The organism is Candidatus Binatia bacterium (assembly GCA_036563615.1).
In the GTDB taxonomy this organism is placed as follows: domain Bacteria; phylum Desulfobacterota; class Binatia; order UBA12015; family UBA12015; genus DATCMB01.
The window spans coordinates 400,982-458,112 of sequence record DATCMB010000004.1 but is presented as its reverse complement, the minus strand read 5'-3'; the positions used below and the strand labels follow the sequence as shown (position 1 = coordinate 458,112).

Annotated in this window: 52 protein-coding genes, 2 tRNA genes and 1 other RNA gene (2 of these 55 running past the window's edge); 38 read left to right on the top strand and 17 right to left on the bottom strand. The window is 71.0% G+C overall.

The annotated features are described in order from the left end of the window. The 4 genes in view from VIS07_02015 to VIS07_02000 are tightly spaced (at most 45 nt apart) and all read left to right on the top strand, a layout consistent with a single transcriptional unit that may run on beyond the window. Positions 1-1,614, top strand: the 3' portion of a protein-coding gene (locus VIS07_02015; protein HEY8514270.1) for a cbb3-type cytochrome c oxidase subunit I. It extends 162 nt beyond the left edge of the window; 1,614 of the gene's 1,776 nt are visible here — the last part of the coding sequence; the start codon falls outside the window, past its left edge; its stop codon occupies positions 1,612-1,614. A 45-nt stretch (positions 1,615-1,659) separates the two neighbouring features. Then, positions 1,660-2,241, top strand: a complete 582-nt coding sequence (locus VIS07_02010; GenBank protein HEY8514269.1) for a cytochrome c oxidase subunit 3 — start codon at positions 1,660-1,662, stop codon at positions 2,239-2,241. 16 nt (positions 2,242-2,257) lie between these two features. Next, the gene (locus VIS07_02005; protein HEY8514268.1) at positions 2,258-2,677 is read left to right on the top strand and encodes a cytochrome C oxidase subunit IV family protein; all 420 of its coding nucleotides are present in this window, start codon (positions 2,258-2,260) and stop codon (positions 2,675-2,677) included. Positions 2,678-2,685: 8 nt separating this feature from the next. After that, positions 2,686-2,937, top strand: a complete 252-nt coding sequence (locus VIS07_02000; GenBank protein ID HEY8514267.1) for a hypothetical protein — start codon at positions 2,686-2,688, stop codon at positions 2,935-2,937. A 27-nt stretch (positions 2,938-2,964) separates the two neighbouring features. Here VIS07_02000 and VIS07_01995 read toward each other — a convergent pair whose 3' ends face one another. From VIS07_01995 to VIS07_01970, 6 genes are read right to left on the bottom strand one after another with little or no spacing between them, the layout of a single operon-like run. Further along, positions 2,965-3,642 carry an SCO family protein gene (locus tag VIS07_01995; protein ID HEY8514266.1) on the bottom strand — a complete coding sequence of 226 codons (678 nt, stop codon included), beginning with the start codon at positions 3,640-3,642 and terminating at the stop codon, positions 2,965-2,967. Next, positions 3,639-4,430, bottom strand: a complete 792-nt coding sequence (locus VIS07_01990) for an ABC transporter permease (GenBank protein HEY8514265.1) — start codon at positions 4,428-4,430, stop codon at positions 3,639-3,641. Before VIS07_01990 ends, VIS07_01995 begins: the two co-directional genes overlap by 4 nt. A 24-nt stretch (positions 4,431-4,454) precedes the next feature. Continuing rightward, a complete protein-coding gene (locus VIS07_01985; GenBank protein ID HEY8514264.1) occupies positions 4,455-5,357 on the bottom strand; it encodes an ATP-binding cassette domain-containing protein in 903 nt (300 codons plus the stop codon). A gap of 56 nt (positions 5,358-5,413) precedes the next feature. After that, a complete protein-coding gene (gene cyoE, locus VIS07_01980) occupies positions 5,414-6,292 on the bottom strand; it encodes a heme o synthase (GenBank protein HEY8514263.1) in 879 nt (292 codons plus the stop codon). A gap of 17 nt (positions 6,293-6,309) precedes the next feature. Next, a complete protein-coding gene (locus VIS07_01975; GenBank protein ID HEY8514262.1) occupies positions 6,310-6,609 on the bottom strand; it encodes a hypothetical protein in 300 nt (99 codons plus the stop codon). A gap of 33 nt (positions 6,610-6,642) precedes the next feature. Beyond that, the gene (locus VIS07_01970) at positions 6,643-7,326 is read right to left on the bottom strand and encodes a carboxypeptidase regulatory-like domain-containing protein (GenBank protein HEY8514261.1); all 684 of its coding nucleotides are present in this window, start codon (positions 7,324-7,326) and stop codon (positions 6,643-6,645) included. A gap of 479 nt (positions 7,327-7,805) precedes the next feature. Here VIS07_01970 and VIS07_01965 point away from each other — a divergent pair, with 479 nt between their 5' ends. The 5 genes from VIS07_01965 to VIS07_01945 are packed head-to-tail and all read left to right on the top strand — an operon-like array spanning position 7,806 to position 12,611. After that, positions 7,806-9,371: a 2-isopropylmalate synthase gene (locus VIS07_01965; protein ID HEY8514260.1), complete on the top strand. Its 1,566-nt coding sequence runs from the start codon at positions 7,806-7,808 to the stop codon at positions 9,369-9,371. 3 nt (positions 9,372-9,374) lie between these two features. Next, positions 9,375-10,484, top strand: a complete 1,110-nt coding sequence (gene leuB / locus VIS07_01960; GenBank protein HEY8514259.1) for a 3-isopropylmalate dehydrogenase — start codon at positions 9,375-9,377, stop codon at positions 10,482-10,484. Between the two features lie 12 nt (positions 10,485-10,496). Beyond that, positions 10,497-11,615: an Asd/ArgC dimerization domain-containing protein gene (locus VIS07_01955; protein HEY8514258.1), complete on the top strand. Its 1,119-nt coding sequence runs from the start codon at positions 10,497-10,499 to the stop codon at positions 11,613-11,615. Positions 11,616-11,625: 10 nt separating this feature from the next. Then, entirely contained in the window at positions 11,626-12,399 is a 774-nt protein-coding gene (truA, locus tag VIS07_01950) for a tRNA pseudouridine(38-40) synthase TruA (protein ID HEY8514257.1), read from the top strand. Then, on the top strand, positions 12,396-12,611 hold the full coding sequence (locus VIS07_01945; GenBank protein HEY8514256.1) for a hypothetical protein: 216 nt from the start codon (positions 12,396-12,398) through the stop codon (positions 12,609-12,611). Before truA ends, VIS07_01945 begins: the two co-directional genes overlap by 4 nt. A gap of 68 nt (positions 12,612-12,679) precedes the next feature. On the opposite strand, the gene VIS07_01940 is transcribed toward VIS07_01945, so the two are convergent. Both VIS07_01940 and thrC read right to left on the bottom strand, forming a co-directional pair. After that, the gene (locus VIS07_01940) at positions 12,680-13,873 is read right to left on the bottom strand and encodes an aminotransferase class I/II-fold pyridoxal phosphate-dependent enzyme (protein ID HEY8514255.1); all 1,194 of its coding nucleotides are present in this window, start codon (positions 13,871-13,873) and stop codon (positions 12,680-12,682) included. Then, positions 13,870-15,240, bottom strand: a complete 1,371-nt coding sequence (gene thrC, locus VIS07_01935) for a threonine synthase (protein HEY8514254.1) — start codon at positions 15,238-15,240, stop codon at positions 13,870-13,872. Before thrC ends, VIS07_01940 begins: the two co-directional genes overlap by 4 nt. Before the next feature lie 137 nt (positions 15,241-15,377). On the opposite strand from thrC, the gene VIS07_01930 reads away from it, so the two are divergent. Then, positions 15,378-15,839 (top strand): hypothetical protein, encoded by a 462-nt coding sequence (locus tag VIS07_01930; protein ID HEY8514253.1) that lies wholly within the window; start codon positions 15,378-15,380, stop codon positions 15,837-15,839. A gap of 23 nt (positions 15,840-15,862) precedes the next feature. Here VIS07_01930 and VIS07_01925 read toward each other — a convergent pair whose 3' ends face one another. After that, entirely contained in the window at positions 15,863-16,483 is a 621-nt protein-coding gene (locus tag VIS07_01925; GenBank protein HEY8514252.1) for a cysteine hydrolase, read from the bottom strand. Positions 16,484-16,641: 158 nt separating this feature from the next. Here VIS07_01925 and VIS07_01920 point away from each other — a divergent pair, with 158 nt between their 5' ends. The 8 genes from VIS07_01920 (at position 16,642) to VIS07_01885 (ending at position 26,674) form a co-directional block, all read left to right on the top strand. After that, the gene (locus tag VIS07_01920; GenBank protein ID HEY8514251.1) at positions 16,642-18,393 is read left to right on the top strand and encodes a DUF1302 family protein; all 1,752 of its coding nucleotides are present in this window, start codon (positions 16,642-16,644) and stop codon (positions 18,391-18,393) included. 102 nt (positions 18,394-18,495) lie between these two features. Beyond that, entirely contained in the window at positions 18,496-20,880 is a 2,385-nt protein-coding gene (locus VIS07_01915; GenBank protein ID HEY8514250.1) for a PBP1A family penicillin-binding protein, read from the top strand. 46 nt (positions 20,881-20,926) lie between these two features. Beyond that, complete coding sequence (locus VIS07_01910) at positions 20,927-21,721, top strand: ABC transporter permease (protein ID HEY8514249.1); 795 nt, start codon at positions 20,927-20,929, stop codon at positions 21,719-21,721. Beyond that, a complete protein-coding gene (locus tag VIS07_01905; protein ID HEY8514248.1) occupies positions 21,711-22,499 on the top strand; it encodes an ABC transporter ATP-binding protein in 789 nt (262 codons plus the stop codon). The genes VIS07_01910 and VIS07_01905 overlap by 11 nt, the downstream gene beginning before the upstream one ends. A gap of 27 nt (positions 22,500-22,526) precedes the next feature. Beyond that, positions 22,527-23,636: an MlaD family protein gene (locus VIS07_01900; protein HEY8514247.1), complete on the top strand. Its 1,110-nt coding sequence runs from the start codon at positions 22,527-22,529 to the stop codon at positions 23,634-23,636. Continuing rightward, positions 23,637-24,590, top strand: coding sequence for a tetratricopeptide repeat protein (locus tag VIS07_01895; GenBank protein ID HEY8514246.1), 954 nt, complete (start codon positions 23,637-23,639; stop codon positions 24,588-24,590). It abuts the gene before it with no gap. 202 nt (positions 24,591-24,792) lie between these two features. Then, entirely contained in the window at positions 24,793-25,026 is a 234-nt protein-coding gene (locus VIS07_01890; protein ID HEY8514245.1) for a hypothetical protein, read from the top strand. A gap of 88 nt (positions 25,027-25,114) precedes the next feature. Beyond that, the gene (locus VIS07_01885; GenBank protein HEY8514244.1) at positions 25,115-26,674 is read left to right on the top strand and encodes a DUF5989 family protein; all 1,560 of its coding nucleotides are present in this window, start codon (positions 25,115-25,117) and stop codon (positions 26,672-26,674) included. 126 nt (positions 26,675-26,800) lie between these two features. On the opposite strand, the gene glgP is transcribed toward VIS07_01885, so the two are convergent. Continuing rightward, a complete protein-coding gene (gene glgP, locus VIS07_01880; GenBank protein ID HEY8514243.1) occupies positions 26,801-28,972 on the bottom strand; it encodes an alpha-glucan family phosphorylase in 2,172 nt (723 codons plus the stop codon). Between the two features lie 518 nt (positions 28,973-29,490). Here glgP and VIS07_01875 point away from each other — a divergent pair. Together VIS07_01875 and VIS07_01870 are read left to right on the top strand one after the other, a co-directional pair. Beyond that, positions 29,491-30,210, top strand: a complete 720-nt coding sequence (locus tag VIS07_01875) for a helix-turn-helix domain-containing protein (GenBank protein ID HEY8514242.1) — start codon at positions 29,491-29,493, stop codon at positions 30,208-30,210. After that, positions 30,207-31,229: a diiron oxygenase gene (locus VIS07_01870; GenBank protein HEY8514241.1), complete on the top strand. Its 1,023-nt coding sequence runs from the start codon at positions 30,207-30,209 to the stop codon at positions 31,227-31,229. Before VIS07_01875 ends, VIS07_01870 begins: the two co-directional genes overlap by 4 nt. Positions 31,230-31,280: 51 nt before the next feature. Here the strand turns inward: VIS07_01870 and VIS07_01865 are convergent, their stop codons facing one another. Continuing rightward, a complete protein-coding gene (locus VIS07_01865; GenBank protein ID HEY8514240.1) occupies positions 31,281-32,975 on the bottom strand; it encodes a carbon starvation CstA family protein in 1,695 nt (564 codons plus the stop codon). Positions 32,976-33,095: 120 nt separating this feature from the next. Between VIS07_01865 and VIS07_01860 the strand changes: the two genes are divergently transcribed. Then, complete coding sequence (locus VIS07_01860; GenBank protein ID HEY8514239.1) at positions 33,096-34,697, top strand: alkaline phosphatase D family protein; 1,602 nt, start codon at positions 33,096-33,098, stop codon at positions 34,695-34,697. Positions 34,698-34,754: 57 nt separating this feature from the next. Here VIS07_01860 and VIS07_01855 read toward each other — a convergent pair whose 3' ends face one another. Beyond that, positions 34,755-35,030, bottom strand: a complete 276-nt coding sequence (locus VIS07_01855) for a hypothetical protein (GenBank protein HEY8514238.1) — start codon at positions 35,028-35,030, stop codon at positions 34,755-34,757. 292 nt (positions 35,031-35,322) lie between these two features. Between VIS07_01855 and VIS07_01850 the strand changes: the two genes are divergently transcribed. After that, entirely contained in the window at positions 35,323-36,519 is a 1,197-nt protein-coding gene (locus VIS07_01850; GenBank protein ID HEY8514237.1) for a serine hydrolase, read from the top strand. Between the two features lie 99 nt (positions 36,520-36,618). Here the strand turns inward: VIS07_01850 and VIS07_01845 are convergent. The 5 genes from VIS07_01845 to VIS07_01825 form a co-directional block, all read right to left on the bottom strand. Then, positions 36,619-36,691 (bottom strand) — tRNA-Phe (locus VIS07_01845). A 130-nt stretch (positions 36,692-36,821) separates the two neighbouring features. Continuing rightward, positions 36,822-37,790 (bottom strand): glutathione synthase, encoded by a 969-nt coding sequence (gene gshB / locus VIS07_01840; GenBank protein ID HEY8514236.1) that lies wholly within the window; start codon positions 37,788-37,790, stop codon positions 36,822-36,824. Further along, positions 37,787-38,548, bottom strand: coding sequence for an RDD family protein (locus VIS07_01835; protein HEY8514235.1), 762 nt, complete (start codon positions 38,546-38,548; stop codon positions 37,787-37,789). The genes gshB and VIS07_01835 overlap by 4 nt, the downstream gene beginning before the upstream one ends. 102 nt (positions 38,549-38,650) lie before the next feature. Then, positions 38,651-39,382, bottom strand: a complete 732-nt coding sequence (locus VIS07_01830) for an RsmE family RNA methyltransferase (protein HEY8514234.1) — start codon at positions 39,380-39,382, stop codon at positions 38,651-38,653. Next, complete coding sequence (locus VIS07_01825) at positions 39,379-40,383, bottom strand: 50S ribosomal protein L11 methyltransferase (GenBank protein ID HEY8514233.1); 1,005 nt, start codon at positions 40,381-40,383, stop codon at positions 39,379-39,381. The genes VIS07_01830 and VIS07_01825 overlap by 4 nt, the downstream gene beginning before the upstream one ends. A 72-nt stretch (positions 40,384-40,455) precedes the next feature. Between VIS07_01825 and VIS07_01820 the strand changes: the two genes are divergently transcribed. The 16 genes from VIS07_01820 to murG all read left to right on the top strand — a co-directional run. After that, positions 40,456-41,259, top strand: coding sequence for a glycerophosphodiester phosphodiesterase family protein (locus tag VIS07_01820; GenBank protein HEY8514232.1), 804 nt, complete (start codon positions 40,456-40,458; stop codon positions 41,257-41,259). Between the two features lie 71 nt (positions 41,260-41,330). Further along, complete coding sequence (gene rpsU / locus VIS07_01815; GenBank protein ID HEY8514231.1) at positions 41,331-41,528, top strand: 30S ribosomal protein S21; 198 nt, start codon at positions 41,331-41,333, stop codon at positions 41,526-41,528. A gap of 108 nt (positions 41,529-41,636) precedes the next feature. Continuing rightward, on the top strand, positions 41,637-43,847 hold the full coding sequence (gene dnaG / locus VIS07_01810; GenBank protein HEY8514230.1) for a DNA primase: 2,211 nt from the start codon (positions 41,637-41,639) through the stop codon (positions 43,845-43,847). Between the two features lie 106 nt (positions 43,848-43,953). Then, positions 43,954-44,027, top strand: a tRNA-Ile gene (locus VIS07_01805). Positions 44,028-44,115: 88 nt separating this feature from the next. Further along, positions 44,116-45,120, top strand: coding sequence for a sigma-70 family RNA polymerase sigma factor (locus VIS07_01800; GenBank protein HEY8514229.1), 1,005 nt, complete (start codon positions 44,116-44,118; stop codon positions 45,118-45,120). Then, on the top strand, positions 45,104-45,847 hold the full coding sequence (locus tag VIS07_01795) for a C4-type zinc ribbon domain-containing protein (GenBank protein ID HEY8514228.1): 744 nt from the start codon (positions 45,104-45,106) through the stop codon (positions 45,845-45,847). Before VIS07_01800 ends, VIS07_01795 begins: the two co-directional genes overlap by 17 nt. A gap of 46 nt (positions 45,848-45,893) precedes the next feature. Next, positions 45,894-46,264, top strand: an RNA gene (rnpB, locus tag VIS07_01790) — RNase P RNA component class A. A gap of 409 nt (positions 46,265-46,673) precedes the next feature. Continuing rightward, positions 46,674-47,126 carry a division/cell wall cluster transcriptional repressor MraZ gene (locus VIS07_01785; GenBank protein ID HEY8514227.1) on the top strand — a complete coding sequence of 151 codons (453 nt, stop codon included), beginning with the start codon at positions 46,674-46,676 and terminating at the stop codon, positions 47,124-47,126. Between the two features lie 40 nt (positions 47,127-47,166). Further along, positions 47,167-48,132, top strand: a complete 966-nt coding sequence (gene rsmH, locus VIS07_01780) for a 16S rRNA (cytosine(1402)-N(4))-methyltransferase RsmH (GenBank protein HEY8514226.1) — start codon at positions 47,167-47,169, stop codon at positions 48,130-48,132. Continuing rightward, positions 48,122-48,523, top strand: coding sequence for a hypothetical protein (locus VIS07_01775; GenBank protein ID HEY8514225.1), 402 nt, complete (start codon positions 48,122-48,124; stop codon positions 48,521-48,523). Before rsmH ends, VIS07_01775 begins: the two co-directional genes overlap by 11 nt. After that, positions 48,520-50,652 (top strand): penicillin-binding protein, encoded by a 2,133-nt coding sequence (locus VIS07_01770; GenBank protein ID HEY8514224.1) that lies wholly within the window; start codon positions 48,520-48,522, stop codon positions 50,650-50,652. The genes VIS07_01775 and VIS07_01770 overlap by 4 nt, the downstream gene beginning before the upstream one ends. Further along, positions 50,649-52,289, top strand: coding sequence for a UDP-N-acetylmuramoyl-L-alanyl-D-glutamate--2,6-diaminopimelate ligase (locus VIS07_01765; protein HEY8514223.1), 1,641 nt, complete (start codon positions 50,649-50,651; stop codon positions 52,287-52,289). Before VIS07_01770 ends, VIS07_01765 begins: the two co-directional genes overlap by 4 nt. Before the next feature lie 182 nt (positions 52,290-52,471). Next, complete coding sequence (gene mraY, locus VIS07_01760) at positions 52,472-53,548, top strand: phospho-N-acetylmuramoyl-pentapeptide-transferase (GenBank protein HEY8514222.1); 1,077 nt, start codon at positions 52,472-52,474, stop codon at positions 53,546-53,548. A gap of 3 nt (positions 53,549-53,551) precedes the next feature. Next, positions 53,552-54,937 carry a UDP-N-acetylmuramoyl-L-alanine--D-glutamate ligase gene (murD, locus tag VIS07_01755; protein ID HEY8514221.1) on the top strand — a complete coding sequence of 462 codons (1,386 nt, stop codon included), beginning with the start codon at positions 53,552-53,554 and terminating at the stop codon, positions 54,935-54,937. A 13-nt stretch (positions 54,938-54,950) separates the two neighbouring features. Further along, a complete protein-coding gene (gene ftsW / locus VIS07_01750) occupies positions 54,951-56,069 on the top strand; it encodes a putative lipid II flippase FtsW (GenBank protein HEY8514220.1) in 1,119 nt (372 codons plus the stop codon). Between the two features lie 57 nt (positions 56,070-56,126). Further along, a protein-coding gene (gene murG, locus VIS07_01745; GenBank protein ID HEY8514219.1) for an undecaprenyldiphospho-muramoylpentapeptide beta-N-acetylglucosaminyltransferase crosses the window boundary here: on the top strand, positions 56,127-57,131 show its 5' portion. The gene runs 168 nt beyond the window's last position; the window shows 1,005 of its 1,173 coding nt (coding positions 1-1,005); it begins with the start codon at positions 56,127-56,129; its stop codon lies off the right edge, out of view.

Below are 57,131 nucleotides of genomic sequence, written 5' to 3'. Positions count from 1 at the left end.
CGCTGGCAGCTCGCGGTCCCGACTCCGCCGGACGACTTCGATCCCGAGAAGCTCGGCCTCATCCGTAGCTTCCTGAATTGGATGTGGCCCGAAAAGATGCCGTACGGCTTCATGGACCCCGAGTTCTACAACCAGCTCGGGGCCATGCACGGCACGATCATGATCTTCCTCGGCGTCGTGCCGCTCGGCGTCGCAGCGTTCGGAAATTATGTCCTGCCACTGCAGATCGGCGCGCCCGACATGGCGTTCCCGCGCCTCAACATGGCGTCGTACTGGACGTACCTCGTCGGCGGCATCGTCCTGATGGCGAGCTTCTGGGCGCCGGGCGGCGCGCCGCAGTCGGGCTGGACGTCGTACGCGCCGCTCTCGGTCGTCGCACCGACGGGCCAGACCTACTGGCTCATCGGCATGGTGATCATCATCACCTCGTCGCTGTTCGGCGCGATCAACTTCATCGTGACGACGCTGAACATGCGCGCGAAGGGCATGACGCTCGGACGCATGCCGGTCTTCTGCTGGGCGCAGCTCGTCACCGCGGTGCTTCTCCTGCTCGCCTTCCCGGTGCTCGAGGCGGGCGCGATCCTGCAGCTCCTCGACCGCGTCGCCGGCACGAGCTTCTACATCCCGAAGGACATGATCTACGGCGCGACCGTCTTCCCGCGCGCGGGTGGCGGTAGCCCGCTGCTCTGGCAGCACCTGTTCTGGTTCCTCGCGCACCCCGAGGTCTACGTCCTCCTGCTGCCGGCGTTCGGCATCGTCGCCGAGATCATCGCGACCAACACCCGCAAGCCGCTCTTCGGCTACAAGGAGATCGTCGGCTCGATCATCGTAATCGGCATCCTGAGCTTCGTCGTGTGGGCGCACCACATGTTCCTCTCGGGCATGCGGACGAGCCTCGCGAACCTCTTCGTCACGACGACGATGACGATCTCGATTCCGTCGGTCGCGGTGCTGACGTGCCTCGTGCTGAGCCTGCGCGGCGGCTCGATCCGCTTCAACACGCCGATGCTGTTCGCGCTCGCGTTCCTGCCGATGTTCGGCATCGGCGGGCTGACCGGCCTACCGCTCGGATTCGCGCCGACCGACATGCACCTGCACGACACGTACTACGTGATCGGCCACTTCCACTACGTCGTCGCGCCGGGAAGCCTCGTCGCCCTGATGGGCGGGCTCTACTACTGGTACCCGAAGATGTTCGGCCGGAAGATGAACGAGACGCTCGGCAAGGTGCACTTCTGGCTGACCATCATCCCGATGAACTTCGTGTTCTTCCCGCTGCTCATCCAGGGCATGTGGGGCATGCAGCGCCGTCTCGCGGTGCCGACCGACCAGTGGCACAACCTGCCGGTGCAGGGCTGGAGCATGGTGATCGGCATCGCCGCCGCGGTGCTGTTCATCGGCCAGCTGCCGTTCATCTTCAACTTCTTCTGGAGCCTCAGGCACGGCGAGCGCGTGGCGGAGAACCCGTGGAGCTCGACGACGCTCGAGTGGTCGTGCCCGTCGCCGCCGCCGCACGGCAACTTCTTGAAGGAGCCCGAGGTCTTCCGTGGGCCGTACGAGTACAGCGTCCCCGGTCACAAGACCGACTACTGGCCGCAGGACGAGGCCGCCTGAGCGCGCGCTCGGCTGCTCGCGACGCAAACCGACAGGAGTGCGAAATTGAGCACAGCCGCCATTGCCGAGACCAACACCGGCATCTCGAACGCTAAGCTCGGGACGTGGACGTTCCTCGCGTCCGAGATCATGCTGTTCGGTGGGCTGATCAGCGCCTACGTCATTCTGCGCAGCGGCAGCGCGCACATGGTGGTGCCGCCGCGCTCGATGATGGGGGTGCCGCTCGCGACCTTCAACACGTTCGCGCTGATCACCAGCTCCGTGACGATGGTGCTCGCGCTGGCCGCGATCCAGGAAGGCAACGTGCAGCGCTTCGCGCGCTGGATCGGCTGCACGATCGGCGGCGGGCTGATCTTCCTGATCGTCAAGGCCTACGAGTACCACCACAAGTGGGAAGAGGGCATCACGCTGTCGAGCAACCTCTTCGGCTCGTTCTACTACACGCTGACCGGGCTCCACGTGCTGCACGTCACGGGCGGGCTCGTGCTGATGCTGTACATCCTGGTCGCCGGGCTGCGCGGACGGTTCACCCCGGAGAACCACGACCGGGTCGAGTGCGCCGGCCTCTATTGGCACTTCGTCGACCTGGTGTGGGTGATCCTGTTCCCCATTCTCTACCTGCTCTGAGCAGGAGGATTTCGCGATGAGCGCCAAGGCCACCACGCACGGATCCGGCGTCAAGCACGAGGGGGTCGACAAGTCCTCGGAGGTGCGGACCTACCTCATCATCTTCGGCTGTCTCGCCGTGCTGACGCTGATGACGGTCGGCGTCGCGTACATGAACCTGCCGCACGCGGCGGGCGTCGTGATCGCGCTGGTGATCGCGGCGGCGAAGGTCTTCCTGATCGCGGCCTTCTTCATGCACCTGCGCGGCGAGGGGAAGCTGATCAACTGGTCGGTCGCGGTCTGCCTCGCGCTGGTGCTGATCCTGATCGTCTTCGTGCTGCCGGACATCGGCATCCACCCGCTCGAGGACGCTGCCCGCCGCGCGGCGCACGAGCTCGAAGCGGTGTCGCACGGGCACTACCCGGCGTCCGCCCCTGCGGGCGCGTCGGCGCACTGATGCACGCCGTGACGCCACGCCGCGCCACGCTGGGCGCTCTGCTCGCCGCGCTCGTCGCCGACCCGCGCGTCGCGAGCGCGTGCGCGGTCTGCTTCGGTGGGCAGGAGAACGAGTGGACGAGCGGCTTCTTCTTCGGCGTGACCCTGATGCTGCTGCTGCCGCCGCTGATCGTCGGTAGCGCCGGCTTCGCGATCTACCGGGCGATCAAGAAGCAGGAAGCCCGCATCCGCGAGCGCGACGCGCAGCGCGCGACGAGCTGAGGAGCTGACGGGCCAGGGGAGCGCGCTTCAGCGCGCGCGCTGCTCGTCGCGCACGCGGCGCAGGTCGCCGCGCAGCTTCAGCATCGCCTCCGGGTCGCGCACGTCGTACGTGCCGCGCACGCGCGACTCCGCGTCGACCAGGACGAAGCGCTGGCTGTGCAGGATCGGATCCTCGCCCGCCGCGACGTTGCCGTCGGCGACCGGGAGCCGCAGCCCCTCGAGCGCGAGGCGGCGGATCTCCGTCTCGTCGCCGGTGAGGAAGAGCCAGCGCGAGCGGTCGGCGCCGTGGCGCTCGGCGTAAGCGGTGAGCACCTCGGGCGTGTCGCGCTCGGGGTCGACGCTGATCGAGACGAACTTGACCTCCGGGACGTCGTCGCTCTGCTGCACGAGGCGCGACATCTCCGCGGTCATCATCGGGCAGATCGCCGCGCAGTGCGTGAACACGAGGTCCGCGACCCACGGGTTGCCGGCGAGGTCCTGGCGCGTGATCGGACGGCCCGACGCCTCGATCAACGAGAAGTCGGGCACGGTCGAGAGCACCGGCAGCGGCTCGTCGCTCGCGCGGCGCGCCGTCACGCTGAACCACAGCGACGCGCCGCCTGCGACCAGCAGCAGCGCGGCGAGCACGAGACCCGTCCGGGCAGCCGAGGAGCGCCTCGCGCCGGCCGCGGGCCCGATGCGGCGGCTCTCGCTCGCGACCGTCACGCGAGCCCCACGTCGAGCGGCCGCGAGGCGAGGGCGCGGGCCGCGAGGAAGGTCAGCGCCGCAAACGCACACGTGACGAGCAGCGACAGCGCGAGCGCCGGCACGTCCGCGCCGACGGTCGCCGTGCCGGCGTACAGGCAACGGCGTAGCGCCGCGACGCCGTAGGTCAGCGGGTTCAGCATCATCAGAGCGCGCAGCCAGGGCGACGCGCCCGCCGCCGGAAAGAACGCGCCCGACAGCAGCCACATCGGGATCAGCACGAGGTTCATGATCGCGTGGAAGCCCTGCGTCGAGTCCATCCGCCACGCGATCAGGAAGCCCAGCGTGGTGAGCGCGAATGCGACGACGAAGAGCACCGCGACCGCCAGCACGAGGTCGAAGACGCCGAGCCGCAGCCCGAGCAGCGGGGCCGCGGCGAGCAGCAGCAGCGCTTGCCCGAGCGCGAGCGTCGTGCCGCCGAGGATCTTGCCGAGCACGATGGTCGAGCGCGCGACGGGGGCCACGAGCACCGCCTGCAGGAAGCCCTCGCGCCGATCCTCGATCACCGAGATCGTCGAGAAGATCGCGGTGAACAGCACCACCAGCACGATCGTGCCCGGGTAGAAGTACTCCGCGTAGCCGACACCCTCGCTGCCGGCCGGACGGAAGGACTCTGCGAAGCCCGAGCCCAGCAGCATCCAGAACAGCACCGGCGTCGCGAGCGCGCCGACGATGCGGCTCCGCTGGCGGTAGAAGCGCACGATCTCCCGCTGCCACAGGGTCAGCGTCGGGCGGATCAGCGTGTCCATGGGACGCATCATAGCGAAAGCCCCTCAGCGCTCACTGTCCCACAGGCGATGCCCGGTGCGCTGGATGAAAACGTCCTCGAGGGTCGGCTTGCCGACGCTGACCGCCTCGATCTGGCCGGGGAAGGCGTCGAACAGCGCGGGCACGAACTCGTGGCCGCGCGGGCGTCGGATGTGCACGGTGCCGTCGACGACGCTCGCCTCCTGGCCGAAGCGCTCGCGGACCTTCGCGGCGAGCGCCGCGGGATCGCGCGTGCGGGCGACGATCACGTCGCCGCCGACGCTGTCGCGCAGCACGTCCGGCGTGTCGAGAGCGACGATGCGACCGCGGTCGATGATCAGCAGGCGATCGCAGCGCTCGGCGTCCTCCATCAGGTGCGTCGTGATCAGCACCGAGAGGCCGTCGCGCTCGCGCGCCTCGCGCACGTACTCCCAGAGGTCGAGGCGCGCGCCTGGGTCGAGGCCGGTGGTCGGCTCGTCGAGCAGGACGAGGGCAGGGCGGTGCAGCAGACCCTTGGCGAGGTCGACGCGGCGCCGCATGCCGCCGGACAGGGTCTCGACGCGCGCGTCGGCGCGGTCGCGCATCGCGACGCGTCCGAGCATCTCGTCGATGCGCTCCTCGAGGGCCGCGCCGGAGAGGCCGTACAGGTGGCCCTGGTGACGCATGTTCTCGCGGACGGTCAGCTTGACGTCGAGGCTCGGCGACTGGAACACGACGCCGATCTGACGTCGTACCGCGTGCGGCTCGCGCACGACGTCGTGCCCGCCGATCGAGGCACGGCCCCCGGTCGGGGCGAGCAGCGTCGACAGGATGCGGAACAGCGTCGTCTTGCCGCCGCCGTTCGGACCGAGCAGGCCGAAGATCTCGCCGCGCCGCACCGTGAACGAGAGCCCGTCGAGCGCGAGCGTGTCGCCGTAGCTGTGGCGCAGCCCGTCGACCGCGAGGATCTCGTCTTGCTGTCCGGTGTACCCGGAGGCCGCCTCGTTCAGAGCGGCACCTTGTCGAAGGTCATCAGCGCGAGCAGCGCTGGCAAGTAGATCACCGAGACACGCAGCAGCGTCAGCGCGGCGTCGCGCGTGAGCTTGCGCGCGGCGTGGATGCCCGCGAGCAGGTACGCGACGCCGAGCAGCAGCGCGCCGTAGAAGTAGAGCTCGCCAGTGAGGTGCATGATCGTGGGCGCGAGGCTGACCGGGATCAGCGCCATGCAGTAGAGGACGATCTGCCGCGCGGTGCTCGCGCCGCTCGGATCCGCGACCGGCAGCATCGGCTGGTCGCCGCGCGCGTAGTCCTCGCGGTGGTTCCAGGCGATCGCGAGGAAGTGCGGCAGCTGCCAGAAGAACAGGATCCCGAACAGCACCCAGGCCTCGGCGCTCAGCACGCCGGTCGCCGCCGTCCAGCCCATGACCGGGGGCAGGGCGCCGGGCACCGCGCCGACGATCGTGCACAGCGACGAGTAGCGCTTGAGCGGCGTGTAGACGAGCACGTACAGCAGCAGCGTGACGATGCCGACGGTCGCGGTGAGCACGTTCACCGCGGCCGCCAGGTACACGCCACCGATGATCGCGAGCGCGATGCCGAAGCCGAGCGCGGTGCCGGGCTCGATGCGACCCGCCGGAATGGGACGGGTGCGGGTGCGCTCCATCCGCGCGTCGGTGTCGCGCTCGAGGACCTGGTTGAGCGCGCTCGCCGCCGACGCGACCAGGCTCGTGCCGAGCAGCGTGTGCAGCAGGGCGAGGAAGTCGACCGACGGTCGCGCGCCGAGGTAGAAGCCGGCCGCCGTGGTGAGGACCACCATCAGCGTGATGCGCGGCTTCGCCAGCTCCACGTAGTCGGAGAAGCGGGACGTCGGCGTGGCCAGGGCCATGCTTCGCTGCATCGCAACTACCTCGATGCGGCGCGGTGCACGAGCTGGATCCCGTGCAGCTTGGCCTCGACCGCCATGTCCGGAGCGCTCGCGGTGCGGACGCGCGACCACGGCGCGGCCGTCAGCCCCGTCACCATCAGCGCAATGGCGACGACGAGCGACGCCGGCACCAGCGTCCAGACGATCTCGTCGCGGTGCCGGCGTCCGTCGCCGGAGGCGAGGCCCGCCGCGGGCCTCGCGTAGAGAAGGTACAGCAACATCCCGAGCTGGAGCGCGAAGAACGCGCCCCCGGTCAGCCAGAACAACGCGGCCTGCACGGGTTCAGCTCGGGTGTAGAACGTCTCGGGTCGTCAGGACGCCTTGAAGGTGAAGTCGCTGGTGGCGGTGCCGCCCGCGTCGACCTTCACCTTTCCGCTCTGCGTGCCGAGCTTCTCCTGCCAGGCGATGATCTCGTACTCGCCCGGCGGGACGTTCTCGATCGTGAAGCTGCCGTCGTTGCCGGTGACCGCGAAGAAGGGGTGCGGCAGGACGCCGATGTAGCCCGCCATCCACGGGTGGACGTCGCACTTGACGGCGACCATGACCTCGGGCTTGGTCAGGTCCTTGGTTTCCTTCTGCTTGACGAACTTCGGCATGGCGAAGTTCCAGCCCGGGTTGTTCTTCGGCATGCCGTGCACGTTGTGCAGCGTCGGGTCGCTGTTGAGGAACTTGAGCGGCTGGCCGGTCTGCAGGCCGATGACGCGCGGCGTGTAGAGGCAGCCCTTCTGATCGATCACGGCCGGCTCGGTCTTCGCGGGGAAGTCGCCCGGCACTTCCTTGAGGTACACGAACACGTTCTGCAGACCGCCACCCTCGCCGACGACGATGTCCTCGGAGACGGCGCCGTCCGGGTGGGCCTGCGCGCACACGGGATCGGCGTCCATCTTGAGCTTCGCCGGCGCAGGCGGCGTGCCCTCGAACTTGACCTTACCCGTGATCTTTCCCTGTGCCGTGGCGATTGCCGGCGTCAGCAGAGCTGCAGCGGCGACAAGCACGGTCGTCCGACGTACGCCTCTTGTCCATCGCTCGATCATTCTCGCTCCTCGTGGCGAAGGTTGGTCTGAGCGGCACCCGTCGCGGTCCCGAGGCTCGGGAGGGGCCGACTGGGTTGCCGACGATCTGCCCCGCACGGCCGAAATACGCGTTAGTTGCGATACCAAGATCCCCTTGGAGCGGCAAGCAGCACGCGGCGCGTCACCTTGACACGCCGCTCACGCACTTCTAAGCGAAGAGTGATGAGCACGGCACGGTGCCAGGCCGGTCTGGGGTCCGCACTCGCGGGACTCTCCCTTAGATGCGCGCCCCTGGCGCTGGCCGGATAGCTGTTTCCCGCAAAGAGGGAAGCACGCCGCTCCGCCGATTTCGCCACGGGCGCTCACAGTTGGCCCCGTGGCGTTTTTGTCTCTAGAGGTCGAGCGGCGGGGTGGGTGAGCTCCCGGGCAATTCGAGCTACCGCGGCGGGAAAGGGTCGAACATGGAGCAACCCGGTACAGACGTAGTTCGGATCTTCGACACGACGCTGCGCGACGGCGAGCAATCGCCGGGCGCGACGATGAACGTCGAGGAGAAGCTGGCGATCGCCCGCCAGCTCGAAGAGCTCGGGGTCGACGTCATCGAGGCGGGCTTCGCCGCCTCGAGCGAGGGCGACTTCGCGGCCGTGCAGGCGGTGGCCGCGGCCGTTTCGACGCCCGTGGTGCTGAGCCTCGCGCGCACCAAGGAAGCCGACATCCTGCGCGCGGTGCGCGCGGTCGAGAAGGCCAAGCACCCCGGCATCCACGTCTTCATCGCCACCTCGGACATCCACCTGAAGCACAAGCTCATGATGAGCCGGCAGCAGGTGCTCGAGGCCGCGGGCTGGGCGGTCGATCTCGCGAAGAAGCACGTCGACCACGTCGAGTTCTCGGCCGAGGACGCGTCGCGCAGCGACCCGGACTACCTGGTGGAGGTCTTCACCGAGGCGATCCGCATGGGCGCGACGGTGTGCAACGTCCCCGACACGACCGGCTACGCGATCCCCGAGCAGCTCAAGGAGCTGTTCGAGTACCTGCGCAGCAAGGTGCCGGGCGCGGACCGCGTGACCTGGAGCACGCACTGTCACAACGACCTCGGCATGGCGGTCGCGAACTCGCTCGCCGCGGTGCGCGGCGGCGCGCGTCAGGTCGAGTGCACGATCAACGGCATCGGCGAGCGCGCCGGCAACACCTCGATGGAAGAGGTGGTGATGGCGCTCGACACCCGCGCCGACTACTTCGGGCTCAAGACCAACATCCGCACCGAGCAGATCTACCGCGCGAGCCGGCTCTTGACGCAGGTGACCGGCATCGCGGTGCCGATCAACAAGCCGATCGTCGGCGAGAACGCGTTCGCGCACGAGGCGGGCATCCACCAGGACGGCGTGCTCAAGCACAAGCTGAACTACGAGATCATGAAGCCCGAGAAGATCGGGCGTCCGTCGAACAGCCTCGTGCTGGGCAAGCACTCGGGACGCGCCGCGTTCGTCGACCGCCTGAAGACGCTGGGGCTGTTCCACCCCGAGCTCGACGTCAACAAGGCGTTCGCCGCGTTCAAGGCGCTCGCCGACCGCAAGAAGAACGTCTACGACGAGGACCTGGTCGCGATCGTCGCCGAGGAGTCGACGCGCGTGCCGAAGCGCTACGAGCTGATCTCGCTCGAGGCGTCGTCGAGCACGAGCGGGCCGCCGCAGGCGAGGATCAAGGTGCGCGTCGGCGAGGGTGAAGCCGAGGCCAGCGCCACCGGCGACGGCGTCGTCGACGCGACCTACAACGCGCTCGCCGAGGTCGTCGAGCGCTTCGGCGGCCGCGTGCCGCAGCTCGACCGCTACGTCGTCAAGGCGATCACCGGCGGCACCGACGCGCAGGGCGAGGTGTCGTGCCTGCTGCGCGACGGCGAAACGGTGGCGACCGGACAAGGCGCGCACACCGACATCATCGTGGCGAGCGCGCTCGCCTATCTCTCTGCCCTGAACAAGCTCGAGTACCTGCGGACCTACCGCCCGGTCGACTCCGAGCACGGACCCTGAGCCATGACGCATCCCCATCGCATCGCAGTCCTTCCCGGCGACGGCATCGGCCCCGAGGTGACGGCCGAGGCCGTGGCCTGCCTGCGCACGGTCGCGAAGCGCACCGGCCTCACCCTCGAGTTCGAGGAGGCGATCATCGGCGGCCGCGCGATCGACGACGTCGGCATCCCGCTGCCCGAGGCGACGCTGCGCCTCGCGCAGCAGTCCGACGCCGTGCTGCTCGGCGCCGTCGGCGGCCCGAAGTGGGACGACCCGAAGGCCAAGGTGCGTCCCGAGCAGGCGCTGCTCGGCATCCGGCAGGAGCTCGGTCTGTTCGCGAACCTCCGCCCGGTCAAGACGGTCGAGGCGCTGATCTCCGCCTCGACGCTCAAGCCGGAGGTGGTGAGCGGCGTCGACATCCTGGTGATCCGCGAGCTCACCGGCGGCATCTACTTCGGCAAGCCCAGCGAGCGTCGCGAAGGGAAGGCCGGTCGCGAGGCGGTCGACACGCTCTTCTACACCGAGCAGGAGGTGCGGCGGGTCGTGCAGGTCGCGTTCGACCTCGCGCGCGGGCGTCGCAAGAAGGTGACCTCGGTCGACAAGGCGAACGTGCTGAGCTCGTCGCGGCTGTGGCGCGAGGTCGCGCACGAGGTCGCGGCCGAGAACCCCGACGTCGCCTACGAGGACGTGCTGGTCGACGCGATGGCGATGCACCTGATCCGCCGACCGCGCGACTTCGACGTCATCGTCACCGAGAACATGTTCGGCGACATCCTGACCGACGAGGCGGCGATGCTGCCCGGGTCGATGGGGCTTCTGCCGTCGGCCTCGCTCGGCGAGCGCCGCCGCCAGATCGGCGAGCGCACGGCGATCTTCGGCCTCTACGAGCCGATCCACGGCAGCGCGCCCGACATCGCGGGGAAGGGCATCGCCAATCCGCTCGCCGCGATCCTTTCCGCGGCGCTGCTGCTGCGCTTCTCGCTCGCGCACGAGGAGGGGGCCGCGATGATCGAAGGCGCGGTCGACCGCGTGCTCGCGCGCGGGCTGCGCACGGCGGACCTCGCCGCGCCGGGCGAGCGCGCGCTCTCGACGCAGGAGATGGGCGCCGCGGTGCGCGCGGAGATCGAGGGCTAGGAGGTTTCGAGCGTGAGCGACGCCGTGCGCATCGCGATCGTCGGCGCGACCACCGAGGTCGCCTCCGAGCTGATCGACGTCCTCGCCGCCCGGGGCTTCGACCTCACGGGGCTGCGCGTGCTCGCCGACGAGTCGCTCGCCGGCGAGGCGATCGAGGCGGCCGGCTGGGACGTGCGCGTCGAGCCGGCCGTCGCGGGTAGCCTCGGCGGCGTCGACGTCGCGCTGTTCCTCGGCGACGGCGAGCTCGCGCGCGCTCTCGTCCCCGAGGCGCGCGAGCAGGGCGCGATCGTGATCGACGCGTCGCCGTTCTCGCGCGACGAGCTCGGTGCGCCGCTCGTGCTGCCGGAGGTCAACGCGGCGAGCGTCAAGGAGCTCGCGAAGGAGCGCGTGCTCGCGATCCCCGGGCCGCACACGGCCGGTCTCGCGGCCGCGCTCGCGCCGCTGCACGAGGCCGCGACCGTGCGTCGCGTGGTCACGACGGTCTTCGAGTCCGCCTCGCTGCGCGGCCGCGAGGCGATGGACGAGCTGTCGCGCCAGTCCGTCACCCTGATGCAGGGCCGCGGCATCGACCGTCGCGAGTCGCCGGAGCAGCTCGCCTTCAACGCGCGTCCGCAGCCGTCGTCGCTCGAGGGCGAGGGCTGGTCGGTCGACGAGCGTCGGCTCGCGCGTGAGATCACGACGCTGTTCGACGCTCCGATCGACGTCGCCGCGACCGTCGTGCGCATCCCGGTCTTCGCCGGCACCGCGCAGGCGGTGTTCGTCGAGCTCGCGAACGAGCTGACGCTCGACGAGGCGACGAAGCTCCTGCGCGAGGGGCGAGGCGTCGTCCTGCCGGAGCCGCCCATCGGCTCGGGCGACGGGGCGGAGACGCTTCCGGACGAGGACGACGACAGCGCCGAGCCCGACGAGGACGAAGAGGAGCTCGACGGCGACGAGCCCGACCTGCTGCACGACCAGACGCCCGGCCCGGTCGACGTCAACGGCTCGGAGGCGGTGCACGTCGCGCGGCTGCGCACCTTGCCGCGCGACCCGCGGGCGCTCGCCTTCTGGCTCGCGTTCGACGACCTGCGCAAGGGCCTCGGCTTGACGCTGGTCGCGACGCTCGAGATCGCGCTGCGCGAGCTGCGCTGACCCGGGAGCGATGCGCTACCGTGCCGTGGTCGCCTACGACGGCACCGCGTACCGAGGCTGGCAGGCGCAGAGCGAGGGCCCGACCTTGCAGCAGACGATCGAGAAGGCGCTGTCGACGGTCCTGCGCGAGCCGATCCGCATCGCGGCGGCCGGCCGCACCGACGCCGGCGTGCACGCGCGCGGGCAGGTGATCGCCTTCGACGCGACGGCGGACCTCGCGGAGGCGCCCGAGCCCGGCGCGCGCGACGGACGCTCGCCGCTCGAGCGGGTCTGGCGCTCGGTCAACGCCGTGCTGCCGCAGGACATCGTCCTGCGCACGCTCGAGCGCACGCGTCCCGACTTCGATCCGCGCCGCGACGCGATCCGGCGCGCGTACCTCTACCGCATCTGGAACCACGAGGTGCGCTCGCCATTCGAGCTGCGCACGGCGTGGCACGTGCGCGAGCCGCTCGACGTCGCGGCGATGGCGGAGGCCGCCGCGGTGCTCGTCGGCGAGCACGACTTCGCGAGCTTCCAGGGTGCGGACAACGTGCCGCGTCCGAGCGTCCGGGTGGTCGTGCGCAGCGACGTCGAGCGCGACGGCGAGATCGTGCGCTACGCGGTCGAGGCGAACTCGTTCGCGCGTCACATGGTGCGCAACGTCGTCGGCCAGCTCGTCGAGATCGGACGTGGGCGAAAGCCGGTCTCCTGGATGCGCGAGCTGCTCGCGGCGCGCGACCGCCGTCTCGCGGCCCCGCCCGCGCCGCCGCACGGCCTGTCGCTCGAGTGGGTGCGCTACCCGTGAAGGTCGACGTGCGCTGCAAGAAGTGCGGTCAGGCGAAGCGCCTCGACATCGGCACGCCGCCCGCGGGTCAGCCGCTCGCCGAGTACCTGCGCTTGCTGAACGACCGTCTCATGCACCGACCGAGCTTCGACTGCTTCGGCGGCCACTTCGAGCTCAAGCCGCCGGTGCCGGAGTTCTGGGAGGTGCGCTGGGAGACCGTCGGGGACGACTGAGAGCGCGGCGTACGAGGCGACGAGCGCTCGGGCGGCGAGGGGCCGTGCGACCCCTCGCGCGAGCGCGCTCACCCGAGCGCCTGCAGCAGGTCCTCGATCAGGTCGTCGGTGTCCTCGAGCCCGACCGACAGCCGGACCAGGTTGTCCTTGATGCCGATCGCGAGGCGCTCCTCGGTGGTGAGCTCGAAGAAGCTCATCAGCGCGGGCTGCTCGATCAGCGACTCGACGCCGCCCATCGACGGCGCGATCTGCGGGATCTTCACGGCGTCGACGACGCGCGACGCGGCTTCCAGATCGCCCTTCACCTCGAAGCTCACCACGCCGCCGAAGCCGCGCATCTGCTTGCGCGCGATCTCGTGGCCGGGGTGTGACGGCAGCCCCGCGTAGTGCACGCGCTCGACGCGCGGGTGCTTCTCGAGCACCTCGGCGATCTTCTGCGCGCTGCGGTTGTGCTGCTCGACGCGCAACGGCAGCGTCTTCAGGCCGCGGATCAGCAGGTAGGCCGCGTGCGGATCGAGGATCGCGCCGAGCACCCCCTGGTACTGCCGGATCGCCTCGATCACCGACGCGTTGCCCAGGATCACGCCGCCCAGCACGTCGTTGTGGCCGGCGAGGAACTTCGTCGCCGAGTGCAGCACGAGGTCGATGCCGTGCGCGATCGGGCTCTGGTTGATCGGCGTGGCGAGCGTCGAGTCGATGATCGTCAGGATGCCGTGCTTCTTGCCGATCTCGGCGATGCGATCGAGGTCGACGATCTTGTTGTACGGGTTGGTCGGCGACTCGCTGATCAGCACGCGCGTCTGCGGCCGGATCGCCTCCTCGAGCGCCTTCTCGTTGCCGGTCTCGACGATCGTCACGTCGACGCCGAACTTGGCGAGCACGGTGCGACAGAACTGCCGCGTGCGGCGGTAGCAGTCGTCGGTGAGGATGACGTGCTGTCCGCTCTGCACGATCGCGAGCAGCGTCGTGGTGATCGCGGCCATGCCGCTCGAGAACGAGAGGCCGGCCTCGGCGCCCTCGAGCTCCGCGCACTTCTGCTCGGCGATGCGCTGGGTCGGGTTGCCGTAGCGCCCGTACTCCTCGCGCTCGATGTTGCCCGACATGTAGTCGACGAGCTCGGCGGTGTCGCGGAACACGTAGGTCGCCGTCTGGAAGATCGGCGTGGTGATCGCGTTCGCCGGGCGCGGACGCGTCTCACCGCCGTGGACGGCGGTGGTGTACGCGCGGCGCTTGCGCTTGATGTCGTCTGCGCGTCCGCTCACGACGCGTGCTCCACGAACTGCTTGGTCGCGTTGCCGAGCGCGTCGATGTGACGGTGCAGGGCGTCGCGCACGCGACCGAGGTCGTTGGGCAGCTCGATCGGCTGGTTCGCAAAGCGCGACGCGATGCCGGGGAGCTGCTTGAGGTGATAGGCCGCCTTCTGGTCGGCGAACTTGAGTCCGTGTGCAGTCGAGATCACGACCACCTTCTCGTCGCGCTCGATGACCCCGCGTTTCAAGAGCTTGAGCAGCACGGCGAGCGCGACGCCGGTGTGCGGGCAGTTGAACATTCCGGTGCGGTCCGCTTGCGCGGCGGCGTCGGCGAGCTCTTCCTCGCTCGCCTGCTCGACGATGCCGTCGAACTCCTGCAGCGTCCGGACCGCCTTCTTGTAGCTGACCGGATTGCCGATCTGGATGGCGCTCGCGAGCGTGGTCTTCGCCTGCACCGGGCGGAACTCCTTGAAGCCCGTCTTGTACGCGAGGTAGAGCGGGTTTGCGTGCTCGGCCTGCGCGACCACGATGCGCGGCCGAGTGTGGATCATGCCGAGGCGCTCCATCATCAGGAAGCCCTTGCCGAGCGCGCTCACGTTGCCGAGGTTGCCGCCGGGGATGATGATCGTGTCCGGCACCTCCCAGTCGAACTGCTGGCAGATCTCCATCCCGACGGTCTTCTGGCCCTCGATGCGCAAGGAGTTCATCGAGTTGGCGAGGTAGATGTTCTCCTTCTCGGTGAGCTCCTGGACGGTGCGCATGCAGCCGTCGAAGTCGGTGTCGAGCGACAGCACGATGGCGCCGTTCGAGATCGGCTGCACGAGCTGCGCGAGCGACACCTTGTTGCGCGGCAGGAGCACGACCGACGGGATGCCGGCCGCCGCGCAGTACGCCGCGAGCGCGGCGGACGTGTCGCCGGTCGAGGCGCAGGCGACCGCCGGGATGTGCTGACCGCGCGAGCGCATGGCCTTCACGACGCTCACCAGCACGGTCATCCCGAGGTCCTTGAACGACCCGGTGTGCGAGTTGCCGCACTGCTTGACCCACAGGTCGGGCAGCCCGATCTCGCGCCCGAAACGCTCGGCCCAGAACAGGTTCGAGCCGCCCTCGTACATGCTGACGATGTCGTCGTTGGGCACGAGCGGCAGGACCATCTCCTTCCGGCACCAGACGCCCGAGCCGTACGGCCACGTCGTCGAGCGGATGCGTCGGTCGAAGAGCCGCCGCCAGCCCTCGGCGCTGGTGCGCTTGAGGCGCTCCTCGTCGTGCTCGACCTCGAGCAGCTCACCGCACCGGCGGCAGCGATAGACGATCTCGAAGATGTCGTACTTCTCGCCGCACTCCGGGTCGATGCACTGGAACCAGCAGCGGTACTTCATGCCCCCCGATCTAGCACGTCGCGCGGCGCGTGGCAGACGCCCGCGCCGACGATGGTGGAACATCCCGCGAGCGTCGTATATGCCGAGGCCTCTGTAGCGAGCGGTACGGAAACGACCTGGCAGGGAGGACATCTTCGATGACCGACGAGGAACTGGAGAAAAAGGTCAAGGCGCTCACCTTCTGGAGCGGCAAGAACTCGATGACCATTGAGGACATTGCGACCATCCAGCCAGGCCTTGCCCGCATCATGCCCGAGATCGGCGCGCGCACCTGGAAGCTGTACTACGCCGCCAAGGCGCAGAACTGGCCGATGGCCAAGTTCCAGTACAAGGAGATCAAGGGCCTGATGGAGCTCGGCGCGTTCATGCGTCCGAAGCACGAGGAAGCGCTCAACAAGTACATGGAAGAGAACTGGAAGGCGCTCGAGGGTCCGCTCGAGGCGCAGGACTTCGACGCCTTCGCGAAGGCCTTCCACGAGGCCATCGACATGGCCAACGCGTACCACGAGCTCAAGGACAAGCCGTACATCCGCTGGAAGCTGCCCGAGGTCCCGCCGCCGGACCTCGACATGACGCCGCGCCCGACCGCGAAGAAGTAGCGCCGAAGCGTTGGCGTCGACGATCAGCCGCGGATCGCGGCCTCGAGAGAGGCCGCGTCCGTGATCGTCGCGAGCAGCGGCAGCGTGTTGCGGATCGACCAGTCGTGCCACTCCTGCGGCACGCCGGCGCAGCAATCCTCGACGACGAACATCTCGTAGCCGCGGTTGAGCGACGCGCGCACGATGCCCTCGACCGCGAACGTCGTCGAGACGCCGCAGACCGCGAGCTGCTCGCGGCGGAGCTGTGCGAGGATCGCGTAGAGCCCGGTGCCGTACGAGCCGTCGACCGACGTGGTGCGCTCGAGCACGTAGTCCTGCGGCGCCGGCTTGACGGCCTCGTGCGTCTGCGCGCCCCACGTGCCCTCGACGAGCAGCGGACCGCGCTTGGCGGCGAGCGCGTAGATGCGCGCGCGCGGACGCGGGAAGCCCGGCTTGTTCGCGACGTTGATGTAGAAGACCGGCACCGCGTGCTCGCGCGCGACGGCGAGCAGTCGCGCGACCTTCGGCAGCACGCCGCGACGGTGCACCGCCTCGGCGAGCGCGCCGCCGAGGCCGCGCTTCCCGACGTTCGACTCGTGCACCATGTCGTTCTGCAGCTCGACGACGAGCAGCGCCGCCTTCTTCGGATCGAGGTCGAGGCTCATGCGCGGAGCTTCGCAGCATCCATGCTCGTGCTGCAACGGCTGACGCGTCGCAGCACATGGCGCTCTCGTTGACACGCGCCAGGGGCCGTCGATAGTGTCGGCCGCCGCTCAGCCGGGCAGTACGACGAAGCTGAATCCACGAGCCAGGAGGGGGCGCAATGGATGTTCGATCGTGCGTCAAGGGGATCGGCCGGAAGCTCGATCGTGCGATCGCCCTGATCATCGCGGCGTCGACGACGTCGCTCGTCGCCTCCCAGGCGCACGCCCTCTACCTCGACGAGAACCAGCTGTTGAGCCTGCGCATGCGGGCCTACAGCCAGGTGACGTTCGCGACCGAGAACAGCCAGCGCTTCGTCACCGACCCGCCGAAGTTCGCGGGCCAGGTCATGCAGTGGCGCAACTTCTTCAACCCCGAGTTCGAGGTGAAGGCGACGTCGCTCTTGCCGGAAGGCTGGCTCGACGACTTCAGCGGACGTCTCGCGCTGTGGGGCTTCTACGACGGCCTCTACGACTTCGGCCCCAAGCAGTACCGGAAGCGCGCCGCCGAGATCAAATTTCACCAGGGTCCGCACGGCGCGTTCCAGACCAAGGGCGACACGCGCAATCAGGCGATCGCGGGCAACGCGCTCGCGCGCAACGTGCGCGACATCTACGCGCGCCGCATCCGCGTCAACGAGGCGTACGTCAACATCTCGAAGGGCCCGCTGTTCGTGCGCATCGGCCGCCAGGCGATCTCCTGGGGCGAGGCCGACACGATCGGTCTGCTCGACGCGAACAATCCGTTCGACACCACGATCGCGCCGGGCGCGTTCATCGAGATCGACGAAGCGCGCATCCCGCTGTGGACGCTGCGCGCGACCTACCAGCTGTTCACCGACCTCGGCCCGATGTCGAGCGGCTTCATCGACGCGTACTGGGTTCCCGGATGGCTCGACACCACGGTGTCGCCGCTGCAGATGCAGAGCGGCAGCCCGTTCTCCGCGCCGCCGCCCGCGCCGGGTCCCGCGGTCGAGGTGTTCCAGCGTCGCCCGCAGCCGAAGACCGGCAACTCGCGCTGGGGCGTCCGCTTCCAGACGGTGATCGGCGACTACACGACCAGCGTCTGGTTCTACAAGACGTTCCCGACCGAGCCGGTTGCGATCAACCTCGGCCTCTCGCCCGTCACCGGGCGCCTCGTCACCTCCACCGAGTACCCGCTCGTCAACGTCATCGGCACCGCGACGTCGTGGTACAGCGACCTCCTGAACGCGATCGTGCGCACCGAGGTCGAGGTGTTCAACAACCAGCCCGGCTTTCGCGTCGACACCAACATCGAGCGCGGCCTCAGCCCCGAGTGCAACGCGCCGGGTCCGAAGAACTTCGCGGCCTGCGGCCGCTACGACAAGATCAACCTGATCCGCGGCGAGCTCGGCATCGACCGCAACATCTTCATCCGCTGGCTGAATCCGTCGAACAGCTTCATCTGGGTGACGGCGTTCGTCTTCACCGCGAACCCCGACGAGACCAAGTACAAGGACTACCGCGCGAGCGGCGTCCTGAAGCCGTCGGCGCTGATCCGTCAGGGCAGGGGCGGGGCGCCGGCCGGCTCGGTCGTCGAGGGCTGCAACGGCGGTCCGGGCGGCTGCGACTTCGTCAACAACCCCGTGTTCGACTACTTCTTCCAGACGCACCTCGAGTCGAACTTCATGCACGGCAAGTTGAACGCCGGCATCACGGCCGTGATGAACGGCCGGGGCGCGCTCGGCATCTGGCCGGACCTCGTCTACCGCGTGAGCGACTCGTTCATCCTCAGCTCGCGGTACATCAACATCCACACCTTCGGCAGCGAGAACAACGGCTTCGGCCCCGGCCTCGGCCTGTTCCGCGACCGCGACGAGATCTGGTTCCGGGCGACCTACCAGCTCAACTGACGGGCGGGCTCGCCCGCACGACGCCACGCGATCGCCGCGGCGGCGCGACTCCGGCGTGCCGGGCGTTCGCAGCTTCCGCGCGCCTGCTCTAAGATCGCTCGCGTGGAAGCCGGCGCGGAAGTGCAGCGCCGCCGCTCCCCGCGGCTCCTCCGGCGGGCGCTCCTCCTGCTCGCGGTGGCGGTGGGTGCGGCCGTGTTCCTGCTCGATCGCCAGGTGGTGCGGGGCTTCGGCGAAGCTCGCTGGCGACACCCGGTGCGGATCTACGCCGCGCCGCGCGCGGTCGCGGTCGGCATGGACGTCGACGCCGCCGGGATCGCCGACGAGCTGCAGGAGCTCGGCTACCGCGCGGTCACCGAGCGTCCGACCGAGCCGGGGACGTTCCGCCGCACCGGGCAGCGTCTCGACATCTACCTGAACCCGTCGCCCAACCCCGACGGCTACGGCGAGCGCCCCGCGCAGCGCGTGACGCTCGAGCTCGACGGCGGCAAGCGCGTGCGCTCGATCGAGACCGACGACGGCGCGCAGGTGCAGACGATCAGCCTCGAGCCGCGGCGGCTCGAGGGGCTCTTCACCTCGCACTGGACGGGACGGCGTCCGCTGCGTCTCGAGGACGTGCCGCCCGTCGTGGTCGACGCCGTGCTCGCGGCCGAGGACTACCGCTTCCTCTCGCACCGCGGCATCGACCTCGGCGCGCTGCTGCGCGCGCTGCGCGTCAACTGGCTCGCGGGCGAGGTGAAGCAGGGCGGCAGCACGATCACGCAGCAGATCGTCAAGAACCACTTCCTGACCCAGGAGCGGACGATCAGCCGCAAGCTGCGCGAGATCCCGATGGCGCTGCTGCTCGAGGCGCGCTTCGACAAGCGCGAGATCCTCGAGTGCTACCTCGCGACCGTCTACCTCGGGCACGATCGCCTGGTCGGCATCTACGGCTTCGCGGAAGGGGCCGCCGTCTACTTCGGCAAGTCGGTCTCGGAGCTGACGCTCGCCGAGGGCGCGCTGCTCGCCGGCATGATCCGGGCGCCGAACGTCTACTCGCCGCTGCGCCACCCGGAGCACGCGATCCGGCGGCGCAACGAGGTGCTCGACCGCATGCTCGAGCTCGGCTGGATCGAGCCCGAGCAGGCGCAGAAGGCGCGCGAGGAGAAGCTCGAGCCGCCGAAGGGGCGCGGCGCGCCGAGCGAGGTCTGGTTCATGCAGCAGGTCCGGCGCGAGCTGCGCGAGGAGGCGCTCGACCCGACCCGCCTCGCGTTCGGCAGCGAGGTCTACACGACGCTCGACTACCGCCTGCAGCGCATCGCCAGCGAGGAGGTCGAGGCGGCGGGACGCCGCTTCGATCGCGAGCAGCCGGGCAAGGAGACCGTGCAGATCGCGGTCGTCGCGCTCGACCCGCGCGACGGCTCGCTGCGCGCGCTGGTCGGCGGCCGCAACTTCCTCGCGAGCCAGCTCGACCGTGCGATCCGCACCCGCCGTCAGGTGGGCTCGCTGTTCAAGCCGTTCGTCTATCTCGCGGCGATCGGCGACCGGAGAAGCGGCATCACGCCGGCGACCATCCTGCACGACGAGCCGATCACGCTGCGCTACGACCGCACGACCTGGTCGCCGAAGAACGTCGACGACCGCTACCGCGGCCCGGTGACGGTGCGCAACGCGCTCGAGAACTCGCTCAACGTGCCGGTGGTGCAGCTCGCGGAGAGCTACGGCGTCGAGCGCATCGCGCAGTTCGGCGACCGCCTGGGGCTGGTCAGCGCCGGGCTGCCGCGCGTGCCGGCGCTCGCGCTCGGCGCCTTCGAGAGCTCGCTCTTGCGCGTGACGGCGGCCTACACGCTGTTCCCGCGCGGCGGCGATCGCGTCGTGCCGCGCTCGATCGCGACGGTGAAGGCGCCGTCGGGAGTGGTGCTGCTGCGGGGCGGGGAGCGCAGCGAGGACGTCGCGCGCGCGGACGCGACCTACGTCGTGCACTCGATGCTCGAGGGCGTCGTCGACCACGGCACGGCGAGCCAGGTGCGGCGTGCCGGTCTGCGCGGCGCGATCGCCGGCAAGACCGGCACCAGCGACGACTCGCGCGATGCCTGGTTCGTCGGCTACACGCCGACGCTGGTCGTCGGCGTCTGGGTGGGCTTCGACGACGACCGGCCGCTGCGCGGCGGCGCGGCCCAGCTCGCCGTCCCGGTGTGGACCGCGATCATGAAGCGCGCGCTCGCCGGCCTGCCGGGCGAGCAGTTCGAGGTGCCGCGCGGGGTCGAGCTGGTGTCGGTCGAAGCCTCGTCCGGCAAGCTCGCGGCGGAGGGCTGCGGTCCGGCGATCACCGAGGTGTTCCTCGCGGGGACCGCGCCGCGCGAGTCGTGCGCGCGCGAGGTCACGCGGCAGGTCGCGCGCACCGATCCCGCGTCCGCCGTCAAGCAGGTGCGCGAAGCCGTCGAGGAGTGGTTCGCGGCGCTGCCGGGCAAGATCGGCGCGCTGTTCGGCGGTGGCGCGCGCCGTCGTTAGATCGCACCAGCAGCGCGTGGTAAGCCGCGCACAGCGCACGTTGCCGATGAATCCGACCAAACCGACATTCGTCGCCAACGCGGGCCGCCAGGTGATCGAGCTCGCGAGCTTCGTGGGCAGCCTGGTCGTCTTCCTCGCGAGCTCGGCGCGGACGATCGTGCGACGCGGCTTCCCGGTGCGCGTCGTCGTGCTGCAGCTCTACGAGATCGGCCTCAAGACGCTGCCGCTCACCGCGATTGCGTCGTTCGCGATCGGCGTCGTGCTCGCGCTGCAGACGATCGTCATGCTGCGCAAGTTCGGCGCGGTCCACTACGTCGCGGTGGTGGTGGGGCTGTCGGTCACCAAGGAGCTCGGGCCGGTGGTGACGGCGCTCATGGTCGCGGGACGCGCCGGATCGGGCATCAGCGCCGAGCTCGGCTCGATGAAGGTGACGCGCCAGATCGACGCGCTGCAGGTGCTCGCGGTCGACCCGCGGCAGTACCTGGTCGCGACGCGCATCCTCGCCTGCGTGCTCGCCGTGCCGCTGCTCGCGGCGATCTCCGACCTGCTCGGCATCCTCGGCGGCGCGCTGGTCGCGGTGACCGCGGGCGGCGTGCCGCCGTCGACCTACCTCGAGACGACGCTCTACTACGTGACGCTCAACGACCTGCTGACCGGCCTCGGCAAGACGGTGATCTTCGGGCTGATCGTGGGCACGACGGCGTCGTTCTACGGCTTCCGCACCGAGGGCGGCACGAGCGGCGTCGGGCGCGCGACCACCAACACCGTGGTCACCGCCTCGCTGATGATCTTCATCACCGACGTCTTCATGACGCAGATCCTGGTTTCCCTTGGCTTCTGAGAAGATCGCGCCGACGACGACCAGCGCTTCGGAGGGCGCGAGCGACGGCCGCGTCCTGGTCGAGTTCCGCAACCTGCACAAGTCCTTCGGCGACAAGCAGGTGCTGCGCGGCGTCGACCTGCGCGTCAACCGCGGCGAGACCCAGGTCATCATGGGCAGCAGCGGCTCGGGCAAGTCGGTGCTGCTGAGCATGCTGGTGGGATTGCTGACGCCCGACGCAGGTCAGGTGCTGGTCGACGGCGAGGACGTGACGCGCTTCAAGACGATCGACGAGTGGCGGCACGTCTGGCTGCGCACGGGCTTTCTGTTCCAGGGCGCGGCGCTCTTCGACTCGATGACGGTCGGCGAGAACATCGCCTTCCCGCTGCGTCAGCACCGCAAGCTCTCGGAGGACGAGATCGCAGCGCGCGTCGCCGAGGTGCTGTCGTGGATCGAGCTCGAGGGCATCGAGGACAAGATGCCGGCCGAGCTCTCCGGCGGCATGCAGAAGCGCGTCGGGCTCGCGCGCTCGATCGTGCTCGAGCCCGAGATCGTGGTGTACGACGAGCCGACGACGGGCCTCGACCCGCTCACCTCGGACACCATCAGCGAGCTCATCCGGCGGCTGCAGCGGGAGCGCCACGTGACGTCGATCGTCGTGACGCACGACGTCCGCTGCGCTTTCCTGGTGGCGGACCGGGTGGCGATGCTCGACGAGGGGAAGATTCTGGTCGAGGGACCGCTCGAGGAGATCAAGCAGAGCCCGAACGCGAAGCTGCGCGCGTTCCTGTATGGCTGAAGAAAAGAACGACCGAGAATCACTGAGATGAGCAGAGAAACGGAGCGTCGCCGCGAGACCATCGTCGGCGTGTTCGTGCTCGTCGCGCTGGCGGCGGCCACCGTGATGGTGGTCATGCTCGGGGCGAACCAGCGCATCTTCGAGAAGCGGTTTCGCGTCAACGCGATCTTCGGCACGGTGAGCGGTCTGCGCGCGGGTGCGCCGGTGTTCGTCGCCGGCGTGCACGTCGGCTCGGTCGAGCGGCTTCGCTTCGTGCCCGCCGATACCTACCAGCCGACCGCCGACGAGCCGGCCGACGCGGAGCCGAAGCCGATCGGCCGCGTCGGCAAGGTCGAGGTCGTGATGAACATCGAGGAGCGCTTCCACGAGCAGATCCGCACCGACTCGGTCGCGACCATCGCCTCCGTCGGCCTGCTCGGCGACAAGTCGGTCGAGATCTCGGTCGGCAGCGCGCAGGCGCCGATCATTCCCGCCGGCGCCACGCTGCGCAGCCAGGACCCGCTGACGCTCACCGACATCATCGACCAGATCGAGCCGATCCGCGACAAGCTCGACAAGATCCTCGGCGACATCGCGTCGGCGACCGGCAACCTGACCGACGAGCAGTCGCCGATCCAGCGCTCGCTCGAGAGCATGAGCAACATCCTCGCGAAGGTCGACGCCGGCGAGGGCACGATCGGCCGGCTGATCAACTCGCCGTCGGTCGAGGAGGAGCTCACGGGCACGCTGACCAACGCGCGCGAGGTGCTGCTCTCGGCGCAGGGGACGATCGAGCAGATCCGCATCGCGACCTCGGACCTGCCGGCGACCATGCAGTCGATGCGCAAGGCGGCCGGCGAGATCGCCCAGCTCTCGGAGACGCTGCGCGAGAGCGCGCAGCACTTCCCGACCATCGTCGAGGATCTGAAGGTCGTCGCCGAGAACTTGAAGGTCGCCTCGGACACCTTCCCGATGCTCGCGCTCGAGACCCAGCGCGGCATCCGCGAGGCGACCACGGTGTTCGACGCCGCCGGCAAGACGATCTTCCTGCGCGGCTACATCGACCAGAAGACGCAGCAGCTACCGGCGGCGATGGAGCGCATCGACAGCTCGATCGAGCCTAGCATGGGGGCCGCGCCCGCGGCGGGTGCGCGCTAGATGCGGTCCGACGCGATCAAGCGTGCGGCGCTGCTCGCGCTCGCGGCGGGGACGCTCGCGTGCTCGGCGACGAGCAGCAGCGATCGCACCGGCGTGCGCGCCGACGCCCGCACGCTCGAGCAATCGAGCTTCGAGGCGGCGCAGCGCGGCGACCTCGAGCGCGCGCGGATCCTCGAGGAGCGCGCGCTGCTCGGCTACCGCAGCATCGACGACACCGCGGCGATCGCGGGCGCGCTGAACCGCGTCGGCAACCTGCGCCAGCGTACCGGCGATCCGGAAGGCGCGCGTCTCGCGTACCTCGAAGCGCAGAGCCTCGCGCGGCTCACCGGCGACGGCGCGGAGGAGGCCGCGGCGCTGAGTAACCTCGGCACGCTGTACGAGGAGTCCGGCGACCTCGCGGCGGCGGACGCGCACTACCAGCAAGCGCGCGCGGTCGCCGAGGCCGCCGGCGCGGACGCGACGCTCGCGACGATCCTCAACAACCAGGCGCTGCTCGCGCGCAAGCAGGGCGATCCGCAGCGTGCGATCTCGCTGCTCGAGTCGGCGCTCAAGATCGACCGCAAGCGCGGCAACGAGGCCGGCGCGGCGAACCGGCTGCGCAACCTGGGCGCGGTGCACGCGTCGGTCGGCAATCGCGCCGCCGCGGTGGCCGCGCTCGAGGAGGCGCTCCAGATCGACCGCCGGCGCGAGAACATCCCGGAGATCGCGCTCGACCTCGTCACGCTGAGCGAGGTCAACGCGCAGGATCCGGCGTCGCTGCCGCTCGCGATCAACCAGCGTCGGCGCGCGGCGGACATCCACCGGCTGCTCGACCGCACGACGCAGCTGCGCAGCGACGAGGCCGCGATCGCGGCCTGGTGCGACACGCTGCGGACGCTCGATCCGGGCGCCGTGTCGCCGGTCGACTGCGCGGTGGGCGAGAGCGGCGCGGACGGCTCGACGGCCGCGCGCTGACCCGGCGGCCGGGCGCTGATCCTGCCGACGCGCGCGCCGGTCCGGCCGGCCAGCCGCTGTCCGAGGCCGCCCGGCGGCATGGGTCGACCGGGCCGACCCGCATAGGCTTCGACGTGTCGAACCCGAGGTCCGGCCGGCGCGCCGGACGATGAAAATCGTGGGTACCCTTCCACCGGGACGACGGGTATCATCCCCGGCCGACATGGAAGGTTCCTCTTCTCCCAAGCTCGCCGCGCTGCTCGCCTTCTTCCACCGCTTCGGCGAGGTGATGGGCGGCATCGTCCTCGGCTTCCTGTACTTCGTCCTGCTCGGTCCGGTCGCGCTCGTCGTGCGGCTCGCGACCGATCCGCTGCGACGCCGCCGGCCGGGCGACACCGCCTTCGTCCCCTGGCAGAAGGACAACGAGACGCTCGCCGCGGCTCACCGTCAAGGTTGACCCGCATCGCTCCATACCGACCTCGCACCACGGCGCGCGGGCAGATGATCTCGTCCCGCCGCCGCACCCGCCGCTCTCGGGGGATCCCGTGAATCGCATCAACCAAGCCCTCGCTTTGCTCGTGTCGCTGCTGTTCGTCTTCCTCGTGCTCGAGGGCGGGCTGCGCCTGTTCGGCTTCACGCCGCGCCGGACGATGAACCAGTTCGACTCGGCGCTCGGCTGGACGAAGACGCCCTCGACGTCGCTGCGGCGCCACACGAGCGAGTTCGACGTCACGCTGCGGACGAACTCGCGCGGTCTGCGCGAGGACGAGTCCGTCGGCTACGAGAAGCCCGAGGGCGTGCAGCGCGTCCTGCTGATCGGCGACTCGTTCACGCTCGGCTACACCGTCGAGCGCTCCGACACGCTCTCCGAGCTGCTCGAAGCGCGCATGCGCGCCGAGGGTCGCAACGTCCAGGTGATCAACGGCGGCACCGAGGGCTACTCGACCGACCAGGAGGTCCTCTGGCTCGCGCGCGAGGGCGTCAAGTACAAGCCGGACGTCGTCGTCCTGCAGATGTACGAGAACGACATCTTCTGGAACGGCCAGGACCGCTACCTGCGCTACCCGAAGCCCAAGCTGCGCACCGATCTGCCGCCCGAGGAGGCGCTGCGCTCGCTCGCGCCGCTCGAGGATCCGGGTCAGGAGCCGTGGCTCGAGCGCAAGACCGCGCTCGGCAACCTGCTCGGCAACCTCGGCAAGGGGCCCGAGATCCCGATGCTCGAGGGCCCGCGTCCGCTGCCGGCGGAGTGGGGGCCGCGCATCCGCAAGTCCGACGCCGACGGCTGGCCCGAGACCGAGCTCGCGCTGCGCGCGTTTCGCGCGGTCGCCGACGAGATCGGCGCCAAGCCGCTCGTGATGGTGATCCCGGACAAGGCGCAGGTCGACCCGAACGCGCGGCAGGCGATCGCCGAGGTGATCGGCGATCCGGCGTACGACCCGGACCGCCCGTACCGCGGCATGGTCGCCGCCGCCGAGGCGGCGGGGCTGCCGGTGGTCGACACGCTGCCGGCGATGGTCGCGGCGTCGCAGGGCGGCGCGCAGCAGCTCTACTTCGCGCGCGACTGGCACACGAACGGGCTCGGCAACCGCGTGCTGGTGCAGGAGCTCGACACCGCGCTCGCGAGCCCCGCGTTCCTCGGACCGCCGCCGCGCGAGATCGCGCGTCTCACGCTGCCGGAGCCGTCCGCCGAGGAGGCGAGCCACCTCGGCCGCAACGCGCTGATCGCGATCGCCGTCTGGCTGCTGCTGGGCACGTTGTACTGGCGCCGCTTCCCGAGCGAGGGCGCGGTGAAGAGCTACGCCTCGGTCGCGGGGCTGGTCGGCGCGGTCGTCCTGCTGATCTACGGTGTGAGCTGGCTCGCCTGGCTGCTGCCGGTGTGGATCGGCCGCTGGGTGTCGACGATCGTCGTGCTCGCGATCATCGCGGCGGCGATCTGGTACCTGCGCGATCGGCTGCCGGTGATGGGCGAGCTGTTCGCGACCTTCGTCCGGCGCGGGCAGTGGTACATGCTGCCGGTGCTGGTCGGGCTGCTGTCGCTGGGCGGCTTGCTCGTGGTCGCGGCCTCGTCGCCGTGGCTCGCGCCGTTCATCTACACGCTGTTCTGAGCGGCGTCCGGATCGGCGCGGACGCCGCGCGCGGCGCGGGCAGCCGAGCCGCGCGACCAGCGCCTGCGAGCGGGTGATCGGTGAAGCTCGGCGAGCGCGGCTTGCGCGCCCGCCGAGCTCCGCGCGTCACTCGGGGTAGTAGATCCTCGCGTAGTCCTTGACCATCCGCGTCGCGCTGAACATCGGCGCGAGCGACTTCATCGACGCGCGCACGCGCGCCATCCAGCCGCGCGGCACGCCGTCGCGGTTGCGCTCGTAGAACAGCGGGCGGATGTGGTTCTCGATCAGGTCCATCAGCGACTGCGCGTCGACCGCGTTGCGCTCCTCGGAGGCGACCATGCGGCCCTTCGCCGGCAGATCGTAGGGCGGGCCGACGTCCCAGCCGTTCTCGCCGTTCGAGCCCTCGATCCACCAGCCGTCGAGCACGCTGCAGTTGAGGCCGCCGTTGACGACGACCTTCATGCCGCTCGTGCCGCTCGCCTCGAGCGGCGGCAGCGGCAGGTTGAGCCACACGTCGACGCCGTGCACGAGCTTGCGCGCGACGTACTGGTCGTAGTCCTGCAGGAAGACGACGCGCCCGCGGAGCTCGCGGCGATCCTTCCACTGCATGAGCTGCTGCAGGATGCGCTTCGCCTCGTTGTCGCGCGGGTGCGCCTTGCCGGCGAGGACGAACTGCACCGGCTGCGTCGGATGGTCGAGCAGCGCGATCGCACGCTCCATGTCGCTGAGCAGGAGGTTCCAGCGCTTGTAGGCGGCGACCCGGCGCGCGAAGCCGAAGGTCAGCACGTCGGGGTGGAGCAGGCGCTTCGCGCTGCGCACGAGCTGGTCCGACTCGCCGGCCGCACGCCACTGCGCCTCCGCGCGATGGCGCGCCGCCGCGACCAGGCGCGCGCGCAGCAGGCAGTGCGCCCGCCACAGCTCCGCGTCCGGGATGAGGTCGATCTTCTTCCACAGCTCCGGATCGTCGGCGTGCTGCGTCCAGTCCGGACCGAGGTACTGATCGAACAGGCGGCGCATCAGCGGCGCGACCCAGGTCGCGTGGTGCACGCCGTTCGTCACCGCGCCGATCGGCGACTGCTCGACCGGCACGTCGGGCCACAGCGACTGCCACATGCGCGCGCACACCTCGCCGTGGCGCTTGCTCACGCCGTTCGTCGAGCGCGACAGCCGGATCGCGAGCGGCGTCATGCCGAACGGCTCCATGCTGTCCGACGGGTGGCGGCGTCCGATGCCGAGCACGGTCTCGATGTCGGTGCCGAGCTCCTGCAGGAAGTCGCCGAGCACGGCCTGCATGAGCGACGGATCGAAGGTGTCGTTGCCGGCCGGGACGGGCGTGTGCGTCGTGAAGATGCACTGTTGCTTGACGGCGGCGCAGGCGTCCTCGAACGTCGCGCCCTCGGCGACCCGCTCGCGCACCAGCTCGAGCGTGAGAAACGCCGAGTGCCCCTCGTTCAGGTGGTAGGCGTGCGGCGTGATGCCGAGCGCGCGCAGCGCGCGCACGCCGCCGATCCCGAGCACGACCTCCTGCACGATGCGCGTGTTCTCGTCGCCGCCGTAGAGGTGCGCGGTGATCCAGCGGTCGATGTCCTCGTTCTGGTCGCAGTCGGTGTCGAGGAGGTAGAGCGGCACGCGGCCGATGTCGGCGCGCCAGATCTGGATCGTCACCTTGCGGCCGCGGATCGGCACCTCGACGGTGAGCGGCTGGTTGGCTTCGTCACGGATCAGCGTCAGCGGCAGCTCGCGGAAGTCCTCGTCGCTGTAGAACTCCTCCTGCCAGCCGTCGACGTTGATCCGCTGCCGGAAGTAGCCCTGGCGGTAGAGCAGCCCGATCCCGACCAGCGGCAGCCCGAGGTCGGACGCCGACTTCAGGTGGTCGCCGGCGAGGATGCCGAGACCGCCCGCGTAGAGGTGCAGCGACTCGTGGATCCCGTACTCGGCGCAGAAGTAGGCGATCGGACGGTCCGCGGACGCCTGCGCGATGTTCTGGCGCGCCCAGGTCGTCGCCCACTCGCCGCGCGGCGAGCCCGGCTTGGCGCGCATGTACTCGTCGAACTTGGCGACGGTCTTCTCGATGCGCGCGATGTAGTCGGGATCGGTCGCGACCTGAGACAGGCGCTCCGGTCGTGCGGTGCGCAGGAGCTGCAGCGGGCTGTGGCCGCATTCGTCCCAGCGCTGCGGATCGATGTCGCGGAACAGGGTGATCCCGTAGTCGTTCCAGGTCCACCACAGGTTGCCCGCCATGCGCACGAGCGGACGCAGCGTTTCGGGAAGGGAGTCGTGCAGCTTCTGATCGAACATCGGTACCTCTGTACACCTATCGGCAGCCTCGCGCCGCGCATGCGCGGGCGCAGGCGGGGAGGGACTCCAATCGGCGTGCCGTCGCTCCCGCTGGCTCCACGCGAGCGGGCGAGGAGCGGTGGCGCGTCGCACGGCACGCTCCGCGAAGGTGCGAGGGCTAACACAGCGCTCGCGCGCGCGGCAATTGCGTAGGGCGACGCGCTTGCGCGCGTGATGTGTGTGATGCGTGCGTGCGAGATCGTGCGCCGTGCGGTGCGCGCGTGATTCGGAGGCACGCTGCGCGCTGACGCGTTCACCGCGCGCCGCACCGAGCCGCAGCCGTGAATCCGCGGTGCGCGCGACGAGTCATGCGGTCTCGGTCCGCCTTCGCTGCGACGGTCACGCGAGCCGCGCCGGGCGCCCGCGACCGGCACGCGCGAGCGGCGACGGCGAGCGCCGGAGCAGAAAAGCGACGAGCCCCCGTTGACTCCCGGAGCGCCTCGGGATAGTTCTGTACCGAACGTTCTGGACAGATCGTAATGACGCGAAATCCCAGCAGGAACGCCGCCGCGAGCGGGACCAGGCGGATCAGCAAACGGGTCGCTCAAGGGCTCCGCAGCCGCGACAACCTGCTGCGCGCCGCGGCGCGGCATTTCGCCGAGCGCGGCTTCTCGGCGACCAGCATCGACGACGTCTGCCGCGAGGCGGGCGTCGTGAAGAGCGCGGTCTACTGGCACTTCGCGAGCAAGGAAGGGCTGCTCGCCGCGGTGCTCGAAGAAACGGCAACCGCCTGGATCGAAGGCATCGTCGCGAGCGTCCACCAGACGGGCGACCCGCGCGAGCGCCTGTCGCGGGCGGTCGGCGGCATGCGCGAGCTGGTCGAGACGCGGCCGGCGCTGCTCCGCCTGCTGCACTCGATGCTGCTCGAGCGCACGGCCGACAGCGACGAGACGCGCGAGGTCCTGATCCGCGTCTTCGACCGTGCGCGCGCCGCCTTGGTGGACGGCATCGCCGAGGTGATCGGCATCCGGCCACCGGGCCTCGAGACCACCGCAGCGCTCGCGCTCGCGGCGCTCGACGGCATCTTCCTGCAGCACCAGCTGCGCAAGGATCGCGACGAGCTCGACCGGCTGTTCGGCGAGCTCGAGCGGATGGTCGTCTATCTCGTGAGCCGCCTCTTCGACGAGGCGCAGAGGGTCGGCGCGGGCGACACCCCCGTGGGTCACACCGCGCCCGCCGATGGAGAGCAAGAAGGATGAGCACGACGGTCGGTCAAACGGTGACGCAGACGGGCACGGGGATCGTGCTCGACGACGAGCTCTCGGTCTCCGCGCGCGAAGCCGCGCAGGACGAGGCCTACCTCAAGCTGCTGAAGCGGCTCTCGCACCAGTCCGTCGTCAAGCACTTCGATGCCTACGCCGACATCGACTGGGACGCGCCCGAGATGCGCATCGATCCCGAGGATCCGCGCTGGGAGCTCGACAACGAGGTCTCGCTCGGCGCGACGTCCTGGTACCGCTCGCAGCCGCAGGCGATCCGCGCGCGCATCGGCCTGCACCTGTTCGCGACCTTCATGAAGATCGGGTTGCAGTTCGAGTCGGTGCTCAAGCGCGGGCTGCTCGAGTACGCCTTCAAGCTGCCGAACGGCGCGCCGGAGTTCCGCTACGTCTACCACGAGATCATCGAGGAGTCGCAGCACTCCTTGATGTTCCAGGAGTTCGTGAACCGCTCGGGCTTCGACATCCCCGGGCTCGCCGGCTGGCAGAAGGTCGCGAGCCGCTGGGTGGTGCGTCTGGGGCGCACGTTCCCCGAACTGTTCTTCATGTTCGTGCTCGGCGGCGAGGATCCGATCGACCACGTGCAGCGTCAGATGCTGCGCAACCGCGCGAACGTCCACCCGCTGCTGCGCCGCATCTGCCAGATCCACATCACCGAGGAGGCGCGCCACCTGTCGTTCGCGCGGCTCTACCTGCGGCGCAACGTGCCGAAGCTCGGACGGTTCAAGAAGCGCATGCTGCAGGTGCGCACGCCGCTCATCCTCGGCCAGATGTCGCAGATGATGATGCAGCCGTCGCCGCAGATCGTCGCGACCTACAACATCCCGAAGTCGGTGCTGCGCGAGGCGTACTACGAGAATCCCGAGCACCGGCAGCGCACCGCCGACGCGGTCGCCAAGGTCCGCGCGCTCTGCCAGGAGCTCGATCTCATCACGCCGCGCACCGTCAAGCTCTGGAAGGCGTTCGGCCTCTGGCCGAAGGGCGTGCCGTTTACCGCGTGACGCAGCGCCGGCGCGCGGCGTGACACGTCACGCGTACGCGCGACGTGAGCGTCACGCGTCGGCGCGTCCCGCCGTCTCGGGAAGCGGCGCGCGCAGCTCGCGCGCCGCTTCGACGGTCAGCATCCCCGCGAGCGCAATCAGCAGCACCGCGACGACGCCGTTGATCGTCGTCGTGTCGAAGCCCGCAGCGCCGTTCGCGAGCGCGGTAAATGCTTGACGCGCCTGGATCACCAGCGACCAGACGGTGATCGCCATCACGAACACCATCGGCACCAGCGTGTACCACGCGCGGCGTCCGCTCTTGCGCAGCCACACGCTGACGCCGAGCAGCGTCAGCGCGGCGAGGAGCTGGTTGCTCGTGCCGAAGAGCGTCCAGAAGACGCGGTAGGAGCCTTCACCCGCGGCGAGGACGAAGACCGCGGGCACGAGCACCGTCAGCGCGGTCGCGGCGATCGCGCCGACGCGTCCCGTCCAGCCGAAGAGCTCTTGCAGGACGTAGCGGCCGAGCCGCGTGCTGACGTCGAGCGTGTCGAAGACGAACGTCGAGAACGCCATCGCGCCGAACGTCGTCGCGAACAGCAGGTGCTCCTCGCCGATCATCCCGGCGAGGAAGCGTCCGAGCCCGGCGCCGTAGATCGTGCCCGGCGCCTTGCCGGCGGTATCGGGTGTGGCGACGATCATCACGGTCGCGAGCGCGATCAGCGCGACGAACGCCTCGAGCAGCATCGCGCCGTAGCCGATCGGCTTGCAGTCGGACTCCTTGGCGATCTGCTTCGAGGTCGTCCCGGAGCAGACGAGCCCGTGGAAGCCCGAACACGCGCCGCACGCGATCGTCACGAACAAGAAGGGGAAGAGTGCGCCCGTCGGACCGGGCGCGTGCCACGTCTTGAACGCTTCCTGCTCGATCGTGAAGCCGCCGAAGAACATCCCGACGGTGCCGACGAAGAGCGCGAGGTAGAGCACGAAGCCGCCGAGGTAGCCGCGTGGCTGCAGCAGCGACCACACCGGCGCGAGCGAGGCGACGAAGCAGTACGCGAGGATCAGCAGCGCCCAGGTCTGCGACGGCAGCACCGCCCACGTCGAGATCTCGGTCCCGAGCCAGACCACGCCGAGCGTCGCCGGCACGAACACCACCGTGAGGAGCCACAGGGGAGGGCGCAGCACGCGGTCGATGACGCCCATCACCAGCGACAGCAGCAGGTACATGACGCTCGCCGCCGCCACGGCGCCGCCCGGGTGGAACGTGACCTCCGTGCCCGCGAGGTCCTCGCCGCCGCTCACGAAGCTGCTCGCCGTGATGTCGGCGAACGCGACGATGACGTAGACCAGCGCGATCCAGATGAACGCCATGATCGCGAGCCACGCGCGCGGTCCGAGCGTGAGCTTGACGATCTCCGCGATCGAGCGCCCGCGATGGCGAACCGACGCGACCAGCGCCGAGAAGTCGTGCACCGCGCCGATGAACACGACGCCGAGCCCGATCCACAGCAGGCAGGGCAGCCAGCCGAACTGCAGGCAGGCGAGGATCGGCCCCGCGATCGGACCCGCGGCCGCGATCGCGCTGAAGTGCTGGCCGAGGAGGTAGAAGCGGCGGGTCGGCACGAAGTCGACGCCGTCCTCGAGCTCGACCGCCGGCGTCGTGCGCGCGTCGTCGAGCGCGTACTGCCGGGCGATGAAGCGGCCGTACGAGGTGTAGCCGACGACCAGGACGATCAGCGTCAGCGCGGCGAGAAGCGGAAGGCTCATTGCGTCGCGCCGGTCTAGCGAGATTCGGGCGGAGGGGAAAGGGAAGCGCGGCGCGCGTGGCGGGACGCGCGCCGCGCGACGTCTTCCGCGCTACGCGCCACCGTGCTAGCCGTCGCCGCCATGTCCCACCGCCCGCCCTTCGACATCTGCCCACCGGGAGGAGAAGGACGCACGCTGCCGCGTCGCGAGTTCCTCCGCATGCTCGCCGCCGCGGCCGGAGGGGCCGCGGCGCTCATGACCCCGATGCGCCGCGCCGGCGCGCAGACGGTCGATCCCGCGACGCTGTTCCCCGACGGCGTGAAGGCGGGCGATCCCTGGCCGCGCGGCGGCGTGATCTGGACGCGCGTCGCGGCGCCGCCCGACGGCTCGACGGTGCCGGTCGTGTGGTCGGTCGCGGAGGATCCCGACATGCAGCGCGTCGTGCGCGGCGGCCTCGCGAACGCGACCGCGGCAGGCGGGCACCACGTCAAGGTCGTCGTGCGCGGGCTTCGTCCGGACCGCTGGTACTACTACCGCTTCGAGGTCGACGGCGTGGCGGGTCCGACCGGTCGGCTGCGTACCGCGCCGCGCATCGGCGCCAAGGCCGAACGCCTGCGCTACGCGTTCGCGAGCTGCCAGCAGCGCAACGAAAGCTACTACGTCGCGCACCGCGCGATCACGAAAGAGAACGTCGACTTCCTGCTCCACCTCGGCGACTACGTCTACGTCAGCGACACCGGCACGATCACGCTCGACGACTACCGCCGGGTCTACCGACGCTTCCACTCGAACCCGCTGCTGCAGGAGCTGCACGCCGCGGTGCCGCTCGTCGCGGTGTGGGACGACGGCGAGTTCTACAACGGCGTCGACCGCACCGGGCCGCCCGAGCGCCTCGCCGCCGCGCGCACCGCGTGGTTCGAGGCGATGCCGGTCGTGCGCCGTCGCGACGACCGCATTTATCGTAGCTTGACGTGGGGACGGCTCGCCAAGATGCTGATCCTCGACACGCGGCAGTACCGCGACCCCGAGGTGCCGCCCAACACGCGCTTCGCCGACATCATCGACGCGCAGGACACCTCGCTGCCGCCCGGCGAGCAGATGTTCGCGCCCGGGCGCACGACGCTCGGCACCAAGCAGCGCAACTGGCTCAAGGGCGAGCTCGGCCGCACGCGCCAGACCTGGAAGCTGATCGGCAGCAGCTACGACATGGCGCCGTGGAAGATCATCGACCGCGACACGCCGGAGCTGCGCCGCACCAATCCCAATCTGCAGAGGAACGGCGGCGTCTACGTCTCGAACGAGGCGTGGGACGACTACCAGTGGGAGCGGCGCCAGCTGATGGAGTACATCGCGCGCCGCCGCATCCGGAACGTGCTGGTGTCGGCCGGGCACACGCACTTCTACAAGGCGAGCGAGATCCAGCCCGACTTCGACGACGAGACGTCGCCGATCACCGCGGTCGAGTTCGTCACCGGCTCGCTCACCGCGGATCCCGATCCGCGCACGATCGCGCCCGAGGAGCTGCTGCACGTGGCGGAGCAGCTCATGCTCGTCGCGAACACGCCGTACCTGAAGCAGATCGACCTGCTGAACCAGGGCTACGCGACCGTCGACCTCACGCCCGAGGAGGCGATCGTCGAGTTCCGCGTGCTCGACACCTTCGACCCGAACGCGGAGGCGCGCACTCAGGCCCGCTTCCGCGTGGTCGCTGGCGTGCCCGGGATCGAGGTGCTGCCGGTCTAGCCTGGCGCGAGCCGTTGCCGGTCTCGGCGCCGACGACGGCTCGCGGGACGCGCGGGCTCAGGCGAGCGCGGCCGCGGCGAGCGCCGTGTCGTCCGGGTCGTCGGCGGGCGTCGACGCGCCCGCGAGCTCGCGGACCTTCGCGCGCAGGCCACAGCTCCGGGTGACGTGCCGCGCGAGCGCCGGCGCCTGCAGCGCGAGGTCGACGAGCTCGATCAGCTCCGCGGCGCCGTAGACGCGGCCGCGGCTGCCCGGCAGCGAGCCCACCGCGGCGAGGACGGACTTCAGCGCGTCGGCGTCGTGCGCCGCGCGAACCATCGTCTCCACGACGTCCATGTCGAACCCCAAGCGATCCACGCGCGGCCGACACAGCAACCGCCATACCGGCGCGCCGCGCTCGGCGGACGCGACGAGAACCCGCGCGATTGCGGGGGAATCGGCGTCGATCGCGAGCGCGCACGGTGGAGGGAGTCGCGGCTGCCGTGTCCGGTCGGGAACGGGTGCTACCGCGCGGACGCGGCGCGGTCGGCGCTCGACGGCGCGCGCGTACGGCGGCTCGCGCGCGCATCCGAGCCGTTCGCTCGGATCGGGCTAGCGAATCCGCGGCGTCCCCGACTAGCATCCACGCATGCTCGTTCACCGACTGCGCGCTCTCACGATCACCCTGGTCGTCTTCGCCGTCGCCGCCTGCGGCGACTCCAGCTCGGGCGGCTCGAGCTCCGGGCTGCGCTGGCCCGGCGAGGAATGGTTCGTCTCGACGCCCGAGGCCGAGGGGATGGACTCGACCATCCTCGAGGGCGCGCGCGAGTACGCGTTTGCGGAGGGACGCAACACGCAGGGCGTGGTCGTCGTCCGCAACGGCGCGATCGTCGCCGAGTGGTACGCCGAGGGCGCCGGCCCGACGACGCTCGCCACCAGCTGGTCGATGGCGAAGAGCTTCGCCGGCACGCTGATCGGCATCGCGATCGACCGCGGCGACATCCCGAGCCTCGACGTGCCGCTGACCGAGTTCTTCCCGCAGTGGCGCGGCACCGACAAGGAGGGTGTCACGCTGCGCCACCTGCTCGAGATGCGCTCCGGCATCGAGTGGAACGAGATCACCGACAACATCCCGCTCTACGGCAACAACACCGACCAGCTCACCGTCGCCTTGAACCGACCGCAGCGCTTCGCGCCGGGCACGGCGTGGAACTACTCGAGCGCCGACTCGATGCTGATCTCCGGCGTGATCGAGGCCGCGACCGGACGCTCCGCGAAGGAGTACGCGGAGGAGCACCTGCTCGGTCCGATCGGGCTACCGGGTGAGTGGTGGATCGACGCTTCCGGCCACGCGCTCACCTACTGCTGCCTCGACGCTCCGACACGCGAGTACGCGCGCTTTGGCCTGCTGTTCGCGCGCGGCGGCGAGTGGGACGGCCGTCAGGTGGTGAGCCGCGAGTGGGTCGAGGAGGCGACGCGTCCGCTCGCCGAGGCGCCGTTCTACGGGCTGCACTGGTGGAGCAACAGCAACCGCGCCATGGCACCGAACGCGCCGGCGGAGCTCTTCGCCGCGCGCGGCCTGCACAGCCAGGACATCTACGTGATCCCGAGCCTCGACCTGGTGGTCGTGCGCAACGGCCTCTACGAGCGTGCCGGCACGGAGGCGGTGCGCACGGGCGCCAACTTCCACCGCACGCAGGCGCCGAGCAGCTGGAGCGTCGACGAGTTCCTCGCGCCGGTGCTGGCGTCGATCACGGACGCCGAGCCCGCGCAGGTGGCCTCGACCGCGTCGGTCGCGGAGCGCGAGCGCGTGCGCGAGGCGGAAGCGGCTGCGGGCCTGCGCTGACGGGCTCGCGCCGCGCTGCGGCGACGGCGTCGCGCACGCCCGCACGGCGAGCGTTGTGCCGCGTCCGCGGCGGCCCTCAAGCCGCGGCGGAAGGAAGAGTGGCCAGGGGGTGAATCGAACACCCGACACGCAAATTTTCAGTCTGCTGCTCTGCCAACTGAGCTACCTGGCCAGACCGCTTGCGGACTCCAATGGCTAACGAACCCTTCCGCGGGAGTCAACGCGCGCCGACCCGCGCGGGGTAGGGCGTTCACGGCGCCGGCGAGCGCGCGCTCGCGACCCAAGGCTCCGGCTCGCGCCTTCTAGCGCTCGAGCTTCTCCGCCGCGCGCTCGACCCAGTCGATCATCTCGACCTCGAGGTGCTTGCCGTAGAGCGCCGCGATCTCCTGGACGCCGGTCGGGCTCGTGACGTTGACCTCCGTCAAGTAGTCGCCGATCACGTCGAGGCCGACGAACACCAGGCCGTCCTCGCGCAGCTTCGGGCCGACGCGGGCGCAGATCTCGAGGTCGCGCGGGCTCATCTCGAACGCCACCGCCGAGCCGCCGACGTGCAGGTTCGAGCGCGCCTCCTCCTCGCTCGGGACGCGCAGCACGGCGCCGCGCGGCTCGCCGTCGATCAGGATGATGCGCTTGTCGCCCTTGCGCACCTCGGGGAGGTAGCGCTGCGCCATCACGCGCCGGCGGCTCTCGTTGGTCGCGAACTCGAGGATCGAGTTCAGGTTGCGGTCGCCGCGGTGCAGGTGGAAGACGCCCGCGCCGCCGCAGCCGTCGAGCGGCTTGATGATCATCTCGCCGCCCATGTCGACGAGGAACTCCTTGAGCCGTCGGACGTCGCTCGTCACCAGGCTCTCGGGGATCACGTCGGGGAAGTTCAGCGCGTAGAGCTTCTCGTTCGCCTCGCGCAGCCCGCGCGGGTCGTTGATCACCAGGGTCTTCCGCCGATCGACCAGCGACGCGATGTGCGTGTCGAAGAAGAAGTCCATGTCGAACGGCGGGTCCTTGCGCAGGAAGACCGCGTCGAACCAGACCAGCGGCTCGCGCCGCGCGTCGCCGAGCGTGAAGTGGTCGCCCTGCTTGCGGCGCACCGACACCGAGCGGAAGGTCGCCTCCGGCACGCCGCGGTTCAGCGCCAGGTCGCGCGCGTCGATGTAGAAGATCTCGTGCCCGCGCGACTGCGCTTCGAGCAGGAAGGCGAACGTCGTGTCCTTGTCGATGTTGATCACCGGCAGCGGGTCCATCACGAACCCGAGCCGGAGCCGCCGCCCGCTCAAGCGTTCCCCCGCGTGCGGACGACGATGGTGTCGGCGAGGTAGTCGTGCAGCGCGCGCTTCGACGGACCGAGCGCGAACAGGAAGCCTGCGCCGAGCGTCGCCATCGAGAGCAGCAGGCCCGCGGTGCGCAGCACGCCGCGCGCGATGCCGATCGGCGCGCCGTTGCGTCCGACGACGCGGATGCCGAGCGCCGCCTTGCCGAGCGTCTGCCCGGCGCGCGCGTTCAGCACCGAGAAGTAGCCGATGCCGAGCGTCGTCGAGCCTGCCGACAGCAGCGAGCCGACGAAGCTCGCCGGGTCGCCGATCCGCGTTCCGGAGAGGGTCTCCGCGGTCATCACCGCCGAGGTCGCGAGCGCGAACAGCACGGCGTCGAGCAGGCCCAGCAGGACGAGGTCGATGCCCAGCGCGAGCCCGCGCCGCACGACCCCGGCGCGCACCGTGCCCTCCGCCGTCGCGGCGGTCGCGGTGACGAAGCGCGGGGTCGGCACCGTCGGATCGTCGGGCAGCGGCTGCCGCACGAAGGACGGCTCGCGACGCTCGACGCGCTGCGCCGCGGGGTTGGCGAGCCGCAGGTCGCCGTGCTCCTCGTCCGGGTCGTCGAGCCGGGGCTCGTCGGTGTCGTAGACCAGCCCGTCGTCCTCCTCGACCTCGGCGTGCGCGGAGCCGTTCAGATGTCCCGAGGCCGGGCGCGCTCCGCACGCCTCGCAGGTCTCGGCGGCGCGGGACAGCGGTGCCCCGCACTCGGCGCAATTCATCATGGGGCAACTCATTCCAGAAGCGTCCCGCGAACGCCAGTTGGCCCCGCGGACGCGTACCCCGGGCCGCGCAGTCCCGCGCGTCCGCACGGCGCGGCTTGTGCGTCAGCCGTCCGGGAAGAGGGCGGCTGCGGCGGCGAGGCCGGCGAGCGCCGCGGTCTCGAAGCGCAGCGTGCTGCGTCCGAGACGGACGGGCTCGGCGCCGCGTGCGAGCAGCGCCGCCGTCTCGCGCTCGACGAGCCCGCCCTCCGGTCCGACGACGAGGACCAGCGGCCGCTCCTGGCGACGTGTGTCGCTGCTTCGCAGCACGCGAGGAGAATCGCCGTCGGGCGTCAGCAGCCAGACGAGCGCCGCGGGATCGAGCGCGCCGACGAGCGTCGCGAAGTCGACGCACGGACGGATCTCCGGCTCGCGCGTGCGTCCGCACTGCTCGCACGCGGCGCGCGCAATGCGCCGCCAGCGCTCGAGCCGCGTCTCCGGCAGCGTGCGGGCCTGGCTGCGCTCGGCGACGAACGGCTGCAGCGCGGTCGCGCCGAGCTCGGTCGCCTTCTCGACCACGAGATCCATGCGCGCGAGGTCGCCGAGCGCGAGCGCGAGCGTGCGCGCGGCGACGGGGTCGCGTCCGCTGGGCGGCAGCTCCGTGCCGAGCGCGAGCAGCGCGCCGTCGCGTCCGAGCCGCTCGATGACGGCGGCGCGCTCGCGGCCGGGGCCGACGATCGCGCACACCTCGTCGCCCTCGCGCACGCGCAGGGCGCGCAGGTGACGCGCTCCGGCGGCGTCGAGCGATGCGCGCTCGGAGTGCGTGGGGTCGGGGTCGACGAAGAAGCGACCTTTCAACGTGTGCCGCTCCGTGTGCGTCGTGGCGCGCTGCGCGCGCGTCGAGGCGCACTGCGTGCACGTCCTACGTCGTCGCGGACGAGCGTCAGCGTGCTCCACGTCGCGCGGCACTCGCGGCGCTCGAGCGTGAAGCCCGCGCTTTCGAGCGCCGCGCGGACTTCGCGCTCCTGCGACGCGAGCAGCCCCGACACGATCAGCGTGCCGCCCGGACGCACGCGCGCCGCGAGCGCCTCCGCCATCTCGATCAGCAGCCCTGCGTAGAGGTTCGCGACCACCAGGTCGTAGCGACCGCGCGCGCGCGCGAGCGATGCGAGCACGTGGACGTCGGGGAAGCCGTTCGCCGCGGCGCAGGCCGCGGTCGCCTCGCGCGCGACCGGATCCGTCTCCACGGCGACCACGCGCTCGACGCCGAGCGCACGCATCGCGACCGCGAGGATGCCGCTGCCGCTGCCGACGTCGAGGCCGCTCGCCGGCGGCGTGCGCAGACACGCGCGCTCGATCGCGACCAGGCAGCCGCGGGTCGTCGGATGGTGACCGGTGCCGAAGGCGCGCGCGGGATCGACGCGCAGCACCACGCGTCCCGCGGCGAGCGGCGCGATCTCTCGCTTCGTGCACCACGACGGCGCCACCAGCAGCTTCCGACCGATCCGTACGGGCGGGAAGTGCCGCCGCCAGGTGCGATCGTAGGGCGGTGGGCGGAACGGCTCGATGCGGATCTCGCGCCGGCGCGCGATCGGGAACTCGGCGGCGAGCGCGTCGAGCGCCGCGCGCAGCTCGGCTTCGATCCGCTGCGGGTCGAGGCGGGGAGGGAAGTACGCGGTGAAGCGCGTCGTGCCGCGCGGCGGCGGCGCGGTGCCGTCGGTGGGCGCGCGGCGCAGGTCGCGCTCGTCGACGATCACGCCCGGCGCGCCGAGCTCGATGCAGCGCGCGCCGAGCGCGTCCGCGACCTCGGCCGGCACGCGGGCCGAGAACCTCGACCAGGGCTCGGCAGGCTGCGGCATGGCGGCGGAGGTTAGCGACCGTCGCCCCGCGTGGCGACCCGCGCGCGGCGTCTGCTACCGGAGCGCGCGGTCATGTCCGCTGCAGACCCGAACGCTCCCGCGAGCCCGACGTCGGGTGGCCCGCAGGCCGGCGGCTTCCTGCGCATCGCGCACCGCGGGGCGTCGGCCGAGTGTCCCGAGAACACGCTCGCCGCCTTCCGCCGCGCGCTCGAGCTCGACGCGCAGATGATCGAGTGCGACCTGCAGCTCACCGCCGACGGACACGTGGTCGTGTTCCACGACTGGACGCTCGAGCGCACGAGCAACGGCAGCGGCGTCGTCCGCGAGCTGACGCTCGCGGCGCTGCGCCGGCTCGACGTCGGCGCCTGGCGCGACCGCCGCTATGCGGGCGAGCGCATGCCGACGCTCGAGGAGACGCTCGAGCTCGTGCTGCCGCGGGCGCAGCTCAACCTCGAGCTCAAGAGCCGTGGCAGCCGCGAGGCCGCGCAGCGGCTCGCGCAGGCGGCGGTCGGCGCGGTCGCCGCGCGCGGCGCGCTCGATCGGGTGGTGTTCTCGTCGTTCGATCCGGTATGCGTCGAGGCGGCGCGGTCCGCGTCCGACGCGGCGCGGATCGGCATCCTCTGGGACGCGCCGCCGTTCGACCGCGCGTGGCAGCTCGCCGCGGCGCTCGGGGCGGTCGCGCTCCACCCGCGCGCCTCGACGGTGACGCCGGCGCTGGTCCGCGAGGCGCACGAGCGGGGCCTCGCGGTGTACGTCTGGACGGTCAACGCGCTCGCCGACATGCTGCGCCTCGCGGGCTACGGCGTCGACGGGCTGATGAGCGACCACCCGGACCGGCTGCGCGAAGCGGTCCGCCGCCTGTCCGCCCCTGCTTGACATCCGGCCCTCGGTATCCGAGCTATGCAGATTCCTTCGAGCCGAGCAGCGAAGGGGGGTGTTGTTCCTCAATGCCGGGAGTACGAGTCAAGGAAAACGAGCCGATCGAGAGCGCCATCCGGCGCTTCAAGAAGCAGTGCGAGAAGGCAGGCATCCTCTCCGAGCTGCGCAAACGCGAGCACTACGAGAAGCCCAGCGTCAAGCGCAAGAAGAAGGCGCTGGCGGCCCGCAAGCGCGCGCTGCGGCGCGCCGTGCGCAGCCAAGGCTGATCGGCAATCCGGCGAGCGCCGTCACGCAGACCGCGTGACGGCGCTCGTCCGCACACCGGAAGCGGTGTCGCGCTCCGGCCCGCGTGGGCGGTCGGAGCCGAAGGGAAGATGGGCGCGATTCCCGACGCGGTGCTGGACGAGATCAAGCGGCGCACGGACCTTGCCGCGCTGATCTCCGAGCACGTCGCGCTCAAGCGCAGCGGCCGCGGCTTCCTCGGCCTCTGTCCGTTCCATCAGGAGAAGACGCCGTCGTTCCACGTCGACCCGGAGCGTGGCTTCTTCCACTGCTTCGGCTGCAACGCGGGCGGCAACGCGTTCACCTTCCTGATGCGCGTGACCGGCGCGACCTTTCCCGAGGCCGTGCGCACGCTCGCGGCGCGGGTCGGGGTCGAGGTGCCGGAGTCGCGCGCCTCCGGGGTGCAGGACCGCCTCGCCGAGGTGAACGGCCTCGCGGCGCAGCTCTTCACGATCATCCTGCGCGAGAGCCGGCTCGGCGCGCCGGGGCGCGAGTACCTCGAGCGCCGCGGCATCGATCAGGAGACCGCGCAGCGCTTCGGGCTCGGGTTTGCGCCGGCGACGCCCTGGCACGAGAAGCTCCTGCGCCGCGGCGTCACCGCGCAGGAGCTGCGGACGCTCGGGCTCGCGAGCCCGAGCCGCAGCGGACGCGGCCTCTACCCGCTGTTCCGCGACCGGCTGATGTTCCCGATCCACGACCTCTCGGGTCGCGTGATCGCGTTCGGCGGCCGCGCGGTCGGCGAGGTCAAGGGGCCGAAGTACCTGAACTCGCCGGAGACGCCGCTCTACCGCAAGGGGCATCACCTCTACGGCCTCGACCTCGCGCGCGACGCGATCCGCGCCGAGGGACGCATCGTGCTGGTCGAGGGCTACCTCGACGCGATCGCGCTCGCGCAGGCCGGCATCGCCAACGTCGCGGCCGTGCTCGGCACGGCGCTCACCGTCGACCAGCTCAAGCTCGCGCGCCGCTTCGCGGAGGACATCGTCATCTGCTTCGACGGCGACGAGGCCGGACGCCGCGCCGCGCTGCGCGCGTTCCCGCTGTGCGTCGACCAGATCGACCTCTGGCCGCGCGCCGTGTTCCTGCCGGCGGGCGACGACCCGGACAGCCTCGTGCGCAAGATCGGCCGCGACGCGTTCGCCGAGCGCGTCGCTAACGCGACGACGCTGTTCGACTTCTACCTCGACGAGCTCGTCGGCCGCGACGCGGGCGTCGGCGAGACCGCGCGCGCCGCGGCGCGGATGGCGGCGCTGCTCGCGAACGTCCAGGACCCGATCGTGCGCGACAAGATCGTGCGTGGCGTCGCCGGGCGGCTCGGGGTGTCGGATGCAGCGCTGCTCGAGGCCGCGCAGCGAAGCCGCGCGGCGCAGGTACGGAGTGCGGGCGTCGCGCCGGCGCGCTCGGCTCCCGCCGCCGCTCCGTCGCGATGGGGCGGCGCCGGCGCGGGGCAGGGGAGGCCGGTCGGCGCGGGCGGAGCGCCGGTACGCGGTGCGACGCCGCAGCGTCAAGCGCAACGCACGGGGCGCGGCGCGCACTTCTCGGCCGAGGCCGAGCTCGTCGAGCTCGTGCTGTGCGACGCGACCGTCGCCGCGCGCGCGGCGGAAGAGCAGGTGTGGCGCGAGTTCGAGGATCCCGAGCTGCGCCGTCTCGCCGAGCTGATCGTCACGCGGCGCATGTCGGGCGGGCCGTTCGAGGCCAGCGAGATGCTCGCCGAGCTGCCGCGCGGCATGGCCGAGCGCGTCGCGCGCCGGCTCGCGTCGTCGAGCGAGAGCGAGCTGCGGCGCGCGGGCAACGAGTGGTTCGCGCGCCGCGCGCAGCGCCGCGCGCGCGCCGAGCGTCGCTCGCTGATCGCGCAGCTGCGCGCGGCGGAGCACCGGCGCGACGCCGAGCAGGTCGCGGCGGTGCTCGAGGCGCTGCGACGGCTGCGGGAGACCTCGGACGCGTTCGCCTCGGAGGAGGGCGACACGGACGCGAGCGTTGCGGCCGCGACGGGCGCGGATGTCGCTGGCTCCGACGTCGGTGCGCACGATCCGTACGCGGGTGCGGGCGCGCCGGACGAGCCGTACGTCGGGGCGCCCGGTGCGCCGTACGCACAAGCGCACGAAGACCCGTACGCGGACGCGCCCGACGAACTGTCCCTGGGGATGCACGAAGAGCCGTATGTAGGCGCGCACGAGGCGGACGACCGCCCGGCGCCGCCGCCCCCCGAGGAGCCCTTTGTCCCGCCGCCCGAGCCGTACGATGACGCCGACGACGTCTACGACGAGGACGACCTCGCGTACGATCCCGACGCCGAGCGCTAGCGCGCGGTGGGATGCGGTCGTCGTCCATCGTCCGGCTCGCGTTCGCGTCTCGTCTTGCGGTCGCGTCCGGATTCGGCGAGCGTCGAGCGACGTCCCTGATCGTGACGGGCCCGTAGCTCAGTTGGTCAGAGCGGCCGGCTCATAACCGGTTGGTCCCAGGTTCGAGGCCTGGCGGGCCCATGATCCCTCTCTTTGTTGCTTGACGGTACGCCGAGTCGCGGGCTCGACCGGGGTCGACTCAACCTCCGCGACGCGCCTACAACACGACATGCCGTCCTTGCCGAGCGCCGTCGCCTCGGCGCGGAGCGCTGCGCAGGGAGTGCTCCGCAAGGGCGGTGAGCGCGGCGCGACCGGCGCGATTGGCGGCAGGACTCCGCCGCTGCTGCGGCGGCGCGAAGACGACGCGAAGGTTTTCGCGCAGCAAAGCGGCGCTCACGATCACGCTGCCGCTCTCGACGACGGGCTCGTCGCCTTCGTCGGCGTCCGCGCGCGGCTGCTCGGCATCGCGTCGCGCGTGCTCGGCAGCTCCGCGGAAGCCGACGACGTCGTGCAGGAGGCGTGGCTGCGCTGGCAGGCGACCGATCGACGCGTCGTGCGCGACGCGCCCGCGTTCCTCGTCACGACCACGACCAGGCTGGCGCTCAACGCAGCGTGCTCGGCGCGCGCGCGTCACGAGAGGTCGCTCGTCCGGTGGCTGCCGGAGCCGCCCGACGCGAGCGCCGACCCCGAGCGTGCGCTCGCGCACGGCGAAGCGCTCGACCTCGCGATCTCGCTGCTGCTCGAGAAGCTCGCGCCGGGCGAGCGTGCGGCCTTCGTTCTTCGCCGCGCGTTCGACTACGCGTACGCCGACATCGCCGACCTTCTCGACGTCAGCGAAGCGAACGCCCGGCAGCTCGCGAGCCGGGCGCGCAAGCACCTCGTCGCCGAGCGATGCTGGCCGACGAGCGCGGCGGCGCAGCGACGTCTCCTTGCGGCCTTCGCGGTCGCGGCACACGACGGCGAGCTCGCTGCCCTCGAAACCCTCCTGAGGGCCGACGTCGCCGCCGACGTGCGGTACGCCGCAAAGCCCACGCTCTCGAGGCGCGAAGCGGCGGAGAACCCCGCTTTCGGTGGGTCGGTGGAGGGGGCCGAGCAGTGGCCAAACGCCCGATCGACCCGATCGAGAGAGCGTCCGATGAGCACGCGGACGAACGGTGCTTGCACCCCGAAGCGAGAGTGTTACAGACCCAAGTCCCACCTCAACATGGAGCGCGCGTTTGGAAAGCCTGATTGAGATCCTCGCCAGTCTGCAGGAAATCGATCGGCGGAACCGCGAGCGTGAGCTCGAGCTCGCGGAGCTCGAGCGCCAGTCCTCGGAGCTTCAGGAACGACTCGCCTCCAAGCGTCAGCAGGTGGAGGCCGCCCGCGTCGAGGCGGGCAACACCAACGGCCGTCGCCGTCAGCTCGAAGAGCAGCTCCAGAACGAGGAGCGCAAGATCAAGGAGCGGCGGATGCGTCTCAACCGCATCCGCAACGACAAGGAGCTGATGGTCGCGCAGCGCGAGATCGAGCTCACCAAGGAGGCGAACTCGCGCCTCGAGGAGGAGCTGCTCACGCTGCTCGAGCAGAGCGAGGCGGTCGACGGTGGGCTGCGCGAGGCGGAGGCGGAGCTCAAGGAGCTCGAGGAGCGCATCGCCAAGCACGAGGAGCATGCGCGCGCGCGCATCGCGCAGCTGCGCGCCGAGATCGACGGCGACCGAGGTGTCCGCGATGGGCTCGCGTCGAAGCTCAACGTGTCGGTGCGCAAGCGCTACGAGCAGGTGTTCGCGCGTCGCGGCGGCGTCGCCGTCGTCGAGGTGCGACACGGCATCTGCCTCGGCTGCAACATGCGCGTTCCGCCGCAGCTCTACATCGAGATCCAGAAGCGCCGCGACGTGCACGTCTGCCCGAGCTGTCAGCGCATCCTGTTCACGCGCTCCGAGGCGAACGGCGAAGAGCAGCAGGCGCGCTCCGGTAGCTGATCGGCTTGCGGCACGGCGTCGCCGTGCGCATCTCTGAACGACTTCTGAAGGGGGTCGGACGGTCGATCGGGTTCGCCCGGTAGGAAAGTCCGGACTCCACAGGGCAAGGACGGCCGCCAACCGCGGCCCCGAGCAATCGGGGGAAAGTGCGACAGAAAACGAGTCGGCCGGGCGTGCGGGCAACCGGGTGTCCGGTCACGGTGAAAAGGTGGGGTAAGAGCCCACCGGCCGCGTGCGTGAGCCGCGGCGCTTCGCAAACCCCGTCCGGAGCAAGGCCAAACTGGGGGAGGGTGGCCCGCCCGTCGACCCCGGGTACGGCCGCATCGAGCCCACGAGCAATCGTGCGCCCAGAGGAATGACCGTCGCCCGGTCGATTACGACCGGGGACAGAATCCGGCTTACAGACCCCCTTCAGTCCTTCTTTCGATCGCGCGGCGCTCGCCCGGCAGGACCTGCCGGGCGGCCCGCCCGCGGTCGGCATCCACGTAGCTCGACGTCGTCCCGGCCCGCGTCACCAAGTGCTTGACGCGGGTCCAGTCCCGAGCCGCGCCACACGTCACGCGCCGTGCCGAGTGATGCGTCTCTCGCCGGGCGTCGCACCGCACGCAAATCTTGCGCTTTACGTCCGCGCGCACGCCGCGCCATGTCGCCCGCGGGGCGAAAAAACAGCGAAGAATTGTCCACTCGAAGCGAAATCGCACCTCGGCCCGCACATTCCTCTTGACTCCGTCCGCGAAACGACCGAAACAGCGCGTGGTGGGGAAATGTGGGGAGTGGTGGAGGCTAGGGTCGGTTTTCTGGGGGCGCATCCCGTCCTGAGTGGTCGATGTTCGAAGGTCGGTTCACCAACAGGCTCGACGACAAGGGGCGGGTCGCCCTCCCGGCCAAGTACCGTGAAGCCTTGGCCGCGAGCGGCCAGGACAAGCTGATGATCACCGCGTGGGACATCCAGGGCTCACCGTGCCTCGAGGCGTACGACGCGCGCTCCTGGCACGAGCTCGTGGTGCGGATTCAGTCCAAGGAGGGCGCGTTCGGCGAGGATCGCAGCCTGTTCGAGACCATGTACATCGGCGAGGCGCAGCCCTGTCACCCCGACAAGCAGGGCCGCATCCTCCTGCCGCAGTCGTTGCGCGATCACGCCCAGCTCACCGACGAGGTGGTCTTCGTCGGCGTCCACAACCGCTTCCAGGTGTTCAACCCGATCGAGCGCCAGAAGCTCATGGAGCAGTACCGCATCGCGCTACGCGAGAAGCCGAATCGATTCAATGCTGTTGGTTGACGCGATACCGGGCACGGATCCCGCGAGGGAGGGGTTGGCGATGAACCCTGCTGGCGAGGAGCGTCCGCGCCACGAGCCGGTGATGCTGCACGAGGTCACCGAGCTGCTCGCGCCCGCGGTCGCACGCCCCGGAGCCCGGATCGTCGACGTCACGCTCGGCCTCGGCGGACACTCCGCAGCGCTCCTCGAGCGCGCCGCCGCCGACGCCCGCCTGCTCGGCCTCGATCGCGACGACGACGCGCTCGCGATCGCCGGCGAGCGTCTCGCGCCGTGGGGCGAGCGCGTCGTGCTGCGCCACGCGCGCTTCTCCGAGCTCGCGCAGACGCTCGACGAGCTCGGCTGGGAGCGCGTCGACGCGGTCGTCGCGGACCTCGGGGTCTCCTCGCTGCAGCTCGACGACGCGCAGCGCGGCTTCAGCTTCCAGCGCGAGGGCGAGCTCGACATGCGCATGGACCGCACGCGCGGCGAGAGCGCGGCCGACCTGCTCGCGCGCCTCTCTCAGAGCGAGATCGCCGCGCTGCTGCGCGACCTCGGCGAGGAGCCCGAGGCGAAGCGCATCGCGCGCGCGCTGTGCCGCGCCGAAGGCGGACGTCCGCGGACGACCCAGGAGCTGCGCGCCGCGGTGCTGCGCGCGGTCGGCGGACGCGCGACCCGTCGCCACGACCCGGCGACGCTGACCTTCCAGGCGCTGCGGATCGCGGTGAACGACGAGCTGGGCGAGCTCGAAAACCTGCTCGAGACGCTGCCGCAGCGCCTCGCGCCGGGCGCGCGCGTCGCGTTCCTCGCTTACCACTCGCTCGAGGATCGGATCGTCAAGCAACATCTTCGTCGCTGGTCGGCGCGCTGCGTCTGCCCGCCCGAGCTGCCGGTCTGCCAGTGCGGCGGCAAGGCGCGCGCGATCCGCTTGACGCCTGGCGCGCAGCGGCCGTCGGACGACGAGGTGGCGCGCAACCCGCGCGCTCGGAGCGCTCGGCTGCGCGCGGTGGAGTGGGTCGATGGGCGCTGAAGCAGCACTCGTTCCGCGCACGCCGCGGACCCAGCTGACGGCGCCGGTGGCGGTGCCGCGTCCGGCGCTCGTGCGCACCGCGCGGCGTCCGCACGCGCCGGGCGCCGAGATCGGACGCAGCGCGCGCTCGCGCGCGATGCGGCTCAACCTGGTCGCCGGTGCGGTCGTTCTGCTCGCCGCGCTGCTGCACGCGTGGACCGGGCTCACCGTGAACCGTCTCGGCTACGAGCTGTCGCGCGCGCACGACCTGAACCAGCGCCTCGACCGCCAGCTCAACGAGCTGCGCATCGAGTACAGCGCGATGCTGAAGCCCGACCTGCTCGCCGACGAGGCGCGGCGGCGTCTCGGGCTCGACTGGCCGAAGTCCGGCCAGGTGGTGGAGCTGCCGTGAATCCGGTCGACGAGGCGGGCGCCCCGCGCGAGCGCATCCTCGTCGTCGCCGGCGGGGTCGCGGTGCTGCTGCTGGTGATGGCGCTACGGGTCGCGCACCTGACGATCCTCGAGCGCCCGCAGCTCTCGGCGCGCGCGCAGAGCCAGTACGTCGAGCGCATCCACATGGCGGCGCCGCGCGGCCAGATCCGTGACCGCGAGGGTACGATCTTCGCCGACACGATCGGCATGCCGTCGATCTACGCGAGCCCGCGCTACCACCCGATCCCGCACGAGAAGCGCGACCAGCTCGCCTCGATCCTCGGCATGCCGCGCGCGACGCTCGACCGGAAGCTCGATTCCAAGGCCGGCTTCGTGTGGCTCAAGCGCCACGCGACGCGCGAGCAGGCGGCGCAGGTCGAGCGCCTGAAGCTCGCCGGCGTCGACGCGATCCTCGAGGGACGTCGCGTCTACCCGCTCGGAACGATCGGCTCGCACGTCGTCGGCACGGCGGGCATCGACCTGCGCGGCCTCGAGGGCATCGAGCTGCGCTACGACCGCTGGATGCGCGGCCAGGAGCTCGTCTACCGCGTCGAGCGCGACGGTCGCGGACGCTCGCTGTTCACGCACGGCGTCGCCGCGGAGGAGACCGAAGAGCGCCCGCGCGGCCCGCTCGCGCTCGACACGCGGCTCGAAGCGGGCGCGACGCTCGAGCTGACGATCGACGCGGGTCTGCAGGAGATGGTCGAGCGCGAGCTCGCCGCGGGCGTCGAGGCGGCGAACGCCGACGCCGGCACGGTGGTGATGCTCGACCCGCACACCGGCGCGATCCTCGCCCTCGCGAACTACCCCTGGTACGACCCGAACCGGCCGAGCGAGTTCGGCGCCGACGCGCGCCGCAACCGCGCCGTCACCGACAGCTTCGAGCCCGGCTCGACGCTCAAGGCGGTGCTCGCCGCCGCCGCGATCGAGGAGCGCGCGGTCGACCCGGACGACCGGGTCTACTGCGAGAACGGCAAGTACAAAATCGGGCGGTGGACGATCAACGACCACCATCCGTACGGGCTGCTGACGATTCCCGAGGTGATCCAGTACTCGAGCAACATCGGCGTCAGCAAGATCGCCGAGAAGCTCGGGCGCGAGCGCTACTTCAGCTACCTCGAGCGCTTCGGCTTCGGCCGCCCGACGTCGGTGGATCTGCCGGGCGAGGTGGGCGGCATCGTGCGTCCGGTCGAGCGCTGGGCGCACATCGACCTCGCGACCAGCAGCTTCGGTCAGGGCATCTCGGTGACCGCGATGCAGCTCACGGCCGCCTTCGCCGCGATCGCGAACGGCGGACGGCTCTACCAGCCGTACCTGCTCGAGCGCGCGATCGACGCCAACGGCCGCGTGCTGTTCGAGCGCGACGCGGCGAACGCCGTCGGGCGTCAAGTCATCAGCCCCGAGACCGCGCGCACGATCGGCGCGATGCTCGAGCGCGTGGTCGAGGAGGAGAAGGGTACGGGCAAGAAGGCGCGCGTGCCGGGCGTGCGCGTCGCGGGCAAGACCGGTACGGCCCAGAAGGTCGACTCGCGCACGCGCCGCTACTCGAACGAGCGTCTCGCCTCGTTCATCGGCTACGCGCCGGCCGACGACCCTCTCTTCGTGACGCTGGTGATGATCGACAACCCGAAGGGTGTCCGCTACGGCGGCCTCGTCGCGGCGCCGGTGTTCTCGGCGATCATGTCGCGCGCGCTCGACCGCTTCGGCCGCCGCCCGGCGCCGCTCGCGACGATCATCCCGGCGAGCTTCGGCGCGTCGAACGGCCATGGCGCCGGCAAGAGCGACGCGACGAGCGCGCGCCGCGCCAAGGACGCGAAGGCCGGGCGCGACGCCGAGCGCAGCAAGGAGACGCGCACGCGCCCCGCGTTCGACGGACCGGTCGAGATCACGCCGTCGTTCCTCGGCATGAGCCTGCGCGCGGCGCTGCGCGAAGCGCACCGCATCGGGCTCAAGCTCGACGCGCGCGGCAGCGGCTTCGTCGTCGATCAGGATCCGCCGCCCGGCACGCCGCTCCCGCAGCGCGCCGGACTGTGCGAGGTCGCGAGCACGGGGCGCGAGATGTGCGACGGGCGCGACCGCGTGCTCGTCGTCCTGGAGCCGACGGCATGATGCAGCTCGCGAGCCGCATCGACGAGCCGCGAGGCGGGATGCCGCCGAGCGGCGGCGCGAGCCCGGCGGGCGTCAAGCACGGACGCTCGCTGCGCACGCTGCTCGCGGCGCTCGGCAGCGAGGCGACGCTCGCCCGCGGCGACGGCGGCACGACGATCGAGCAGGTCACCGCGGATTCGCGTCGCGTCGTTCCGGGCTCGCTGTTCGTCGCCGTCCCGGGGACGAAGACGAACGGCCTCGAGTACGTCGGCGACGCCTGCGCGCGCGGTGCCGCGGCGGTCGCGATCGCGCACGACGCCGACGCCAGCACGAGCGACCTCGGCATCGACCCGCGCGTCGCGGTGATCCGCTGCGCCGTGCCTAGCCGCTTCCTCGCGCTCGCCGCGGCGGAGCTCGCGGGACGTCCGAGCGAGCGCTTGACGATGGTCGGCATCACCGGGACGAGCGGCAAGACGACCACGAGCTACCTGCTCGAGTCGATCTTCCGCGCCGCGGGACGCGCGACGGGCGTCGTCGGCACGATCGAGTACCGCTTCCCGGGACACGTCGAGGCGGCGCCGCTCACCACGCCGGATGCGGTCGAGCTGCAGACGCTGCTCGCGCGCATGGTGGACGTCGGCGTGTCGCACGTCGCGATGGAGGTGTCGTCGCACGCGCTCGCGCAGGACCGCGTCGCCGGGGTGTCGTTCGACGTCGGCGTGTTCACCAACTGCTCGCGCGACCACCTCGACTACCACGGCGACCTCGAGGGCTACCTCGCGGCGAAGGCGCGGCTCTTCAAGGAGCTGCTGCCGGCGTCGAGCAAGAAGGACGCGGCCGCCGTGCTGAACGCCGAGGACGCGCGCGTCATGTCGCTCGCAAGCGATCTGCGCGTGCCGATCGTGACCTTCGGCAAGGGCGGCGACGTCTCGTGTCGCCGGCTCGAGGCGGACATGAGCGGGCTCGCGGGCACGCTCGACGTCGCCGGCACGGAGCTCGCGTTCCGCAGCCGCCTGGTCGGCACGCCGCACCTGATGAACATCCTCGCCGCGACCGCGGCCGCGCACCGGCTCGGCATCGCGCACGACGCGATCCGCGCCGGCATCGAGAACCTCGCCGTCGTCCCGGGACGGCTCGAGGCGATCGACATGGGCCAGCCGTTCGCGGTGATCGTCGACTACGCGCACAAGCCGGACGCGCTCGAGCGCTCGCTGACGAGCCTACGGGAGCTCACGCGCGGCCGGCTGATCGTCACCTTCGGCTGCGGCGGCGATCGCGACAAGGGCAAGCGGCCGCTGATGGGGGAGATCGCCGGACGTCTCGCCGACGTGGTGATCGTGACCTCCGACAATCCGAGGACGGAAGATCCGATGGCCATCATTGCGGCCATCGAGGACGGCGTGCGGGCGGCAAACCGCACGCGCGTCGCGCAGCAGGCGCTCGGGCAAACGGGGCACGCGGATGGGTATGTGGTGGTGCCCGAGCGCCGCGCGGCGATTCAGCTTGCGGTGGAGATCGCGCGCGAGGGCGACCTCGTGCTGATCACCGGCAAGGGACACGAGGACTATCAGATCGTTGGGACGACGAAGCACCATCTGGACGATCGCGAGGAGGCGCGGAACGCCCTGCGCGGTCGGGGCTTCGTCGGTCGTGGATGATGTTGGGTGGTGGCGGTGGCTCCCGGACGCACGGTGGGGTGGTAGGGTCGTCGTGGCGTGTGCTTCCGGGGTGGTGGAGGAGGGCCAGGGGCGGCTCGCGACGTTCGGCCGAGCGGTGAGTCGCGCCTGGCCTCTCCACCAGGGGTCTTGCACCACGACGGAACAGGTACGAAAGCGCGATGATGCTCTACCAGCTCCTCTATCCCTTGCACACGACGTACTCGGGCTTCAACGTCTTTCGCTACATCACGTTCCGGACCCTGCTCGCGGGCCTGACGGCGCTCGTGATCTCGTTCTGGCTCGGCCCGGTGCTGATCCAGAAGCTGTCGTCGCTCAAGGTCGGCCAGCCGATCCGTGAGGACGGCCCGCAGCGTCACCTGGCCAAGGCCGGGACGCCGACCATGGGTGGCGTCCTCATCCTGTTCTCGGGGATCCTGGCGACGCTGCTGCTGGCGGACCTGACGAACCCGTACGTCTGGCTGGCGGTGTTCGTCACCGTCGGCTTCGCCGGGATCGGCTTCATCGACGACTACCGCAAGCTGCGCGGACGCAGCTCGCGCGGCCTCTCGGCGCGGGCCAAGTTCTCGCTCCAGCTCGTGCTGGGGCTGCTCGCCGGCATCGCGCTCACCCAGATGCCGGACTTCACCACGACGCTGAACTTCCCCGTCCTGAAGGACGTCCGGCCGGACATCGGCATGTGGTACGTGCCGTTCGCCGCGCTGGTGATCGTCGGCGCGTCGAACGCGGTCAACCTGACCGACGGCCTCGACGGCCTCGCGATCGGCCCGGTCGCGATCGCCGCGGGCACGATCGGGGTGTTCGCCTACGTGGCCGGCAACGCGAAGCTCGCCGAGTACCTGCAGATCGCCTACGTGCCCGGCACGGGCGAGCTGCTGGTGTTCTGCGGCGCGCTGGTCGCGGCGGGGCTCGGCTTCCTCTGGTTCAACGCCTACCCGGCGCAGATGTTCATGGGCGACGTCGGCTCGCTGCCGCTCGGCGCGGCGATCGCGCTGGTCGCGCTCGCCGCGAAGCAGGAGCTGGTGCTGCCGCTCCTCGGCTTCGTCTTCGTCGCCGAGGCGCTGTCGGTGATCTTCCAGGTCGTGTCCTTCAAGCTGCGGCGCAAGCGCATCTTCCGCATGGCGCCGATTCACCATCACTTCGAGCTGCTCGGCTGGCCCGAGCCGCAGATCATCGTCCGCTTCTGGATCATCGCGATCATCTGCGCGCTGCTCGCGCTCGCGACGCTCAAGCTGAGGTAGCCGGTGACGCGCTCCGGGACCGTCGATGCCGCGGCGCTGCGTGGCAAGCAGGTGCTGGTGGTCGGTCTCGGGCGGACGGGTGCGTCGCTCGCACGCCACCTGACGGGTCGCGGCGCGCGCGTGCGCGCGTGTGACCGGCGCGCCGACGCGGCCCTGCCGGACGACGTCGCGGACGTCGAGCTCGTGCGCGGCACGGACGGGCCCGAGCTGCTCGACGGCGTCGACCTCGTCGTGCCGAGCCCCGGGGTGCCGGCGGACTCGGCGCTGCTGCGCGAGGCGTGCCGGCGCGGGGTCCCGTTGTGGAGCGAGATCGAGCTCGCGGCGCGCGAGATCGCCGCGCCGCTGGTCGCGATCACCGGCACCAACGGCAAGAGCACGACGACCTCGCTCGTCGGCGCGATGCTCGAGCGCGCGGGGCGCAAGGTGTTCACCGGCGGCAACCTCGGCACGCCGCTGGTCGACGCCGTGGGCGGCGACTTCGACGTCGTGGTCGCCGAGGTGTCGAGCTTCCAGCTCGAGTGGGTCGAGGCGTTCCGGCCGCGGGTCGCGGCCCTGCTCAACGTCACCGACGACCACCTCGACCGCTACCGCGACCGCCAGCACTACCTCGAGACCAAGGCGCGGATCTTCGCCCGTCAGAGCGCGGACGACGTCGCGGTGCTGAACCGCGACGATGCCGCGGTGGCCGCGCTCGCGCCGTCGCTCCGCTCCTCGGTGCAGACCTTCGGCAGCGCGCCGCCGACGCGCCGAGGCGCCGGCGACGCGAGCCTCGACGGCGACGACGTCGTCGTGGACGAGGCGGGCGCGCCGCTGCGCTTCTCGCTGCGCCGCACGACGCTCGCCGGACAGCACAACCGCGAGAACGTCATGGCGGCGCTGCTCGTCGCGCGCGCGCTCGGCGCGCCGGCGGACGCGCTGCAGGCGGCGCTCGACGAGTTCCGCGGGCTCCGTCACCGGCTCGAGCTCGTGCGCGAGGTCGGCGGCGTCACCTACGTCGACGACTCGAAGGGCACGAACGTCGGCGCGCTGCTGAAATCGCTCGAGGGCTACCGCGACGGCAGCGTCGTGCTGATCGCGGGCGGCCTCGACAAGGGCGGCGACTACGGCGTCGCGCGCCCGCTGCTCGCGCGCAAGCTGCGCCACCTCGTGCTCTACGGCAAGGCGCGGGACTTCCTCGCCGACGTCTGGCGCGGCGTCGCCGAGACGACGGTCCGCGAGCGCTTCGCCGACGCCGTCGCGGCGGCGATCGCGGTCGCGCGCCCGGGCGACGTCGTGCTGCTGTCGCCCGCCTGCGCCAGCATGGACCAGTTCGAGAACTACGCCGCGCGCGGCGACGCGTTCGCGGCCATCGTGGAGTCGATCCCGGACGATGCGCTCGCTCGTTGCTGATTCTCCTCCCTTCGTGCCGGGCGAGAGGCGCCCGGTCGTCCTGCGCAGCCGCCAGGTCGATCTGCTGCTGCTCGGCTCGGTGCTGCTGCTGGTCGGGCTCGGCCTCGTGATGGTGTTCGAGGCGAGCTACTTCATCGGCGCCGAGCGCTTCGGCGATCCCTACGCGCTCATCCGGCGGCAGACGCTGTTCATCCTGCTCGCGTCGTGCGTCGCGTTCGTGATGTCGCGCGTCGATCCGCTGCTGCTGCGACGGTTCGCGTACCCCGTGCTGTTCGCGACGCTGTTCCTGCTGCTGCTCGTCCTCGTGCCGGGCATCGGTCAGGTGCGCGGCGGCGCGCGCCGCTGGATCTCGCTCGGGCTGTTCTCGTTCGAGCCGTCGGAGCTGATGAAGCCGGTCTTCGTGCTCTACCTCGCGCACTCGCTGACCAAGAAGCAGGACCGCATCCACAGCTTCGTGCGCGGCGTGCTGCCGCACCTCGTCATGCTGCTCGCGCCCGTGCTGCTGCTGCTCGCGCAGCCCGACTTCGGCGCCTCGGCCGTGCTCGCGCTGGTGACGGTCGCGATGCTGTTCGCGGGCGGGGCGCGCCTCGTGCACCTCGCGGCGCTCGCGCTCGCGGGACTGCCGCCCGCGCTCGCGCTGATCTGGACGTCGCCCTACCGCTGGGAGCGCGTCACCGCGTTCCTCGACCCGTGGCGCGACCCGCTCGGCAACGGCTTCCAGCTCGTGCAGTCGTTCCTCGCCTTCGGCAGCGGCGGCGTCCTCGGCGTCGGCCTCGGCAACGGCAAGCAGAAGATGTTCTACCTGCCCGAGGGCCACACGGACTTCATCTTCTCGTTGATCGGCGAGGGGCTCGGGCTGGTCGGCGCCTGCCTCGTGCTGCTGTGCTTCGGCGTCTTCGCGATGCGCGGCTTCCGCGTCGCGACGCGCTCGCGCGACTGCTTCACGCGGCTGCTCGCCTTCGGGCTCACCTTCCTGATCGTCGGACAGGCGCTGCTCAACGTCGCGGTCGCGGTCGGTCTGATGCCGACCAAGGGCATGCCGCTGCCGCTCGTCAGCTACGGCGGCTCGGCGATGCTCACCGCTGGGCTCATGATCGGCGTGCTGCTCGGCCTGTCGCGCGAGGCGCGCTGACGCGATGGGGAGCCGGGATGAGCGGCGGCGCAGCAGCGGCGGATCGGGTGGCGGCCGATGCTGCGCGTTCTGATCGCCGGCGGCGGCACCGGCGGGCACCTCTTCCCGGGGATCGCGGTCGCGCAGGAGCTCGTGCGCCGTACGGGCGCCGAGGTCCGCTTCGTCGGCAGCACGCACGGCATCGAGCGCACGGCGGTGCCGCGTGCCGGCTTCGAGGTCGAGCTGCTGCAGATCCGCGGCCTGCGCCGCGAGGGTCTGGCTGGCGTCGCGCGCGCTCTCTGGCAGATCCCGGCGAGCTGCGTCGCGGCGCTGCGGCTCTTGCGCCGCTTCCGGCCGCACCTGGTGATCGGCGTCGGCGGCTACGCGTCGTTTCCGGCGGTGGTCGCGGCCTGGCTCACGCGCGTGCCGATCGTGCTCCTCGAGCAGAACGCGAGCCCGGGGGCGGCGACCCGCGCGCTGACGCCGCTCGCGCGCCGGGTGTGCGTCAGCTTCCCGCAGACGAAGGAGGCGCTCGGGGCGCGCGCCGTGCTGACCGGCAACCCGGTGCGCAGCGTCGCGGCGCCGTCGGGCACAGCGGCGGACGTGACGGCGCCGGACGGCGCGGCGGGGGAGGGCGCGACGCGCGAGCGGCCGGTGCTCGGCGACCCGCCGCGCATCCTGGTGTTCGGCGGCAGCGCGGGGGCGCGTCGGCTGAACGAGGTCGTGCCGGAAGCGCTCGCGAGGATCGGCCGGCCGCTCGCGATCACGCACCAGACCGGCGCCGCCGACCGCGACAAGGTCGCGGAAGCGTACCGTCGGCTCGGTCTCGACGCCGACGTGCACGCCTTCATCGACGACATGATCGCGCAGTACCGCCGCGCCGATCTCGTCATCTGCCGCGCCGGTGCGACGACCATCGCCGAGCTGACGGCGCTCGGCGTCGCGGCGATCCTCGTGCCGTTTCCGTTCGCGGCGGGCGACCACCAGCGGCTCAACGGGCAGGCGCTGGTCGACGCGCAGGCGGCGTGGATGATCCTCGATCGCGAGCTCACCCCCGAGCGGCTCGCGGAGACGGTGCGCGCG

Excerpts from the sequence above, each read along its gene's own strand:
- VIS07_01900 (HEY8514247.1), top strand. The coding sequence starts at position 22,527 with ATGAGCAGAGAAACGGAGCGTCGCCGCGAGACCATCGTCGGCGTGTTC.
- VIS07_01785 (HEY8514227.1), top strand. The coding sequence starts at position 46,674 with ATGTTCGAAGGTCGGTTCACCAACAGGCTCGACGACAAGGGGCGGGTC.
- truA (HEY8514257.1), top strand. The coding sequence starts at position 11,626 with ATGCGCTACCGTGCCGTGGTCGCCTACGACGGCACCGCGTACCGAGGC.
- leuB (HEY8514259.1), top strand. The coding sequence starts at position 9,375 with ATGACGCATCCCCATCGCATCGCAGTCCTTCCCGGCGACGGCATCGGC.
- VIS07_01855 (HEY8514238.1), bottom strand. The coding sequence starts at position 35,030 with ATGGACGTCGTGGAGACGATGGTTCGCGCGGCGCACGACGCCGACGCG.
- VIS07_02005 (HEY8514268.1), top strand. The coding sequence starts at position 2,258 with ATGAGCGCCAAGGCCACCACGCACGGATCCGGCGTCAAGCACGAGGGG.
- thrC (HEY8514254.1), bottom strand. The coding sequence starts at position 15,240 with ATGAAGTACCGCTGCTGGTTCCAGTGCATCGACCCGGAGTGCGGCGAG.
- VIS07_01910 (HEY8514249.1), top strand. The coding sequence starts at position 20,927 with ATGAATCCGACCAAACCGACATTCGTCGCCAACGCGGGCCGCCAGGTG.
- VIS07_01875 (HEY8514242.1), top strand. The coding sequence starts at position 29,491 with ATGACGCGAAATCCCAGCAGGAACGCCGCCGCGAGCGGGACCAGGCGG.
- rpsU (HEY8514231.1), top strand. The coding sequence starts at position 41,331 with ATGCCGGGAGTACGAGTCAAGGAAAACGAGCCGATCGAGAGCGCCATC.
- cyoE (HEY8514263.1), bottom strand. The coding sequence starts at position 6,292 with ATGGCCCTGGCCACGCCGACGTCCCGCTTCTCCGACTACGTGGAGCTG.
- glgP (HEY8514243.1), bottom strand. The coding sequence starts at position 28,972 with ATGTTCGATCAGAAGCTGCACGACTCCCTTCCCGAAACGCTGCGTCCG.
- mraY (HEY8514222.1), top strand. The coding sequence starts at position 52,472 with ATGCTCTACCAGCTCCTCTATCCCTTGCACACGACGTACTCGGGCTTC.
- VIS07_01865 (HEY8514240.1), bottom strand. The coding sequence starts at position 32,975 with ATGAGCCTTCCGCTTCTCGCCGCGCTGACGCTGATCGTCCTGGTCGTC.
- VIS07_01925 (HEY8514252.1), bottom strand. The coding sequence starts at position 16,483 with ATGAGCCTCGACCTCGATCCGAAGAAGGCGGCGCTGCTCGTCGTCGAG.
- rsmH (HEY8514226.1), top strand. The coding sequence starts at position 47,167 with ATGAACCCTGCTGGCGAGGAGCGTCCGCGCCACGAGCCGGTGATGCTG.
- VIS07_01825 (HEY8514233.1), bottom strand. The coding sequence starts at position 40,383 with ATGCCGCAGCCTGCCGAGCCCTGGTCGAGGTTCTCGGCCCGCGTGCCG.
- VIS07_01860 (HEY8514239.1), top strand. The coding sequence starts at position 33,096 with ATGTCCCACCGCCCGCCCTTCGACATCTGCCCACCGGGAGGAGAAGGA.
- VIS07_01870 (HEY8514241.1), top strand. The coding sequence starts at position 30,207 with ATGAGCACGACGGTCGGTCAAACGGTGACGCAGACGGGCACGGGGATC.
- VIS07_01820 (HEY8514232.1), top strand. The coding sequence starts at position 40,456 with ATGTCCGCTGCAGACCCGAACGCTCCCGCGAGCCCGACGTCGGGTGGC.
- VIS07_01765 (HEY8514223.1), top strand. The coding sequence starts at position 50,649 with ATGATGCAGCTCGCGAGCCGCATCGACGAGCCGCGAGGCGGGATGCCG.
- VIS07_01920 (HEY8514251.1), top strand. The coding sequence starts at position 16,642 with ATGGATGTTCGATCGTGCGTCAAGGGGATCGGCCGGAAGCTCGATCGT.
- VIS07_01895 (HEY8514246.1), top strand. The coding sequence starts at position 23,637 with ATGCGGTCCGACGCGATCAAGCGTGCGGCGCTGCTCGCGCTCGCGGCG.
- VIS07_01890 (HEY8514245.1), top strand. The coding sequence starts at position 24,793 with ATGGAAGGTTCCTCTTCTCCCAAGCTCGCCGCGCTGCTCGCCTTCTTC.
- VIS07_01835 (HEY8514235.1), bottom strand. The coding sequence starts at position 38,548 with ATGATGAATTGCGCCGAGTGCGGGGCACCGCTGTCCCGCGCCGCCGAG.
- dnaG (HEY8514230.1), top strand. The coding sequence starts at position 41,637 with ATGGGCGCGATTCCCGACGCGGTGCTGGACGAGATCAAGCGGCGCACG.
- VIS07_01850 (HEY8514237.1), top strand. The coding sequence starts at position 35,323 with ATGCTCGTTCACCGACTGCGCGCTCTCACGATCACCCTGGTCGTCTTC.
- VIS07_01965 (HEY8514260.1), top strand. The coding sequence starts at position 7,806 with ATGGAGCAACCCGGTACAGACGTAGTTCGGATCTTCGACACGACGCTG.
- VIS07_01930 (HEY8514253.1), top strand. The coding sequence starts at position 15,378 with ATGACCGACGAGGAACTGGAGAAAAAGGTCAAGGCGCTCACCTTCTGG.
- VIS07_01775 (HEY8514225.1), top strand. The coding sequence starts at position 48,122 with ATGGGCGCTGAAGCAGCACTCGTTCCGCGCACGCCGCGGACCCAGCTG.
- VIS07_01800 (HEY8514229.1), top strand. The coding sequence starts at position 44,116 with ATGCCGTCCTTGCCGAGCGCCGTCGCCTCGGCGCGGAGCGCTGCGCAG.
- VIS07_01990 (HEY8514265.1), bottom strand. The coding sequence starts at position 4,430 with ATGGACACGCTGATCCGCCCGACGCTGACCCTGTGGCAGCGGGAGATC.